General features: G+C 73.8%; 38 protein-coding genes (2 of these 38 cut by a window edge). 23 read left to right on the forward strand and 15 right to left on the reverse strand.

Features of this window, described 5'->3' with window-relative positions; genetic code table 11:
• From IE326_RS13960 to IE326_RS13995, 8 genes are all read left to right on the forward strand, one after another.
• On the forward strand, positions 1-1,600 hold the 3' portion of the coding sequence (locus IE326_RS13960) for an L-aspartate oxidase (protein WP_150229051.1). It extends 68 nt beyond the left edge of the window; the window shows 1,600 of its 1,668 coding nt (coding positions 69-1,668); the start codon falls outside the window, past its left edge; it ends in the stop codon at positions 1,598-1,600.
• Between the two features lie 98 nt (positions 1,601-1,698).
• Positions 1,699-2,712, forward strand: a complete 1,014-nt coding sequence (gene nadC, locus IE326_RS13965; protein ID WP_150229049.1) for a carboxylating nicotinate-nucleotide diphosphorylase — start codon at positions 1,699-1,701, stop codon at positions 2,710-2,712.
• Positions 2,712-3,518 carry a type III pantothenate kinase gene (locus IE326_RS13970; protein WP_150229047.1) on the forward strand — a complete coding sequence of 269 codons (807 nt, stop codon included), beginning with the start codon at positions 2,712-2,714 and terminating at the stop codon, positions 3,516-3,518. The genes nadC and IE326_RS13970 overlap by 1 nt, the downstream gene beginning before the upstream one ends.
• Before the next feature lie 363 nt (positions 3,519-3,881).
• A complete protein-coding gene (locus IE326_RS13975; protein ID WP_190042241.1) occupies positions 3,882-4,457 on the forward strand; it encodes a hypothetical protein in 576 nt (191 codons plus the stop codon).
• Between the two features lie 14 nt (positions 4,458-4,471).
• Positions 4,472-4,648, forward strand: a complete 177-nt coding sequence (locus tag IE326_RS13980) for a hypothetical protein (protein WP_170313830.1) — start codon at positions 4,472-4,474, stop codon at positions 4,646-4,648.
• A 120-nt stretch (positions 4,649-4,768) separates the two neighbouring features.
• Positions 4,769-5,182, forward strand: coding sequence for a BlaI/MecI/CopY family transcriptional regulator (locus IE326_RS13985; protein WP_150229045.1), 414 nt, complete (start codon positions 4,769-4,771; stop codon positions 5,180-5,182).
• 15 nt (positions 5,183-5,197) lie between these two features.
• Positions 5,198-5,707 (forward strand): amino-acid N-acetyltransferase, encoded by a 510-nt coding sequence (locus tag IE326_RS13990; protein ID WP_150229043.1) that lies wholly within the window; start codon positions 5,198-5,200, stop codon positions 5,705-5,707.
• 164 nt (positions 5,708-5,871) lie between these two features.
• Positions 5,872-6,207, forward strand: a complete 336-nt coding sequence (locus IE326_RS13995; RefSeq protein WP_030757822.1) for a histone-like nucleoid-structuring protein Lsr2 — start codon at positions 5,872-5,874, stop codon at positions 6,205-6,207.
• Here IE326_RS13995 and IE326_RS14000 read toward each other — a convergent pair.
• The gene (locus IE326_RS14000) at positions 6,186-6,782 is read right to left on the reverse strand and encodes an SCO3374 family protein (RefSeq protein ID WP_150229041.1); all 597 of its coding nucleotides are present in this window, start codon (positions 6,780-6,782) and stop codon (positions 6,186-6,188) included. The two genes, IE326_RS13995 and IE326_RS14000, sit on opposite strands and share 22 nt — an antisense overlap.
• Before the next feature lie 472 nt (positions 6,783-7,254).
• On the opposite strand from IE326_RS14000, the gene IE326_RS14005 reads away from it, so the two are divergent.
• A complete protein-coding gene (locus IE326_RS14005) occupies positions 7,255-9,774 on the forward strand; it encodes an ATP-dependent Clp protease ATP-binding subunit (RefSeq protein WP_150229039.1) in 2,520 nt (839 codons plus the stop codon).
• A gap of 77 nt (positions 9,775-9,851) precedes the next feature.
• Here the strand turns inward: IE326_RS14005 and IE326_RS14010 are convergent, their stop codons facing one another.
• The gene (locus IE326_RS14010; protein WP_190041659.1) at positions 9,852-12,761 is read right to left on the reverse strand and encodes an NACHT domain-containing protein; all 2,910 of its coding nucleotides are present in this window, start codon (positions 12,759-12,761) and stop codon (positions 9,852-9,854) included.
• A 474-nt stretch (positions 12,762-13,235) separates the two neighbouring features.
• Between IE326_RS14010 and IE326_RS14015 the strand changes: the two genes are divergently transcribed.
• Positions 13,236-13,964 carry a M23 family metallopeptidase gene (locus IE326_RS14015; RefSeq protein ID WP_150229035.1) on the forward strand — a complete coding sequence of 243 codons (729 nt, stop codon included), beginning with the start codon at positions 13,236-13,238 and terminating at the stop codon, positions 13,962-13,964.
• A 32-nt stretch (positions 13,965-13,996) separates the two neighbouring features.
• Here IE326_RS14015 and IE326_RS14020 read toward each other — a convergent pair whose 3' ends face one another.
• Positions 13,997-14,554 (reverse strand): TetR/AcrR family transcriptional regulator, encoded by a 558-nt coding sequence (locus IE326_RS14020; protein ID WP_150229033.1) that lies wholly within the window; start codon positions 14,552-14,554, stop codon positions 13,997-13,999.
• 106 nt (positions 14,555-14,660) lie between these two features.
• Here IE326_RS14020 and IE326_RS14025 point away from each other — a divergent pair, with 106 nt between their 5' ends.
• Positions 14,661-16,244: an MDR family MFS transporter gene (locus tag IE326_RS14025; RefSeq protein WP_190041660.1), complete on the forward strand. Its 1,584-nt coding sequence runs from the start codon at positions 14,661-14,663 to the stop codon at positions 16,242-16,244.
• Between the two features lie 129 nt (positions 16,245-16,373).
• On the opposite strand, the gene cseC is transcribed toward IE326_RS14025, so the two are convergent.
• The 6 genes from cseC to IE326_RS14055 form a co-directional block, all read right to left on the reverse strand.
• Positions 16,374-17,690, reverse strand: coding sequence for a two-component system sensor histidine kinase CseC (gene cseC / locus IE326_RS14030; protein ID WP_190041661.1), 1,317 nt, complete (start codon positions 17,688-17,690; stop codon positions 16,374-16,376).
• A gap of 3 nt (positions 17,691-17,693) precedes the next feature.
• On the reverse strand, positions 17,694-18,404 hold the full coding sequence (gene cseB, locus IE326_RS14035; protein WP_030757808.1) for a two-component system response regulator CseB: 711 nt from the start codon (positions 18,402-18,404) through the stop codon (positions 17,694-17,696).
• Positions 18,405-18,455: 51 nt separating this feature from the next.
• Positions 18,456-19,241, reverse strand: coding sequence for a hypothetical protein (locus IE326_RS14040; protein ID WP_150229028.1), 786 nt, complete (start codon positions 19,239-19,241; stop codon positions 18,456-18,458).
• Entirely contained in the window at positions 19,229-19,825 is a 597-nt protein-coding gene (locus tag IE326_RS14045; RefSeq protein WP_030761041.1) for a SigE family RNA polymerase sigma factor, read from the reverse strand. Before IE326_RS14045 ends, IE326_RS14040 begins: the two co-directional genes overlap by 13 nt.
• 307 nt (positions 19,826-20,132) lie before the next feature.
• Positions 20,133-21,071 carry an iron-sulfur binding domain-containing protein gene (locus tag IE326_RS14050; RefSeq protein ID WP_190041662.1) on the reverse strand — a complete coding sequence of 313 codons (939 nt, stop codon included), beginning with the start codon at positions 21,069-21,071 and terminating at the stop codon, positions 20,133-20,135.
• 33 nt (positions 21,072-21,104) lie between these two features.
• Positions 21,105-21,782 carry a phosphatase PAP2 family protein gene (locus tag IE326_RS14055; RefSeq protein WP_150229024.1) on the reverse strand — a complete coding sequence of 226 codons (678 nt, stop codon included), beginning with the start codon at positions 21,780-21,782 and terminating at the stop codon, positions 21,105-21,107.
• Positions 21,783-22,009: 227 nt separating this feature from the next.
• On the opposite strand from IE326_RS14055, the gene IE326_RS14060 reads away from it, so the two are divergent.
• Positions 22,010-22,900, forward strand: a complete 891-nt coding sequence (locus IE326_RS14060) for a hypothetical protein (RefSeq protein WP_190041663.1) — start codon at positions 22,010-22,012, stop codon at positions 22,898-22,900.
• 57 nt (positions 22,901-22,957) lie between these two features.
• Here IE326_RS14060 and disA read toward each other — a convergent pair whose 3' ends face one another.
• Together disA and radA are read right to left on the reverse strand one after the other, a co-directional pair.
• Positions 22,958-24,082 carry a DNA integrity scanning diadenylate cyclase DisA gene (gene disA / locus IE326_RS14065; protein WP_190041664.1) on the reverse strand — a complete coding sequence of 375 codons (1,125 nt, stop codon included), beginning with the start codon at positions 24,080-24,082 and terminating at the stop codon, positions 22,958-22,960.
• Between the two features lie 382 nt (positions 24,083-24,464).
• Positions 24,465-25,871, reverse strand: a complete 1,407-nt coding sequence (gene radA, locus IE326_RS14070) for a DNA repair protein RadA (protein ID WP_150229020.1) — start codon at positions 25,869-25,871, stop codon at positions 24,465-24,467.
• A 184-nt stretch (positions 25,872-26,055) separates the two neighbouring features.
• Here radA and IE326_RS14075 point away from each other — a divergent pair, with 184 nt between their 5' ends.
• On the forward strand, positions 26,056-27,873 hold the full coding sequence (locus IE326_RS14075; protein WP_190041665.1) for a BACON domain-containing protein: 1,818 nt from the start codon (positions 26,056-26,058) through the stop codon (positions 27,871-27,873).
• Between the two features lie 19 nt (positions 27,874-27,892).
• Here the strand turns inward: IE326_RS14075 and IE326_RS14080 are convergent, their stop codons facing one another.
• Positions 27,893-28,795 (reverse strand): DUF3109 family protein, encoded by a 903-nt coding sequence (locus IE326_RS14080; protein ID WP_150229016.1) that lies wholly within the window; start codon positions 28,793-28,795, stop codon positions 27,893-27,895.
• Positions 28,796-28,836: 41 nt separating this feature from the next.
• On the opposite strand from IE326_RS14080, the gene IE326_RS14085 reads away from it, so the two are divergent.
• The 4 genes from IE326_RS14085 (at position 28,837) to ilvD (ending at position 33,298) form a co-directional block, all read left to right on the forward strand.
• The gene (locus IE326_RS14085; RefSeq protein WP_150229014.1) at positions 28,837-29,781 is read left to right on the forward strand and encodes a Ppx/GppA family phosphatase; all 945 of its coding nucleotides are present in this window, start codon (positions 28,837-28,839) and stop codon (positions 29,779-29,781) included.
• An 86-nt stretch (positions 29,782-29,867) separates the two neighbouring features.
• Entirely contained in the window at positions 29,868-30,692 is an 825-nt protein-coding gene (locus tag IE326_RS14090; RefSeq protein WP_150229012.1) for a sugar phosphate isomerase/epimerase family protein, read from the forward strand.
• Complete coding sequence (locus IE326_RS14095) at positions 30,689-31,300, forward strand: TetR/AcrR family transcriptional regulator (RefSeq protein ID WP_150229010.1); 612 nt, start codon at positions 30,689-30,691, stop codon at positions 31,298-31,300. Before IE326_RS14090 ends, IE326_RS14095 begins: the two co-directional genes overlap by 4 nt.
• Before the next feature lie 144 nt (positions 31,301-31,444).
• Positions 31,445-33,298 (forward strand): dihydroxy-acid dehydratase, encoded by a 1,854-nt coding sequence (gene ilvD, locus IE326_RS14100; protein WP_150229008.1) that lies wholly within the window; start codon positions 31,445-31,447, stop codon positions 33,296-33,298.
• A 197-nt stretch (positions 33,299-33,495) separates the two neighbouring features.
• Here ilvD and IE326_RS14105 read toward each other — a convergent pair whose 3' ends face one another.
• Positions 33,496-35,748, reverse strand: coding sequence for a serine/threonine-protein kinase (locus IE326_RS14105; protein ID WP_190041666.1), 2,253 nt, complete (start codon positions 35,746-35,748; stop codon positions 33,496-33,498).
• A 138-nt stretch (positions 35,749-35,886) separates the two neighbouring features.
• Here IE326_RS14105 and IE326_RS14110 point away from each other — a divergent pair, with 138 nt between their 5' ends.
• The 5 genes from IE326_RS14110 (at position 35,887) to proC (ending at position 39,288) form a co-directional block, all read left to right on the forward strand.
• Positions 35,887-36,141, forward strand: a complete 255-nt coding sequence (locus IE326_RS14110) for an SH3 domain-containing protein (RefSeq protein WP_150229004.1) — start codon at positions 35,887-35,889, stop codon at positions 36,139-36,141.
• A gap of 49 nt (positions 36,142-36,190) precedes the next feature.
• Entirely contained in the window at positions 36,191-36,697 is a 507-nt protein-coding gene (locus tag IE326_RS14115) for a hypothetical protein (RefSeq protein WP_150229002.1), read from the forward strand.
• 91 nt (positions 36,698-36,788) lie between these two features.
• Positions 36,789-37,661 (forward strand): ABC transporter ATP-binding protein, encoded by an 873-nt coding sequence (locus tag IE326_RS14120; protein WP_190041667.1) that lies wholly within the window; start codon positions 36,789-36,791, stop codon positions 37,659-37,661.
• Positions 37,658-38,395: an ABC transporter permease gene (locus IE326_RS14125; RefSeq protein ID WP_150228998.1), complete on the forward strand. Its 738-nt coding sequence runs from the start codon at positions 37,658-37,660 to the stop codon at positions 38,393-38,395. The genes IE326_RS14120 and IE326_RS14125 overlap by 4 nt, the downstream gene beginning before the upstream one ends.
• Before the next feature lie 83 nt (positions 38,396-38,478).
• On the forward strand, positions 38,479-39,288 hold the full coding sequence (gene proC, locus IE326_RS14130; RefSeq protein WP_190041668.1) for a pyrroline-5-carboxylate reductase: 810 nt from the start codon (positions 38,479-38,481) through the stop codon (positions 39,286-39,288).
• A 6-nt stretch (positions 39,289-39,294) separates the two neighbouring features.
• On the opposite strand, the gene IE326_RS14135 is transcribed toward proC, so the two are convergent.
• Positions 39,295-39,888 (reverse strand): cysteine hydrolase family protein, encoded by a 594-nt coding sequence (locus IE326_RS14135; protein ID WP_150228996.1) that lies wholly within the window; start codon positions 39,886-39,888, stop codon positions 39,295-39,297.
• Positions 39,889-39,963: 75 nt separating this feature from the next.
• On the opposite strand from IE326_RS14135, the gene IE326_RS14140 reads away from it, so the two are divergent.
• Positions 39,964-40,962, forward strand: coding sequence for a GlxA family transcriptional regulator (locus IE326_RS14140; protein WP_190041669.1), 999 nt, complete (start codon positions 39,964-39,966; stop codon positions 40,960-40,962).
• Here IE326_RS14140 and trpS read toward each other — a convergent pair.
• On the reverse strand, positions 40,929-41,518 hold the 3' portion of the coding sequence (trpS, locus tag IE326_RS14145; protein ID WP_150228992.1) for a tryptophan--tRNA ligase. The gene runs 409 nt beyond the window's last position; the window shows 590 of its 999 coding nt (coding positions 410-999); its start codon lies off the right edge, out of view — the gene reads right to left on this strand; it ends in the stop codon at positions 40,929-40,931. The genes IE326_RS14140 and trpS overlap by 34 nt on opposite strands.

The raw sequence follows: 41,518 nt of genomic DNA on the forward strand, positions 1-41,518 counted from the left end.
CTCCGGCGTCGCCGGGCTGACCACCGCCCTGCGCTGCGAGGCCGCCGGGCTCCGCACGGTCGTCGTCACCAAGGCCAACCTGGACGACGGCTCCACCCGCTGGGCCCAGGGCGGCATCGCCGCCGCCCTCGGCGAGGGCGACACCCCCGAGCAGCACCTGGACGACACCCTCGTCGCCGGTGCCGGGCTCTGCGACGAGCCGGCCGTCCGCCTCCTCGTCACCGAGGGCCCGGACGCCGTCCGCCGCCTGATGGCCACCGGCGCGGCCTTCGACCGCACCTCCGACGGCGAGATCTCCCTCACCCGCGAGGGCGGCCACCACCGCCGCCGGATCGCCCACGCGGGCGGCGACGCCACCGGCGCGGAGATCTCCCGCGCCCTGGTCGAGGCGGTCCGCGCGCGGGGGATCCGCACCGTCGAGCACGCACTGGTGCTCGACCTCCTCAAGGACGACGAGGGCCGCGCGTCCGGCGTCACCCTGCACGTCATGGGCGAGGGCCAGCACGACGGCGTCGGCGCCGTCCGCGCCCCCGCCGTGGTCCTCGCCACCGGCGGCATGGGCCAGGTCTTCTCCGCCACCACCAACCCGCCCGTCTCCACCGGCGACGGCGTCGCCCTGGCGCTGCGCGCCGGGGCCGAGGTCTCCGACCTGGAGTTCGTGCAGTTCCACCCGACGGTGCTCTTCCTCGGCGCCGGCGCCGAGGGCCAGCAGCCGCTGGTCTCCGAGGCGGTCCGCGGCGAGGGCGCGCACCTGGTCGACGCGGACGGCGTCCGGTTCATGCTCGGGCAGCACGAGCTGGCCGAGCTGGCGCCCCGGGACATCGTCGCCAAGGCGATCACCCGCCGCATGCGGGAGCAGGGCGCCGAGCACATGTACCTGGACGCCCGGCACTTCGGCGCCGAGATGTGGGAGCAGCGCTTCCCGACGATCCTGGCCGCCTGCCGGGCGCACGGCATCGACCCGGTCACCGACCCGATCCCGGTCGCCCCGGCCGCGCACTACGCCTCCGGCGGCGTCCGCACCGACCTGCGCGGCCGCACCACCGTCCCCGGCCTGTACGCCTGCGGCGAGGTGGCCTGCACGGGCGTCCACGGCGCCAACCGGCTGGCCTCGAACTCGCTCCTGGAGGGCCTGGTCTTCGCCGAGCGGATCGCCGCGGACCTCGCCGAGCACGGCCCGCACCGCGAGGGCGTGGCGCGCACCGGGGCCGCGGGCGCGGTGCTGACGCTGATCGCGCCCGAGGCCCGCCGCGACATCCAGCGGATCATGACCCGGTACGCGGGCGTGCTGCGGTCGGCCGCGAGCCTGACGGCCGCCACCGACGCCCTCGAAGCGCTCCGGCAGGGCGCCGAGGACGACCGCAAGGCGGCCGAGCCGGGCGTGGACTCCTGGGAGACCACCAACCTGCTGTGCGTGGCCCGGGTCCTGGCCGCGTCCGCCCTGGCCCGCGAGGAGACCCGGGGCTGCCACTGGCGCGAGGACCACCCGGACCGGGACGACGAGCGGTGGCGCCGCCACCTGGTCGTCCACCTCACGCCCGACCGCAGCCCGGTGGTGCGCACCACCGGGACCGCGGACTTCCCGCCGGTGACGCCGTGACCCGGTGACGCCGTGACCCGGGATCCCCGTGACCCCGGTGATCCCCGTGACCCCCCGTGATCCCCCGTAACCCCCGAAGCCCCCAGGGAGCCGCAGTCGTGAGCACGCCCGAGGAAGCCCGTCCCGAGCCCGTGGACGTCCCCCTCATCCAGATCAACTCGTACGAGGAGTCCGGCGGCTGCGGCGACGGCTGCGGCTGCGGGGACGCGGAGGAGTACGAGTGCGGGCTCGACCCCGCGCTCGCCCAGCTGCTCACCGACGCCGGCCTCGACCCCGTCCAGGTCGAGGACATCGCCCACCTGGCGATCGCCGAGGACCTCGACGGCGGGGTGGACGTGACGACCGTGGCGACCGTCCCGGAGGACGCCGTCGCGACCGCCGACTTCGTGGCCCGGGAGGCCGGCGTGGTCTCCGGCCTGCGGGTGGCGGAGGCGGTCCTGTCGATCGTCTGCACCGAGGAGTTCGAGGTCGAGCGGCACCGCGAGGACGGCGAGCGCGTCGAGGCCGGCGACCTGCTGCTCAGCGTCACCGCCCGGACCCGCGACCTGCTCACCGGCGAGCGCAGCGCGCTGAACATCCTGTGCCGCCTCTCCGGTATCGCCACCGCCACGCGCGCGTGGGCGGACGCCCTGGAGGGCACGAAGGCCAAGGTCCGCGACACCCGCAAGACGACGCCGGGCCTGCGCGCCCTGGAGAAGTACGCGGTCCGCTGCGGCGGCGGCGTCAACCACCGGATGTCGCTGGCGGACGCGGCCCTGGTGAAGGACAACCACGTGGTCGCGGCCGGCGGCGTCGCCGAGGCGTTCAAGGCCGTCCGGGAGGCGTTCCCGGAGGTGCCGATCGAGGTCGAGGTCGACACCATGCACCAGGTCCGCGAGGTCCTGGAGGCGGGCGCCGACCTGATCCTGCTGGACAACTTCACGCCGGACGAGACCGAGGAGGCCGTGGCCCTGGTCGCCGGCCGCGCGTTCCTGGAGTCCTCCGGCCGGCTGACCCTGGAGAACGCGGCGGCGTACGCGGCGACCGGCGTGGACTACCTGGCGGTCGGCGGCCTGACGCACTCCTCCCCGATCCTCGACATCGGCCTGGACCTGCGCGAGGTGCGCGGCTGATGCTGCTCACCATCAACGTCGGCAACACGCACACGGTCCTCGGGCTCTTCGACGGCGAAGAGATCGTCGAGCACTGGCGGATCTCCACGGATCCCGGCAGGACCGCCGACGAGATGGCGGTCCTGCTCCAGGGACTGATGGGCATGCACCCCCTGCTCGGCGCCGAGCTGAGCGACGGCATCGAGGGGATCTCGATCTGCGCGACGGTCCCCTCGGTGCTGCACGAACTGCGCGAGGTGACCCGCCGCTACTACGGGGACGTGCCGGCGGTCCTCGTGGGGCCCGGGGTGAAGACGGGCGTGCCGATCCTCACGGACAACCCGAAGGAGGTCGGCGCGGACCGCGTGGTCAACGCCGTCGCGGCGGTGGAGCTCTACGGAGGTCCGGCGATCGTGGTGGACCTCGGCACGGCGACGACGTACGAGGCGGTCACCGCGCGCGGCGAGTACGCGGGCGGGGCGATCGCCCCGGGCATCGAGATCTCGGTCGAGGCGCTCGGCGCGAAGGGCGCGATGCTCCGGAAGATCGAGCTGGTCCGGCCGCGCGGGGTGATCGGGAAGAACACCGTCGAGGCGATGCAGTCCGGCATCGTCTTCGGCTACGCGGGCCAGGTCGACGGCGTCGTCTCCCGGATGAAGCGGGAGCTGGTCGGCCCCGGGGGCGACCCCTCGGAGGTCACGGTGATCGCGACGGGCGCCCTGGCGCCGGTGGTCCTCGCGGACTCGAAGGAGATCGACGAGCACGAGCCCTGGCTGACCCTGATCGGCCTGCGCCTGGTGTACGAGCGCAACGTCTCCCGGGGCTGACCCCGCCCCGGGCCGCGCGGGCGGCCCGGGGCGGCGGTCGCGCGGGCGTCCGGGTGACCGGGCGTCCGGATGTCCGGGGTCCGGTCGCGCCGCTGCTGGAGAGCGCCGCAGCCCCGCCGCTGGAGAGCGCCGCCCCGCCGCCGGAGAGCGCCGCCCCGCCGCCGGAGAGGGCCGCCGCGCGGGCGCCGGGGAGGCCGGGCGCGCGGGTGATCGTCCCCGCCCGTCCCGCCCCCGCGCGGGGGCGGGAACCCGCAGGTGGGAAGGGGCGCCGGGGGCCGACGCGCCGGATGATCGCTAAGCGAAATTTGTCCGATTAGCGCGTATCGTCGGCCCATGCCCACGCCATACGGATCCCGCGGCGGCATGGCGTTCAGCGCGGACGAGCTGCGTGTGCTCCGCCGTGCCCTCGCCAACGCCCTCCATCCCGCCCCCCTCCCGGAGGAGGACGTCCGCGACGCCCTCCGCCTGGCCGATTCCGTGGACGAGGCCGTGCGCGAGGCCGTCCGGCTGCGCGCCTTCCTCCTCGCGGACCTCACCCGCTACCGCGAGGCGCTCCCCGGCTCGCTCCCCGGCTACCTGGACCTCCTGGAGGACGCGCTGGCCGACGGCTACGACCCCGGGGCCGACGACCTCGCCGCGCTGCGGGCCCTGCGCGCCAACCCCGACGCGGCCCGGCTGCTCGACCGCTGCCAGGTGCTCGCCGAGCGCTCCGTCCGCGCCCGCCTCGCCCGGGTCTCCCAGGCCACCGCGAGCGCCCCGGCCGGCGCCTCCCGGGCCCGGCTGCTCGCCCTGCCCGGCGGCCGCGCGACCGAGGAGCCCCGGCCCGGCCCGTCCGCCCCCGCCCCGGCCGAGCGCCCGGTGCCCAAGCCCTCCGAGGTCTTCCCGCCGCGCCGCCGCCCCGTACCCCCGCCCCCGCCCGAGGAACGGGCCGCGGGCTAGCTACCCTGGTCGGCATGGACTACGTATCCGCGCTTTTGCCCCCCGTCGTGATGGCCGCCTTCTTCATCGGCCTCATCGTCGTGATCGTCAAGAGCCAGGGCGGCCCGAACAAGGCCAAGGAGGACGCCGCCGTGGACGCGGCCCTCGCCCGCGCGGAATCGGCCCGCCAGCCGGACGCCTCCGACTCCTGAGCGACGCGGAACCCGAGGGGTATGCGACCGCCTTCGGTCGCGTACCCCTTTTGTCTTGTTTTCGCCGCGCTTGGCGGATCAATGACACTTATCGGCGTTATCTCCCACTAGGGTGAGTGCGTGCCCCGTCCCCTGGGAGAACTCGAAGACGCCGTCATGACGCGCGTCTGGCAATGGAACCGCCCGGTGACCGTCCGGGAAGTCCTGGAAGACCTCCAGCAGGAACGCTCCATCGCCTACACCACCGTCATGACCGTCATGGACAATCTCCATCAGAAGGGCTGGGTGCGCCGGGAAGTCGAAGGCCGCGCCTATCGATATACGGCGGTCTCCAACCGCGCCGCCTACTCGGCCGCACTGATGAACGAGGCCTGGGCGCAGAGCGACAACCCCGCGGCCGCCCTGGTCGCCTTCTTCGGGATGATGTCGCCGGAACAGCGGGAGTCGCTGAACGACGCCGTCCGGATCGTCCAGCGCGACAACCCGCTCCCCACCGCGCCGGAGGAGGGCGAAGGGGATCCCACGGCCTCCTAGAGGTACCGTCCCCCCATGTCGAAAGCCGTCACCGTACGCCGTGCCCGCACCTCCGACGTCGCCGCCGTGCGACGTCTGGTCGATCCCTACGCGCGCCGCGGCATCCTCCTCGACAAGGCGACGGTGACGTTTTACGAGGCCATCCAGGAGTTCTGGGTCGCGGAACGCGACGAGGACGCGGAGGTCGTCGGAGTCGGCGCCCTGCACGTCATGTGGGAAGACCTCGCGGAAGTCCGCACGCTCGCCGTCGATCCGGAGTTCAAGGGCGCGGGCGTGGGTCACCAGCTGCTCACCAAGTTGTTGCAGACGGCGCGCTGGCTCGGTGTGCGCCGGGTTTTCTGTCTCACCTTCGAAGTCGAGTTCTTCGCGAAGCACGGCTTCGTCGAGATCGGCGAGACCCCGGTCGACGGAGATGTCTACGCCGAGCTCCTGCGTTCCTATGACGAGGGTGTCGCCGAGTTCCTCGGTCTCGAACGGGTGAAGCCGAACACCTTGGGCAACAGCCGGATGCTTCTGCACCTGTGACCGGAAGCCCGGCGGAACCCCCGGGGAACCCCGGCAGAACCCTATGTCCGAATCGCGCACGTTTCCCGCGTTGCCGGGCTTCTGAACCTCTGCCAGGGGTTTGTGTTTTTCCCGGAAAAGCGGTTTCCTTTCCGCGTACTGCATTTTCGATGAAAGGAAATCCGGTGGCACAGAAGGTTCAGGTCCTTCTTGTCGACGACCTCGACGGCGTCGAGGCGGACGAGACCGTGACGTTCGCGCTGGACGGCAAGACCTACGAGATCGACCTCACCACCGCCAACGCGGAAAAGCTCCGTGGCCTGCTCGAGCCGTACACCGCGAACGGGCGCCGCACCGGGGGCCGCACCACCGCGGGCCGCGGCAAGGGCCGCGTCGCCGCCGCCGGCAGCCAGGACACGGCGAAGATCCGCGCCTGGGCCAAGGAGAACGGCTACGAGGTCAACGACCGCGGCCGCGTCCCGGCCCACGTCAAGGCGGCCTACGAGGACGCGAACCGCTGAGGCGCCCCCCGCCGGGCGGCCGGTCCCCCGGCCGGGACGCCCAGCAGCCGCAGCCGGTGGCACTCCACCGCGGCGGCGGCCACCAGGCGCGTCAGACACGGGGCCTCCGCACGGCCCCACGGCCCGGACCGCGGAGCCGGCAGCGAGGACTCGACCTCACGCCCCGGCTCGGGGGCCCGCAGCCAGACGGCGGCGCCCGGCGCGCCGGATCCGCCCCGCCCCGGAGGCGGGGGAGCGGTCATCCGGCCGTCGGCGCCCAGTGCCACGAGATCCAGTGAGATTCCGCCCCACTCCAGCCACTCCAGCAGGCCGGGCAGCTCCTCGGCGCCTCCCGCGGCCACCAGGAAGCGCATCCGGCGCCCCAGCAGGGCCACCGGGCCCGTCGCGGCGCCCACCCGGCGCAGCACCCCCCGGCCGGCCGCCGCGGGCAGCTCCAGCACGTCGAAGCGGAGCCCCGTCACCAGCTGCACCGGCGGACCCGGCACGGTCGCCCATCCGAGCTCCCGCTCGTACCAGAGCGCGAGCGCCCGGTCGCCGTCGAGCGGCGAGCGGGGAAACGGGACGGTGAGGGCCATGCCCGGGGAACTCCCGGGGAGCCGAGGAGGTTACGGCCCCGGCGCCACCGGTGACGTAACGTTCCGGTCCGGGCACCCGAGGTGTCCGGGAATGGGGCGTACGAGCGCATTCGGCGAGGCAAGCCTGTTCGCTGGTAGCGGAGGGAACCGGGGTGCGCCGCATGGAGTGTCGGACCATACGGGTAAGACATTCCCAGTGGAGAGGGGTGACTCGCCGGGCAGGGCCGTCTCACGTTCGCCATCGGCGTACTCAAGGCGGGGGTAACTACTTGGCCTGCGGGAACATCGTCTCGCACCATCGAGTTGGAGCATTTGTCGGCTGTTCGGCAGCGGACCACCCCACGGACAAGGGGGTGATCCGGACGGATGTCGGCAGTTGGAATGAGCGGTCCCCGCTTGCGGGACTAAGCTGCGGAAGGACAGGGAGGGGATCGACCCCTAACTGACTGACCGCTCTGAGGAGCGATTAACGATGTTCGAGAGGTTCACCGACCGCGCGCGGCGGGTTGTCGTCCTGGCTCAGGAAGAAGCCCGGATGCTCAACCACAACTACATCGGCACCGAGCACATCCTTCTGGGCCTTATCCACGAGGGTGAGGGTGTCGCCGCTAAGGCCCTGGAGAGCCTCGGGATTTCGCTCGAGGCGGTCCGCCAGCAGGTGGAGGAGATCATCGGCCAGGGCCAGCAGGCCCCGTCCGGCCACATCCCCTTCACCCCTCGTGCCAAGAAGGTCCTGGAGCTCTCGCTCCGCGAGGCCCTCCAGCTCGGCCACAACTACATCGGCACCGAGCACATCCTGCTCGGCCTGATCCGCGAGGGCGAGGGCGTCGCCGCCCAGGTCCTCGTGAAGCTGGGCGCCGATCTCAACCGGGTCCGGCAGCAGGTCATCCAGCTGCTCTCCGGCTACCAGGGCAAGGAAGCCGCCACCGCCGGCGGTCCTGCCGAGGGCACCCCCTCGACGTCCCTGGTCCTCGACCAGTTCGGCCGCAACCTCACGCAGGCCGCCCGCGAGTCCAAGCTCGACCCGGTCATCGGGCGCGAGAAGGAGATCGAGCGGGTCATGCAGGTGCTGTCCCGCCGCACCAAGAACAACCCGGTCCTCATCGGCGAGCCCGGCGTCGGCAAGACCGCCGTCGTCGAGGGCCTGGCGCAGGCCATCGTCAAGGGCGAGGTGCCCGAGACCCTCAAGGACAAGCACCTCTACACCCTGGACCTCGGCGCGCTGGTCGCCGGCTCCCGCTACCGCGGTGACTTCGAGGAGCGCCTGAAGAAGGTCCTCAAGGAGATCCGCACCCGCGGCGACATCATCCTGTTCATCGACGAGCTCCACACCCTCGTGGGTGCGGGCGCCGCCGAGGGCGCGATCGACGCCGCCAGCATCCTCAAGCCGATGCTGGCCCGCGGTGAGCTCCAGACCATCGGCGCCACCACGCTCGACGAGTACCGCAAGTACCTGGAGAAGGACGCCGCCCTGGAGCGCCGCTTCCAGCCCATCCAGGTCGCCGAGCCGTCGCTGCCGCACACCATCGAGATCCTCAAGGGCCTGCGCGACCGGTACGAGGCGCACCACCGCGTCTCCATCACCGACGAGGCCCTCGTCCAGGCCGCGACCCTGGCCGACCGGTACATCTCGGACCGCTTCCTCCCGGACAAGGCGATCGACCTGATCGACGAGGCCGGCTCCCGGATGCGCATCCGCCGGATGACCGCGCCGCCGGACCTCCGCGAGTTCGACGAGAAGATCGCCGGCGTCCGCCGCGACAAGGAGTCCGCGATCGACTCGCAGGACTTCGAGAAGGCCGCGTCCCTGCGCGACAAGGAGAAGCAGCTCCTCGCCGCGAAGGCCAAGCGGGAGAAGGAGTGGAAGGCCGGCGACATGGACGTCGTCGCCGAGGTCGACGGCGAGCTGATCGCCGAGGTCCTCGCGACCGCCACCGGCATCCCGGTCTTCAAGCTGACCGAGGAGGAGTCCTCGCGTCTGCTCCGCATGGAGGACGAGCTCCACAAGCGCGTCATCGGCCAGAAGGACGCCGTCAAGGGTCTCTCCCGGGCCATCCGCCGCACGCGCGCCGGCCTGAAGGACCCGAAGCGCCCCGGTGGCTCGTTCATCTTCGCCGGCCCGTCCGGCGTCGGTAAGACCGAGCTCTCCAAGGCGCTCGCCGAATTCCTCTTCGGCGACGAGGACGCGATGATCTCCCTCGACATGTCGGAGTTCAGCGAGAAGCACACGGTTTCCCGTCTCTTCGGCTCGCCGCCCGGATACGTCGGCTACGAAGAGGGCGGCCAGCTCACCGAGAAGGTGCGCCGCAAGCCGTTCTCCGTCGTCCTCTTCGACGAGGTCGAGAAGGCCCACCCCGATATCTTCAATTCCCTGCTCCAGATCCTGGAGGACGGTCGCCTGACCGACTCCCAGGGCCGGGTCGTGGACTTCAAGAACACGGTCATCATCATGACGACCAACCTCGGGACCAGGGACATCTCGAAGGGCTTCAACCTGGGCTTCGCCGCCCAGGGCGACACGAAGTCCAACTACGAGCGGATGAAGGCGAAGGTCAGCGAGGAGCTGAAGCAGCACTTCCGCCCCGAGTTCCTCAACCGCGTGGACGACATCATCGTCTTCCCGCAGCTGACCCAGGACGACATCCTCCAGATCGTCGACCTGATGATCGGCCGCGTGGACGAGCGCCTGAAGGACCGGGACATGGGCATCGAGCTCTCCCAGTCCGCGAAGGAGCTCCTGGCGAAGAAGGGCTACGACCCGGTCCTGGGTGCCCGCCCGCTCCGCCGGACGATCCAGCGCGAGATCGAGGACACGCTGTCCGAGAAGATCCTCTTCGGCGACCTCCGCCCCGGCCACATCGTGGTCGTGGACACGGAGGGCGAGGGCGAGGAGCGCAAGTTCACCTTCCGCGGCGAGGAGAAGTCGGCGCTGCCGGACGCCCCTCCGGTCGCGGCGGGCGAGACGGGCCCGAACCTGTCGAAGGACGCGTGACGCACGCGCCGAGCGTGTAGCGGTCAAAGGGGCGGCCCCGGAACCTGGTGGTTCCGGGGCCGCCCCTTTTTGCCGTGTCATTCCACCCGGACGCCTGGGGGGAGGCGCTCGGCGCCGGGGAGGGGGGAGACCAGCGCGACGACCTGCCGCAGGGAGGGGAAGACCCGGGCCAGGGGCGCCCCGGCGGAGACCTCCGTGAGGTGGAGGGTCGTCACCATCGGCAGGACGACGTCGTCGGGGCAGGAGGCGAGGGCCTCGAAGGTCAGGGTCAGGTAGTCCAGCCAGTGCAGGTCGACCAGCGTCCGCCAGTCCTCCTCGCTGGTGGGCACCATCTCGCCCACGTAGACCTCGGACAGCTCCGGGTACCGGGCGAGGCCCGTGAGTCCGTCGGCGGGGGGATCGTTGGTGTACAGCCGGCGCAGGGGGGCCGACGGGAGGTCGGCCCACCTCCACGGCACGCCGGCCGGGAGGAAGGCGGAGAGCGTCTCCAGGGCCTCCTGCCGGAGCAGCCCGGCCGGGAAGACCTGTCCGGGGCTCCGGGTGATCGACAGTTCCGTGAGGTCGCAGCGCTCCAGCAGCGCCGTCACCCGCTCGTCCCCCACGCCTCCGCCGATCTCCAGCCGGTGCGGGGCGAGGTCGAGGCGGAGCAGTTCGTCCGCCTGGGCGTCTTCGGCGACGATGTGGCGCAGGTCCGTCGGGTCGAGGCGGGCGATGACCTCCTCCGCGTACGGGCGGGTCTCGAAGCGCTTCCAGGCCCAGACGAGCTGGGCCCGGATGTCCAGGGCCGGGTGGCCGGCGAAGCGCGCCAGGTAGGGGATCGCCGCGTCGACCGTGATGTGGCTCGCCGTGATCACCACCATCTCGGCCGACCTGTCGTCCAGCCCCTCCGGGCCCGGCAGCAGGTCCAGGACCATCCGGCCCACCGAGGCCAGCTCGCGGGCCTCGTCCGGGTCGCGGGGCGGGACGATCTCCCCCGTGCGGCGCGTGATCTCCTCCCGTACCTCCTGGGAGACCTCCGTGGCGTGGCCCAGGGCCGTCGCCGCCAGGAGGACCAGGCGGAGCCGGGTGCGGCGGTCGCCGGCCGCGTCCGCCGCGCCCAGCAGCTCGCGCAGGATCTCCGCCGCCTCGCGCGGGCGGGCGTGGCCGACGGCCATGCGGATGACGTCCTCCCAGCGGTCGTCGGTCGCGTGGCGGACGAGGACGCCGATGTCCCAGTGGTCGACCAGGGCCTTCGCGGCCAGGTAGTCCTGGAAGGTGCGGTGGACGAAGCCGACGCTGTCGGCGGTGGGCTCGCGCAGGAGGCCGCTGCGGTGGAGGAGGTGGGTGAAGACCCGGTCCGGCGGGGCGTCGGCGAGGCCCATGGCGGGGAGGGCGTCGGCGACCAGGGACTCCGCGCGGGCGCGGTCCATCTGGAAGCGGTCGTTGAGCGTCAGCCAGTACGCCAGGCGCTGGACGAGCTGGATCTGCGGGGCCTCGTCGAGGACGACGCCGTAGGGGGCGCCCATGCCGCGCTCGCGGTCGCGGCGGGCGAGGAGCATGGAGAGCGCCGCGTCGTAGAGGGGCTTGCGGCCGCGGGGGAGGTAGCCGCGCCGGTCGCGGTGGAGGGCGCAGACGAGGCCGCACATGAGGGGGTTCGTCGCCAGCTGGGCCACGTGCTCCGTCGTGCGGAGGGAGTCGAGGAGCTGCTGTTCGTACGGCGCGGCGGAGGGGCCCGCCGCGCGGTGCCAGCGGCGGACGAAGGTGGCGACCTCGGCGGGGGCCATGGGGGAGAGGGTCAGTTCGGTGAAGCCGTCGCGGGCGAGCCAGTCGTCGCGCACGGCGGTGGGGCGGGAGGTCACGAGCCAGCGGTTGCCGGTGCCGTACGCGGCGAGCAGCCCGCGCAGCCAGTCGCGGGCCCGGCCGCGCTCCGCCTCGGGGATCTCGTCGATGCCGTCGACGAGGACGAGGCCCCGGCCGGCGGCGAGGACCCGGTCGGCCCACCCGTCGGGCGGGGTGAGGGGGCAGTCGGCGGCGGAGAGGAACCGGTCGGCGTCGGGGAGCCGCTCGCCGTGGCGGGTGAGGGTGCGCAGCGGGAGGACGAAGGGGACGCGGCCGTGGAGGTAGCCCATGCCGTCGGCCGGGGGAGCGGCGCACGCGGAGACCGTCAGCCACTGGACGAGGGTGGTCTTGCCGGAGCCGGCCTGGCCCCGGAGCAGGATCCGGTCGTGGGTGGCGGGGGCGAGGTCGGCGCGCAGGGAGTGCGGCTCCCGGTGGTCGGGGTGGGTGCCGGGGGTCTCGCCCGTCGCCTCCAGGGACAGGTAGGCCACGTCGAGCGGCCAGTCCTCCTCGGAGTTGTGGAGGTCGATGCCGTAGATGGTGAGGTGGCCGTGGAGCCGGGCCAGGTGGGCCAGGTAGCGCCGTTCGAAGGCCGCGTCCTCGGCGGCCGGGCCCGGGTGGGCAGTGGCCACGGCGTCGAGCTTCGCGGCGAGCGCGGCCTGACCGCGGCTCTGTTCGACGAGGGTGCGGGCGACGAAGGAGGGGCGGCGGGTGAAGAACTCCAGGACGTGGCGGCAGGCCCACTCGGTGGCGGTCTCCAGGTAGTGGACGGAGTCCGCGGAGAGGCCGTCGGGGGCGGGCGCGGCGGCGCGCAGCCGGCGGGCGAGGGCCCGGTGGCCGAGGTGGACGGCCTGGACGTCGTCCATGTCGAGGTCGCCGAGGGCCAGTAGGTTCGCGGCGAGGGCGTCGGTGACGGCCTCGGTCTCGTCGGCGGGGAACGGCCGCTCGCCGGGGCCCTCGCAGGTCCGGTCCACCAGGGCCGCGGCGAGTTTCCGGACGTCCTTCTCGGTGAGGCTGCGCTTCTCGCCGCGGAAGGAGAGGAGGGAGGCGAGCCGCACGGGCCGGTCCGTGCCGGTGAGCCCCGCGCCGGGCACCTCGCTGACCAGCAGTTTCCTCAGCAGCGGGCCAATGGCGGCCGATGCGAGCCGGGCGCCGATGAGTGCCGGTTCCACGTGTGTCCCCCCGTAGGTCCCCTTGCGGTCAGCGTAGTGCGGGACGGCCTCCGGAGGCTTCCGGTTGCGTGATCCAGGTCCCAATGGCAGGGGCGGCGCGGTGACAAGGCGCACAGGGGTTTCGGGGGGTACTAGGCGGGGTCGTAGCAACCGCGAGGGACAAAACGGAACATAGGCGCATCAACCTCAGGGTCCTTGGTCCCGAGGGGGTCGAATCGGACGCCGTGCCGCGTTACGGGCCTTTCGCGACCTCTGCGACATGCGGCTAAACCCGAGAACTTGGGCAGATATGTCCGTTTTCGGGAGGTGCCTCCGGAGGTGTCAAGGGTTGTATTCCGGCGGAGATCGCTACGATCCGGTGTCGTAGATGGGGTGTTTTGGGATGACCTGGGTGGCGGGTTACCAAAGAACGGCCAGCCCGGCGCAACGCACCGATCGCGTCGGGTCCCGTTCTGTCCGGAGGTCTTCCCCCGTATGTCGAAGCGCGTCATGAACCCCGCCGTCCGCACCGCCGCCGTCGCCCTCGCCACCGCGGGCCTGGGAGCGACGCTGGCGGCCGGCGCCGGGTCCGCCTTCGCCGCCGAGAGCAAGGCCGCCCCGGTCGCCACGACCGCGGCCGCCGCCGTCAAGGCGCAGGCCGAGGCCCAGGCCAAGGCCGCCGCCCAGGTGAAGGCCGCCCATGCCCAGGCCGCCAAGGCGAAGGCCGCGAAGGCCGCCCAGGCCGCCCAGGTGAAGGCCGCGGCCAAGAAGGCCGCCGCCAAGCCGGCCGCCGCGAAGAAGGCCAGGGGCTGGGTCAAGCCGGTCACCTCGTACGCCCTCAGCGCCAGCTACAACCAGGGCGGCGCCATGTGGGCCCACAAGCACTCCGGCCAGGACTTCGCCGTCCCGGTCGGCACCCCGGTCAAGGCCGCGGGCGCCGGCACCGTCGTGAAGGCCGGCCCGAACGGCGGCGGCGACGGCCCCGCGTACGGCAACGCCATCGTGGTCCGCCACGGCAACGGCACGTACTCGCAGTACGCCCACCTGTCGAAGATCAAGGTCCACATCGGCCAGAAGGTCGCCGCCGGCCAGAAGATCGCCCTCTCGGGCAACACCGGGAACTCCTCCGGCCCGCACCTGCACTTCGAGATCCGCACGACCCCGAACTACGGCTCCGCCGTCAACCCGATGGCGTTCCTCCGCTCGCACGGCGTCGGCATCTGACGCACGGCGGCCGCCGCCCCGGCGCGGGGCGGCTACTGCTTCCGGTGGGCCCGGTCCACCAGGTCGAGGGCGACCCCGAGGACGGCTTTCTGCTTCTCCTCGGGGTCGCCCTCGACGTTCTGCATGAAGAAGGTGCCCGCGTGCAGCGTGAAGATCGCGCTGACGGAGCGGACCCGGTCCTCCATCGAGGAGTCGGGCTCCTGGAAGAACTCGTTGAGCCCGAAGAGGCGCTCCTTGAAGCTCATGCCGATGCTCAGCTCCCGCACGCTCGCCTGGTTCTCGTGCATGAAGCGGAAGAGGGGGGCGGCGCCGAGCAGCGCCCGCTGGTAGCGGCGCAGGATCTCGTGCCGGGTCTCCAGGGTGCGCGGCTGGTCGGCCGCCCAGGCCAGCAGCTCGTCGATCGGCCGCGTCAGGTCCTGGAAGATCCCGATGATGATGTCTTCCTTGGTCTTGAAGTGGTAGTAGAGCGCGGCCTTGGTGACGCCGAGGCGTTCCGCGATCTCCCGCAGCGAGGTCTTCTCGTACCCCTGCTCGGCGAAGAGTTCGAGAGCCACGTCCTGGATGCGCTGGCGGGTGTTGCCTCGGGCCATGGCTGTTCACTCCCACTTTTCCATAAACTTACTTGACGACCGGCAAGTGCCGCGTCTACCGTCCCCCAGTGTAGTAACTAGCCGGGCGGCAAGTAAGGGGACGGCCATGACGGACACCGCACCAAGCACCGAGCAGCAGGCCCAGGGGGAGCCGGAGTCACCGCGCAGCGTGCGTGTCGTCCTCCTCGCCCTCATGATCGCGATGCTCCTCGCGATGCTGGACAACATGATCATCGGCACCGCGATGCCGACCATCGTCGGCGAGCTGGGCGGCCTGGAGCACCTCTCCTGGGTCGTCACCGCCTACACCCTCGCCACCGCCGCCTCCACCCCCATCTGGGGCAAGCTCGGCGACATGTACGGCCGCAAGGGCGTCTTCCTCACCTCGATCGTCATCTTCCTGATCGGCTCGGCGCTCAGCGGCATGGCCCAGGACATGGGCCAGCTCATCGGCTTCCGCACGGTCCAGGGCCTCGGCGCCGGCGGCCTCATGGTCGGCGTGATGGCGATCATCGGCGACCTGATCCCGCCCCGCGAGCGGGGCAAGTACCAGGGCATGATGGCCGGCGTGATGGCGCTCGCCATGATCGGCGGCCCGCTGGTCGGCGGCACCATCACCGACCACTGGGGCTGGCGCTGGTCCTTCTACATCAACCTGCCGCTGGGCGCCGTCGCCCTCGCCATGGTCACCGCCGTCCTCCACCTGCCGAAGAAGCGGCGCGCGGCCGGCACCCGGATCGACTTCCTCGGCGCCGGACTGCTGACCGTCGGCATCACCGCGATCGTCCTCGTCACCACCTGGGGCGGCACCGAGTACGCCTGGGGCTCGGCCACCGTCGTCGGCCTCTGCGCCACCGGCGTCGCCGCGCTCGCCGCCTTCCTGTACGTGGAGACCCGCGCGAGCGACCCGATCATGCCGCTGCACATCTTCCGCAGCCGCAACTTCACCCTGATGTCCCTGATCGGCTTCATCACCGGCTTCGTGATGTTCGGCGCGGTCCTCTACCTGCCGATCTTCCAGCAGTCCGTGCAGGGCGCCTCGGCCACCAACTCCGGTCTGCTGCTCCTGCCGATGCTGCTGTCGATGATGGTCGTCTCGCTGGTCGTCGGCCGCTTCACCACCAGCACCGGCAAGTACAAGGCCTTCCCCATCGCGGGCGGCGTCCTGATGACCATCGGCCTGTTCCTGCTCTCCACGATGGACACCGGCACCACCCGCCTGGTCTCCGGCCTCTACATGGCGCTCCTCGGCGCCGGCATGGGCTTCCTCATGCAGATCACCATGCTCGTCGCGCAGAACAGCGTCGAGATGAAGGACATGGGCGTGGCCTCCAGCTCCACCACCCTCTTCCGGACCCTCGGCTCCTCCTTCGGCGTCGCCGTCATGGGCTCGCTCTTCACCAGCCGGGTGCAGGACGAGATGGCCTCCCGCGGCGGCTCCGCCCTCACCGAGCGGACCGCCCAGCTCGACGCCGCCAGCCTGGCGAAGCTCCCGGAGGCGCTCCGCGAGGCCTACCAGCACGCGGTCGCCGCCGGCACCCACTCCGCCTTCCTCGTCGGCTCGGCGGTCGCCGTCCTCGGCTTCGTCCTCGCCTTCTTCGTCAAGGAGGTGGCGCTGCGCGGCGCCGGCCCCGCGCCCGCGGAGAAGCCGGCCGGGGACGGCTCGGCGAAGGTCGCCGAGACCGTCTAGAAGACAGTGCGCACGCGCGTGGGGCCGGGTCTCTTCGGAGACCCGGCCCCACGCGCGCGTACCGGCCCTCGGGCAGGACGGCGACGAGGCGCTCACGGCCCCCCGGCCCCGCGCGCGCGTACCGGCCCGCTACCCCGGCAGCCGCAGGATCGGGAAGCTCCCCGTGTTCGTCGGCGCGTGGTCCGGCAGCCACAGCACCGCCACCGCCCCGCCGACCCCCTCCGGCGCGCCCTCCGAGGCCACGTTCCGGAAGGTCAGCCGGGCGCCGAGGACCCGCGCCTGACCGGCCGCGATCGTCAGGCCCAGGCCGTGGCCCTGCCCCGCGCGGTCGCTCGTCCCGGTGCGGAAGCGGCTCGGGCCCTCCCGGAGCAGCGCCTCGGGGAAACCGGGACCGTGGTCCCGCACCCGTACCACCCGGCCCTCGACGGTGACCTCCACCGGGCCCCTGCCGTGCTTGGCCGCGTTGGCCAGCAGGTTGCCGAGGATCCGCTCCAGGCGGCGCGGATCGGTCGACACCCAGGACTCGTGCACCACCCGGACCTCCGCGTCCGGGAACACCGCCCGCACCCGCCGGTCCACGAACTCGCCGAGCGCGATCTCCTGGAGCTCCGCCCGCTCCGAGGCCCCGTCCAGCCGGGCCACCTCCAGGACGTCCTCGACCAGCGTCCGCATCGCCTGCGCCCGGTCCCGCACCAGCTCGGTCGGACGCCCCGGCGGCAGCAGCTCGGCCGCCGTCAGCAGCCCCGTCACCGGGGTCCGCAGCTCGTGCGCGATGTCCGCGGTGACCCGCCGCTCGGCCTCGATCCGCTCGTGGAGGGCGTCGGTGAGCGAGTCGATCGCCCACGCCAGGTCGTCGGTCTCGTCCCGTACGACCCCGCCGACGGCGTCCCGGACCCGGACGTCGCCGTTGCCCTGGGCGACCCGCCCGGCCGCCGCGGCGGCCTTCCTCAGCCGCCGGGACAGCTGCCCGCCGACCAGGATGCCGAGCGCGCAGCCGCCGAACACCACCGACACCGAGCCGATGACCAGCGCCCGGTCCAGGTCCTTCATGATCGTGGCGCTGCGGTCGGCGAAGGGGATGTGCAGCGACAGCACGTCGCCGCTGGCCAGCGGCACCGCCGCCCACACGTCCGGCGGCCCGCCGTGCCGGTGCTCCTGCACGTACGTGCCCCGCCGCTGGTCGCGCATCAGCTGGTCGAGCTGGTCCGGCAGCGCCGGGTCGTTGAGCTTGGCGCCGAAGCGCGGCTCCTTCGGCTTCGAGGTCTCGTACAGGCGCTGGGCGAACAGCAGCCGTTCCATCTGGACCTCGCGCGCGTTGTCGAGCATCGAGATCCGGGCGGCGTTGTGCACGACCACGCTGAGCGTGACCGCGATCAGCGCGCCGACCGCCGCGATGGCCAGGGCGATCTTCCAGCGGACGCCGGTGCGGAGCGGGAGCGCTCTCACCGATCAGCCCCTGAGCTTGTAGCCGAAGCCGCGGACCGTCTCGATCCGGTCCTGGCCGATCTTGGCCCGCAGCCGCTGCACGTGGACGTCGACGACCCGGGTGTCGCCGCCCCAGCCGTAGTCCCAGACCCGCTCCAGGAGCTTGTCGCGGGAGAGCACCGTGTTCGGCGCGGACGAGAACTCCAGGAGCAGCCGCATCTCGGTCGGCGTCAGCGCCACCGGCTCGCCGCCCCGGCGCACCTCCATGCCCTCGGTGTCGACCTCCAGGTCCCCGTCGCCGAAGACCAGCGGCCCGCCGTCGCCGGCGGCCTCCCCGGCCGCGTCCCCCGCCCCGCTGCCGGCCGCGTGGCCGAAGCGCCGCAGCACGGCCCGGATGCGGGCCATCAGCACGGAGCCGTCGAAGGGCTTGGTGACGTAGTCGTCCGCCCCGGCCTCCAGGCCGAGGACGACGTCGATCGAGTCGGCGCGCGCCGACAGCATGATCACCGGCACGGTCGACTCGTCGCGGATCCGGCGGCACAGGCTGACCCCGTCCATGCCCGGCAGCATGACGTCGAGCAGCGCGATGTCGGGCCGGTGGGCGCGGAAGGCGTCGAGACCGGACAGCCCGTCGGGCATCGCGGTCACCCGGAAGCCGTCCCGCTCCAGGGCGAGCTGGGTGGCCTCACGGATGACGTCGTCGTCCTCGACGAACAGGACATGGGTCTCGGCCATCGTGCGGGTCCTTCGCTGGTGGGGTGTAATTCTCGGCCGGCGGCGGGGTCCTCAGCCGGCGGCGGGCTGGCTCGGCACCGGCTGCGGCGCCTCGGTGGGCCCGTCGCCCTCGCCGACGGCCCTGCTGTACTCGTTGTGCACCCAGTCGTGCCGGGTGAACTGGTTCCCCGACCAGCGGTACGTGATCACGTCCTCGCCCGACGGGTAGGCGACCGGGTCGTCCTCCGCGTACACCTGCTTCGTCACGATCAGGTCGCCGCGGTCGATGGTCCCGTAGACCGCCGCGTCCTCGGCCATGAAGACGTTCTCGTAACCGCCGGCGGTGGTCGTGCCGGAGGCGGCGGCGCTCCCGGCGCTCCGCTTGCGGTAGACGTACGTCCCGATGCCCACCGCGTCGCCGCAGGTCATCACGTTGACGACGACGTCGGGCGCGGCGCCGCCGGTGAGGTCGCCGTACGAGGTGTCCACCGGGTACGCGTCGGCCACGCAGGGCTTCAGATCGGCCTTCAGACGGGCGCCGATCTTCGGGTCGCCCTTCAGCAGCGCGATCGGGTCGACCCGGCCGGCCTCCTTCGCGGAGCCCTCGTCGGCGGCCCCGACGGACGGGGTGAGCGAGGCCGCGGCGGGCGCGTCGGAACGGGCCGCGCCCTCGTCGCGCGAACCCGTGCCGCCCGTGGAACACCCGGCCACGAACAGGCCGAGGGCGGCGAGCCCGGCCACCGCCGTGACGCCCGCCGCCTTGGGAGCGGCCCCCCGGGCCGTCCCGCCACGGGTCCCGCCGGCACCGCCGTCGACGGCTCTTTCGCCGTCGACCCCGCCGTCGTCTAGGCCGCGCACCGCTCTCGTCCCCCTCCGTCGCCTCGTACGGCCGCCGCAGCCGACCGCTGTCCTCCGGTCCGCTCCTCGGGCCGCCCCAGGGCGAGGGCGTTCAGATCGCGGCTCTCCAGCTCCTGGCGGAGCCGGGCGAGCGCGCGGTGGAGCGTGGACTTCACCGTACCCGTCGACATGCCCAGCGCCGCCGCGGTCTCCTCCGTGCTCATCTGCTCCCAGTGCCGCAGCACCACGACGCTGCGCTGCTTGGGCGCCAGCACCTTGAGGACGTCCATGAGCAGGGCCCGGTCGGCGTGCTGCTCGGTCGCGTCGTCCACGCTCGCGTCCGGCAGCTGCTCGGTGGGCACCTCCTCCAGCCGGCGCGCCCGCCACCACTCCGTCCGCGTGTTGATCATGACCCGGCGCAGGTACGCGTCGGCCAGCGACTTGTCCGCGATCCCGTCCCACCGTCCGTACGTCCGGACCAGGGCCGTCTGGAGCAGGTCCTGCGCGTCCACCGGATCGGGGACCAGCCGGCGGGCACTGCGCAGCAGCGCGTCCTGCCGCGTGCGGACGTACTCCTCGAAGTCGAGCACCTCGCCCTGGCTCATCCCAACCGCCTTCGCATCCCCGTGACCTGCTTGTTCTCCGTGTCGAGGACGACGCTACGGAGCGGTTGTCACGGGGTTGTGCGGGGCAGCCGTCGGTGGGCGCACGGCTGCCCATCGGTTGTGTAACAGCGGGATCCGGGATCCGGGATCCCACATCCAGGATCTTGGATCCGGCATTCAGGATTTTGGATCCGACATCCACGATCCAACGTCCAGGATCTTGGATCCAACGTCCAGGATCTTGGATCCAACGTCCAGGATCCTGGATCCGGGGCGGGCAGGCCGGCGCCGACCGAGTCAGGTCAGTTCAGGTCAGCGGAAGCCGGTACCGGCCGCCGTCCAGGGGTTCCACCAGCCCGTCCGAGACCAGACCGTCGAGGGCGCGGCCGCGCTGGACGGGTTCGTCCCAGACGGCGTCGAGGGCGGACTGGGGGACGGGGCCGGGGGAGTCGCGGAGGACGGCGAGGAGCCGGCCGCGGACCTGGCGGTCGGTGCCGGCGTAGGTCTGGCCGCGGCGGGGCGGGCCGTCGTGGGCGGGCTTGCCGGCGAGCAGCCAGGCGCAGCGGTCGGAGAGGGGGCAGCGGCCGCAGTCCTCGTTCTTGGCCGTGCAGACGAGGGCGCCCAGCTCCATCGAGGCGGCGGCCCAGCGGGCCGCGGTGGCCTCGTCCTCGGGGAGCAGCTCGCGGGCGAGGCGCCGCTCGGCGGCGGTGGTGGCGTTCGGCGGGTACTGGACGCCGCTCGCCGCGCGGGCGAGGACCCGGCGCACGTTGGTGTCGAGGACCGCGTGGCGCTGACCGTAGGCGAAGGAGGCGACGGCCGCGGCGGTGTACTCGCCGATGCCGGGGAGGGCGAGGAGCTGCCCGTGGTCGCTGGGCACCTGGCCGTCGTGCCGGTCCCTTATCGCCACGGCCGCCGCGTGCAGCCGCAGCGCCCGGCGCGGGTAGCCGAGCCGGCCCCAGGCGCGGACGGCCTCGCCGGGCGGCTCGGCGGCCAGGGCGGCCGGGCTCGGCCAGCGGGCCAGCCACTGCTCGTACACCGGGAGCACCCGGACGACGGGGGTCTGCTGGAGCATGAACTCGCTGACCATGACGCCCCAGGCACCGGCCTCGGGGCGGCGCCAGGGGAGGTCGCGGGCGTGCCGGTCGAACCAGGCGAGGACCGGACCGTGCAGCTCGGCGCGGGCGGTGTCGGACGGGCCCGTGCCGAGGGGGGCGGGCCGGGAGGAGGGGGCATCGATGGAAGTCATGGCACCCCCGATCCTGGCACGTCCGGGGAGTGATCAGTACGCGCCGTGGCGCGCCCGCGCACGGCGCCCGGGGCGCGTGGAGGCGTGCGCCGGGGTCGCGGGCCCCCGGCCCGCGCACCACACGACCGCCGCGCTCCTGCTGGAGCGGGCCGTCTCCACCAGCGCGCCCACCGGCTTCCGCCCGGCCCGCATGACGAGGAAGGCGACGAGGGCGCCGAGGAGCAGGCCCGCGGTCACGTCGTGCGGGTAGTGGACGCCGACGAAGACGCGGGAGAAGGCCATGAGGATCGCCATGGGCACGGTCAGCCACACGATCCCGCGCCAGGAGAGGGCGAGCGCCACGGCGGCGGCTCCGGCGATGGCCGAGTGGTTGCTGGGGAAGGACCAGTCGCCGTAGACGGGGCAGTCGATGAGGGCGGCGGGTGCCCCGGCGACGGCCCGGCACGGCCGCTCCTCGTCGATCAGCGACTTCAGGGCCTCGCTCACCACGTATCCGAAGGCCGTGGCGAGCGGGGCGAGGAGCGCGAGGGCCATCGCCTGGCTCGATCCGGTCCGAGAGCGCCACCACCCGGCCAGGAACAGGGCTCCGAAGAGCAGCAGTCCGAGCTCCGTCCAGACTTCGGCGAGCCACTGGAACCAGTGCGGTGTGGTGTGCGCGAAGTCGAGGACGTCGAGGTAGAGACGGTCGGAGAGGTCGAGGAGGTTGTCCATGGTGCATGACGCTAACCGGAACCACGACCTTCGTGCCCTGGGCCAAGGAAGGATCCGACCCCTGACGAAAGTGGGGGATGGGCGTGAGGAGGGGTGATTTCCGGTCCCCGCGCGGGGAGTTCCGCTCCGCGGCCGATCCGATCATGGATGTGATCATCGGCAAAACTTGGGGTCTCGGGCGGCGGGTGGGGCGGGAGTTGGACCGGATCTCTCGTAAGGTTCGGGTCGTGGGATCTTTGCGCAATCCGGTCGGGCCGCTTCCCTCCACCATCTACTGGCGACGGAGGGCGGTCGCGCTGTGCCTGATCGCGCTCCTCGGCCTGCTCACGTTGTGGGCCGTCACCTCCGGTGACGGGGGCGGGAAGAAGTCGAACGACGCGGCCAACGGCGCGTCCCCCGCGCCCTCCATCACCCCCGGCCCCGGCGGGACCGGACCGGCCATCAGCCAACAGCCGGGCGGCCGCGACGAGTCGGGCGGATCCGGCGACTCCGGTACGGGAGACGGCTCGGGGCCGGGTTCCGGTTCGGGCGCGGACCCCGGCTCGGGCAGCGGTTCCGCCTCCGGTACGGACACGGGCTCGGGCGCGGACCCCGGCTCCGGTGACGGTTCCGGCGACGGCTCCGGTACGGCGGGCAAGAACGGAGACACCGACGGCGCGGGCGGCGACGGCGGGGCCGGCAGCGGCGCGGGCCAGCGCGTCCCGGCCGGTTCGCAGCTCCCCGACTGCCCTGTGAACGCCCTGGAGTTGAAGCTGGAAAGCGTCAAGCTCGAGTACGAGCCCGGCGAGAAGCCCCGCTTCCACCTCGTGGTGAAGAACACCTCCGGCGCCGACTGCAAGGCCGACCTCGGCCCCCGCGCCGCGGTGCTGAAGATCAGCGACCCGCAGAACGAGCGCCTGTGGGCCTCCGACGACTGCCCGCGCCCCGGCGACCCGGTGCTGCTGAAGGTCCCCGCGCACTCCACGATCACCCACACCGTGGAGTGGGACCGCCGGCGCAGCGCCCCGCGGTGCGCCACCGCCCCGGCGGGCGAGGCGGCCCCGGGCAACTACCTGCTGGAGGCGTCCCTGCCCGGGGCGAAGGTCCTCGCGGCCCCGTTCACCCTCGCCAAGGACTGACCGCACGGGGCGGACACCACGTCTGCCCCGGCGCACGGCCGCGGGTCCGCCCCGGGGTCAGACGTACCGCTCCAGGATCGAGGACTCCGCCAGCCGCGACAGGCCCTCGCGGACGCTGCGGGCGCGGGCCTCGCCGACGCCGTCCACGGCCTGGAGGTCGTCCACGCTCGCCGCGAGCAGCTTCTGGAGGCCGCCGAAGTGCTCCACCAGGCGCTCGATGATCGCGCCGGGCAGGCGCGGCACCTTGGCGAGCAGCCGGTAGCCGCGCGGCGAGACCGCCGAGTCGAGGGTCTCGGGCGAACCGCTGTAGCCCAGGGCCCGCGCCACGACGGGAAGTTCGAGGAGCTCGGTGTGCGAGAGCGCGTCCAGCTCGGTCAGCGCCTCGGCCACCGTGCGGGACCGCTTGACGGTGGGCTCCGGCACGTAGTCCCGGATCACCAGCTCGCGCTCCGGCTCCACGCCCGCGATCAGCTCGTCGAGCTGGAGCGAGAGCAGCCGGCCGTCGGTGCCGAGCTCGACGACGTACTCCGCGATCTCGGTGGCGATCCGGCGGACCATCTCCAGGCGCTGGGCGACGGCGGTGACGTCCCGCACGGTCACCAGGTCCTCGATCTCCAGCGCGGAGAGCGTGCCGGCCACCTCGTCCAGGCGGAGCTTGTACCGCTCCAGGGTCGCGAGCGCCTGGTTGGCCCGGGACAGGATCGCGGCCGACTCCTCCAGGACCCGCCGCTCGCCGTTCACGTACAGCGCGATCAGCCGCATCGACTGGGAGACGGAGACGACCGGGAAGTTGCACTGCTTGGAGACGCGGTCCGCGGTGCGGTGGCGGGTGCCGGTCTCCTCGGTGGGGATGGAGGCGTCCGGGACCAGCTGCACGCCGGCCCGGTGGATCTTGGTGATGTCCTTGTCGAGGACGAGCGCCCCGTCGAGCTTGCACAGCTCGCGCAGGCGCGTGGCGGCGAACTCGACGTCGATCACGAAGCCGCCGGTGCACATCGAGTCGACCGTCTTGTCCATGCCGAGGACGATCAGGCCACCGGTGTTCCCGCGCAGGATCCGCTCCAGGCCGTCCCGCAGGGCGGTGCCGGGCGCGACCGCGCTCAGGGCCGCGCGCATCAGCGCTTCGTTGCCGGAGCCTGTGCCGGACTTTCCAGGAGCTGCTGCCCCGTCCTTGGCTGCCACTGCACTCCTCCGGCTCGTACGGATGGGCGAGACCAGGGCAAAGTCTAGCGACACCACCCAGCCGCCCTGGGCCGCGCGCCGGTCCGGGGCGCTCCGGGCGGGCACCCACCGGGGCGGCCCGGTCGCGATCCGCCCTACCCGCTCGGCCGAGCGCCTACCCCTCGACCGCCCCACCGGAGTACCCCCGGGACGCACGAACGGCCCCGCCGACCACCCCGCACCCGCCGGGACCCGCCCGGCCCGTCCGCACCCGTCCGCATCCGTTCGCACCCACCAGGACCTGCCCGTCCCGCCCGACCCGTCCGCACCCGCCCGGCCCCGCTCGTACCTCCAGGCCCCCCGTCCCGGCTCCCTGCCCCCGGCTCCCGCCCCTCCGGGCCCGTCAGCCGGCGGACTCCTCCGGCGGCCGGGCCGCGCGGCGACCGCGGGGCAGGACCCGCAGGGCGTCGCCCATGTCCGCGACCTCCGTCACCTTCATGCCCGGCGGCACCTTGCCCGGGTCGGACGGCACCAGCGCGTGGGTGAAGCCCAGCCGGTGCGCCTCGGCGAGCCGCCGCTGGACGCCCGTCACCCGCCGGACCTCGCCCGCGAGCCCGACCTCGCCGATCGCGACCAGGTTCTTCGGCAGCGGGGTGTCGCTCGCGGCGGAGGCCAGGGCGAGCGCGATCGCCAGGTCGGCGGCGGGCTCGGAGAGCTTCACCCCGCCGACGGTGGCGCTGTAGATGTCCCGCTTCCCCAGCGCGCTGATCCGGCCGCGCTGCTCCAGCACCGCCAGCATCATCGAGACCCGGGAGGTCTCCAGGCCCGAGGTGGTCCGGCGCGGCGACGGGATCTGCGAGTCCACGGTCAGCGCCTGCACCTCGGCGACCAGCGGACGGCGGCCCTCCAGGGTGACCGTGAGGCAGGTGCCCGGCACGGCCACGTCCCGGCGGGTCAGGAACAGTCCGGACGGGTCGGCGAGACCCGTGATCCCCTCGTCGTGGAGCTCGAAGCAGCCGACCTCGTCCGTCGCCCCGTACCGGTTCTTCACGCCCCGGACCAGGCGCAGGCGCGCGTGCCGGTCGCCCTCGAAGTGCAGGACCACGTCCACCAGGTGCTCCAGGAGCCGGGGACCGGCGATCGCCCCGTCCTTCGTCACGTGGCCGACGAGCAGCGTGGACATCCCGCGCTCCTTGGAGGCCCGGATCAGCGCGCCCGCGACCTCGCGGACCTGCGCCATGCCGCCGGGGGCGCCGTCGATCTCCGGGGAGGCCACGGTCTGCACCGAGTCCAGGATCAGCAGCGAGGGCTTGACCGCGTCCAGGTGGCCGAGGACCGCCGACAGGTCGGTCTCCGCCGCCAGGTAGAGGTGGTCGCTCAGGGCGTTGATCCGGTCCGCGCGGAGCCGGACCTGGCTCGCGGACTCCTCGCCCGTCACGTACAGCGTGCGGTGCTCGTCGCTGGCCGCCTTCGCCGCCACGTCCAGCAGCAGCGTGGACTTGCCGACGCCCGGCTCGCCCGCGAGCAGCACCACCGCGCCGGGCACCAGGCCGCCGCCGAGCACCCGGTCCAGCTCGTCGACGCCGGTCGTGCGGGCGGTCGCCTGCCGGCCGTCGACCTGGGCGATGGGGACGGCGGCGGAGGAGACCCGGCCGGCGGCGGTGGTCCGGACGGCGGGCGCGCCGTACTCCTCGACCGTCCCCCATGCCTGGCATTCGGGGCAGCGGCCGAGCCATTTGGCCGTCTGCCAGCCGCACTCGGTGCAGCGGTAGGACGGCCGGTCCTTGGCGGTTTTCGTACGGGCAGCCATGCTCCACACCGTAGCCGCCGCCACCGACAGCGGACCGCCACCCGCGCCCCGTCTGTGGACAACCCCGGCCCCCGGCAGCGGAACACCCCGTTCCTGTCCCCTTTCGAGTGAGGGGTTCACCCGTAAGGCTGAGAACGGCGGATCCGGTATGAAGAGTGCCCTTCCGCGCGCCTACGGTCGCCCAGTGACGAGCAGCAGGCTGGACTCCTCCCGCACCCCGGGCGCGCACCGGGCGCGCCGCGGCCCGCAGCAGGGACCGCGCACGCACGGCCAGCGGCCCCCCGCCCGCTACGAGGCCGCCCTCGACGGGCTCTTCACGTACTGCCTCTCGGTCCTCTGCGACCACGACACGGCCACCGCCGTCCTCGGCGACGTCCTCGCCGCCGCCGAGCGCCACCACGGCCGCTGCCCCTCCGACGAGGAGGGCAGGACCGCCTGGCTGTACGCGCTCGCCCGCTGGGCCTGCCTGCGCAGCCTCGGCGAGCAGCGCCGCCGGCGCCAGGGCGCGCACACCGGCCGCCCCGCCGTCACCCCGGCCGCGCCGCCGCCGGTCTCCGCGGAGACCGCCGAGCGCCGCCGCGCGGAGCTGGCCACCCTCGCCTGGCCCGAGGCCGCCGGCACCACCCCCGAGCAGCGCGAGGCCCTCGAACTGGCCGTCCGGCACGGCCTCACCCCGGCCCAGGTCGCCGCCGTCCTCGCCCTCGACCCGCAGGCCGCCCGCGAACTCCTCGCCACCGCCGGCTGCGAGGTCGAGCGGACCCGCGCCGCGCTCGCCGTCGTCTCCACCGGCAGCTGCCCCACCGTCGCCCGGCTCCTCACCGGCGACCAGCGGGTGATCCTCTCGGCGGCCCTGCGCGCCGAGCTCGTCCGGCACGTCGACGACTGCCCGGTCTGCCGCCGCACCGCCGAGCGGGTCGGCGCCACCGCCCCCTGGCCCGGCGGGGGGCCGCGCCCCGTCCAGGACCGGCTGCCGCTCGTCGAGGCGCCCCGGGCCGCCGCCTACATGGCGATGCTGCACGTCCCGCGCGCGCGGACGGGCGCCCCCCGCTTCGCCCCGACCGGCTTCCCGATCGACCCCAAGGACGTCGTCGCCCGCCGGGACCGGATGCGGGCCCGCGCGGTCACCACCACCGTGGTCGCCGCTGTGGTTGCCGCGCCGGTCCTCGCCCTGTGGACGTCCTACCGGGGGGTCCCCGCCGTCGCGGAGGCCGGACGGGACGGCTCCCGGGTCAGCGCCGGGGAGAACGGCGGGACGGACGCGGACGGCCGCTCCTCCGACCGGTACGAGAACGCCGGCAGCGCCCGTACGACCCCGGACTCCCGCTCCACCCAGGCGAGCCGTTCCCCCGGCGTCTCCGTCGAGGTCGTCACCCCCGCCAGGCCCGCGGGCCCCACCGCCCCCGCCCGGCCCGGCGACCCGGCACCGGGCTGGATCGGCGTCACCGCGCGCTGCCTCGGCGACGTCACCCTGATCACCCTCACCGGGCAGGGCGGCACCCCGGTCGACTGGGAGCTGTGGACGGACGCGCCCTGGCTGTACGTGAGCCGGGCCTCCGGCACCCTGGGGCCGGGCGAGACCGTCACCGTCGCCGTCCGCGTCGACCGGGCCGGGGAACCGCGCGGCCCGTGGAGCGCCCGGATCGGCGTCGACCCCACCGGGGCGGTGCTGCGGATCAGCGGCCGGGGCCCCGCCGCCCCGGTCGACGACCGGGTGGTGCCGCCCCCGGCGGCCACCACGGAGCCCACGACCCCGCCGACCGCACCGCCCACCGGCGTGCCCACCGTCCCGCCGACCGTGCCCACGCCCCCGACGACGCCCCCGCCGACCACGGAGCAGCCCACCACCCCGCCGCCGACCACCGAACCGACCACCCCGCCCCCGACGACGGAGCAGCCGACGACCCCGCCGCCGACCACGGAGCCCCCGACCGAGCCCCCGACGACCGAGCCGACGACGCCCCCGCCGACCACGGACGAACCGGCCCCGCAGCCCACCTCCTGAGGTCCGCGGGACCCGGCGGCTACGGCTTCGGGTCGGCCGGGTGCGGCGCCACCATGGGCAGCGAGGAGGCGAGCCGCGCCTCGCAGAGCCCGACCAGCACCTCGTACGCCTCCGCGCCCATCATCTCGACCAGCTCCGGCCGGTACGAGACGTAGACCGGCTCCCCGCCGCCGTGCGCGGAGGTCGCCGAGGTGCACCACCAGTGCAGGTCGTGACCGCCCGGGCCCCAGCCCCGCCGGTCGTACTCCCCGATGGACACCTGGAGCACGCGCGTGTCGTCGGGCCGGTCGATCCAGTCGTACGTCCTGCGCACCGGCAGCTGCCAGCACACGTCCGGCTTCGTCTCCAGCGGCTCCCGGCCCTCCTTCAGGGCCAGGATGTGCAGCGAGCAGCCCGCGCCGCCCGCGAAGCCCGGCCGGTTCTGGAAGATGCACGAGCCCTTCCAGCGGCGGGTCTGCCGGTCGCCGTCGTCGTCGACCTGCGTCCATCCCGTCTCGCTGCCGACGTCGTGGAACTGCCACAGCTCCGGCGTCAGCTTCGCCACGTGCTCCGCGACCCGCTTCTCGTCGTCCTCGTCGGAGAAGTGGGCGCCGAGCGTGCAGCAGCCGTCCGCCGCCCGGCCCGCCTGGATGCCCTGGCAGCCGCTGCCGAAGACGCACGTCCACCGCGAGGTCAGCCAGGTCAGGTCGCAGCGGAAGACCTGCTCCTCGTCGGCCGGGTCCGCGAACTCCACCCACGCGCGCGGGAAGTCGAGTCCCTGCTCGTCGGGCTCGGCGCCCTTGCGCTGCTTCGTCACGCCCTTGACGGGCGGCTTCGCGCCCTCCACGTCGCGCGCGTACTTCACGTCCCGCACGTCCTGAGCGGCCCCGTCACCGCCGGAGGCACTGTCTTTGCCCGGCTTCGCCTTTTTCGTCTTTGGCACAACGCCAAGCGTATGCGGGTCGGCGCAGTAGCGTTTCCGCCATGAGACTCGGAGTCCTCGACGTCGGTTCGAACACTGTGCACCTGCTCGTGGTGGACGCCCACCCCGGCGCCCGCCCGCTGCCCGCCCACTCCCACAAGGCGGAGCTCCGCCTCGCCGAACTCCTCGACGAGCGCGGCGCCATCGCGCCCGGCGGCGTCGAGCGGCTCATCGGGACCGTCCGGGACGCGCTCCACGCGGCCGAGGACAAGGGCTGCGAGGAGGTCCTGCCCTTCGCGACCTCCGCCGTCCGCGAGGCCACCAACGCCGACGACGTCCTCGCCCGGGTGAAGGACGAGACCGGGGTGGACCTCCAGGTCCTCACCGGCGGCGAGGAGGCCCGGCTCACCTTCCTCGCCGCCCGCCGCTGGTTCGGCTGGTCCGCGGGCAAGCTCCTCCTCCTCGACATCGGCGGCGGCTCCCTGGAGGTCGCCTACGGCATCGACGAGGACCCCGACGCCGCCGTCTCCCTGCCGCTCGGCGCGGGCCGGCTCACCGCCGGCTGGCTGCCCGGCGACCCGCCCGACACGGAGGACGTCAAGGCGCTGCGCCGCCACGTCCGCGCCCAGATCGCCCGCACGGTCGGCGAGTTCAGCCGCTTCGGGAAGCCCGACCACGTCGTCGCCACCTCCAAGACCTTCAAGCAGCTGGCCCGGATCGCGGGCGCGCCCGGCTCCGGAGAGGGCCTCTACGTGGAACGGCTCCTCACCCGCGCCTCCCTGGAGGAGTGGGTGCCGCGGCTCGCCGCCATGACCGGCGGCGAGCGCGCCGCCCTGCCCGGCGTCTCCGAGGGCCGCGCCGCCCAGCTCCTGGCCGGCGCCCTGGTCGCCGAGGGCGCGATGGACCTGCTCGGCGTGGACCGGCTGGAGATCTGTCCCTGGGCCCTGCGCGAGGGCGTGATCCTCCGCCGCCTCGACCACCTCCCGGAGGTCCTGGCGGGCGCGTGAGGGCCCCGCGCCCCCGGAGCCGGGGCGTGCGGAGGGTGACCGGAACCACCCTCCCGCGCCCAGGTGGGCCCCGTACCCTGTCTGTCGTGGCAGAACCAGCGGTGCGCGTCCCGGATGCGAAGGTCGCCCTGTCGACGGCCTCCGTCTACCCGGAGTCGACGGCGACGGCCTTCGAGGTCGCCGCGCGCCTCGGCTACGACGGCGTCGAGGTCATGGTGTGGACCGACCCGGTCAGCCAGGACGTCGAGGCGCTGCGCCGGCTCTCCGACTACCACCAGGTGCCGATCCTCGCCGTCCACGCCCCCTGCCTCCTCATCACCCAGCGCGTCTGGTCCACCGACCCCTGGGTCAAGCTCCGGCGCGCCCGGGCGGCCGCCGAGAAGCTCGGCGCGTCCACGGTCGTCGTCCACCCGCCCTTCCGCTGGCAGCGCCAGTACGCCCGCGACTTCGTGACCGGCATCTGGCGGATGGCCGACGAGACCGACGTCCGCTTCGCCGTCGAGAACATGTACCCGTGGCGGTACAAGGACCGCGAGATGCTCGCGTACGCCCCCGAGTGGGACGTCACCAAGGACGACTACCGGCACTTCACCGTCGACCTCTCGCACGCCGCGACCGCCCGCACGGACGCCCTCGCGATGGTCGACCGCATGGGCGACCGGCTCGGGCACGTCCACCTCGCCGACGGCCGCGGCTCCGCCAAGGACGAGCACCTGGTGCCCGGCCGGGGCACCCAGCCGTGCGCCGAGCTCCTGGAGCGCCTCGCGGTGAGCGGCTTCGACGGACACGTCGTCATCGAGGTCAACACCCGGCGCGCGATGTCCGCCGCCGAACGGGAGGCCGACCTCGCCGAGGCCCTCGCCTTCACCCGGCTCCACCTGGCCTCGGCGTCCCGGGGCACCCGCGCGTGAGCGACGCCTCCCCCCGGCGCCGCGGCCGCCCCGCGCGGGCCGCCGGCGACACCGCCCCGGGCGCCCGCGAGCGCATCCTGGAGACGGCACGGACGGAGTTCGCGGAGCGCGGCTACGACAAGACGTCGGTCCGCGGCATCGCCAAGGCCGCCGGGGTCGACCCGGCGCTGGTGCACCACTACTTCGGCACCAAGGACGAGGTCTTCGCGGCGGCGATCGAGGTCTCCTTCGAGCCCGCGCTGGTCGTCCCGGCCATCCTCGACGGCCCGCGCGAGGAGGTCGGCGAGCGCCTCGCCCGCTTCTTCGTCGGCGTGTGGGAGAACCCGGCGACCCGGGCCCCGCTGCTCGCGGTCATCCGCTCGGCGGTGACCCACGAGGCGGCGGCGACGGTGCTGCGGAACTTCGTCCTGCGGCGCCTCCTGGAGCGGATCGCCGCGGGCCTCGCCGTGCCGGACCCCAGGCTCCGGGCCGAGCTGGCGGCCTCGCAGATGATCGGGATCGTGATCCTGCGGTACGTCGTCCGGGTCGAGCCGCTGGCCTCGGCGGACCCGGAGCGGATCGTGGCCGACGTGGCCCCGACGCTCCAGCGGTACCTGACGGAGGCGTGACCGCCCGCGCGCGGCGCGGCCGGGGCGGTCCGGCGGGGCGACCGACCCCTGGGACGCCGTCCCGCATGTCGGACAGGGTGTCCAGATCTTGGAGCGTCGGCGTACGCTCGGAGGAAGCACATCCATCACGAGGAGCGAGCGACGATGCCCGAGCTGAGGTCCCGCACTGTCACCCACGGCCGCAACATGGCGGGCGCACGCGCCCTTATGCGCGCCTCCGGTGTACCGGGCGCGGACATCGGGCGGAAGCCGATCATCGCAGTGGCGAACTCCTTCACCGAGTTCGTCCCCGGCCACACCCACCTCCAGCCCGTCGGCCGGATCGTCTCCGACGCCATCACGGCCGCCGGCGGCATCGCCCGCGAGTTCAACACGATCGCCGTCGACGACGGCATCGCCATGGGCCACGGCGGCATGCTCTACAGCCTGCCCTCCCGCGACCTGATCGCGGACAGCGTGGAGTACATGGTCGAGGCCCACTGCGCCGACGCCCTGATCTGCATCTCCAACTGCGACAAGATCACCCCCGGCATGCTGATGGCCGCCCTGCGCCTCAACATCCCGACGGTCTTCGTCTCCGGCGGCCCGATGGAGTCCGGCCGCGCCACGCTCGTCGACGGCTCGGTCCGCACGCTCGACCTGGTCGACGCGATCTCCGACGCGGTGAACCCGAACATCTCGGACGAGGACATCTCCCGCATCGAGGAGAGCGCCTGTCCCACCTGCGGCTCCTGTTCCGGCATGTTCACCGCCAACTCGATGAACTGCCTGACCGAGGCCATCGGCCTCTCCCTCCCGGGCAACGGCTCCGTCCTCGCCACCCACACCGCCCGCAGGGCGCTGTACGAGGACGCCGCCCGCACGGTCGTCGACCTCACCCGCCGCTACTACGACGAGGACGACGCCTCCGTCCTGCCGCGCTCCATCGCCACCCGCGCGGCCTTCGAGAACGCCATGGCCCTCGACATCGCCATGGGCGGCTCGACCAACACGATCCTGCACCTGCTCGCCGCCGCCCAGGAGGCCGAGCTGGACTACGGCCTGCCGGACATGGACGCGATCTCGCGCCGGGTGCCCTGCCTGGCCAAGGTCGCCCCGAACGTCGTCAAGGACCGCACGTACTACATGGAGGACGTGCACCGGGCCGGCGGCATCCCGGCCCTCCTCGGCGAGCTGTACCGCGCGGGCCTGCTCAACGAGGACGTCCACGCGGTCCACTCCCGCTCCATCAAGGAGTGGCTGGACGCCTGGGACGTGCGCGGCGGCGCCGCCTCCGAGGAGGCCGTCGAGCTGTTCCACGCGGCCCCCGGCTGCGTCCGCTCCGCGACCGCCTTCTCCCAGTCCGAGCGCTGGGAGAGCCTCGACACCGACGCGGCCGGCGGCTGCATCCGCGACGCCGCCCACGCGTACTCGAAGGACGGCGGCCTCGCCGTCCTGCACGGCAACCTCGCCGTCGACGGCTGCGTCGTGAAGACCGCCGGCGTCGACGAGTCGATCTGGACCTTCGAAGGCCCGGCCGTCGTCTGCGAGTCGCAGGAGGAGGCCGTCGAGAAGATCCTGAACAAGCGGGTCAAGGACGGCGACGTGGTCGTCATCCGCTACGAGGGCCCCAAGGGCGGCCCCGGCATGCAGGAGATGCTCTACCCGACCTCCTTCCTCAAGGGCCGGGGCCTGGGCAAGACCTGCGCCCTGGTGACCGACGGCCGCTTCTCCGGCGGCACCTCGGGCCTCTCCATCGGCCACGCCTCCCCCGAGGCGGCCTCCGGCGGCACCATCGCCCTCGTCGAGGACGGCGACCGGATCCGCATCGACATCCCGAACCGCTCGATCGAGCTGCTGGTCGAGGACTCCGTGCTCGCCGCCCGCCGCGAGGCCCTCGGCGGCGTCTACGCCCCGAAGAACCGCGAGCGCAAGGTGTCGGCGGCGCTGCGGGCGTACGCGGCGATGGCCACGAGCGCGGACAAGGGCGCGGTCCGGGACGTGTCGAAGCTGGGCTGACGCGGACGGCCCGCCGCACGGCGGGCCCGCGCACGCACACCGCGCGGGCGCGGGAAGCGGGAGCGAAGGCCCCGCCTCCCGCGCTCGCGCGCGTGTGGACGGCTCCCGGGTCCGGACCCGGACCGGGGGTACCCGCGCCCGTGCCCACGCCCGTACCCGTCACCCGCGCCCGCGCCCGTCACCCGTACCGACGGCCCCTACCAGGACTCCGCCACGCGCGCGTCCACCGCGAAGACCGAGCCGTCCGGGGCCGTGCCGAAGACCCGGTTCCCGGCGACCAGGGGTGCCGGAACCTGCGTGGCGTAGCCGAGCCGGCCGTTCCGCAGCCGGGGGCGGGTCTGGCCGACGACCGCGCCGCGCGTGGTGTCCACGGCGAAGAGCCGCCCGTCGGCCGCGGTGAGGTAGAGCCGGGTGTCGGGGCCGAGGACGGGCGGGGAGACGTTCGAGGCGCCGGTCTCCAGCGCCCAGAGCCGGGTGCCCTTCTCGCTCGCCGTGTCCACGGCGAGCACCCGCCCGTCCAGGGAGAGCAGGTACGCGACCGTGCCGCGCACGGCGATGCCGCTGACCGGCATCCGCTCCTGGATCGGGATCCGCCGCTCCGCGCCGTGCGCCGGCCCGCTCGCGGGGTCGCCGGGGTCGCCCGGGGCGAGCAGCACCAGCGCGTCGACCAGGTCGCTCTGGTAGCGAGAGGCGAGGACGAGCGTCCCGTCGCGGGTGCGGCCGACCGGGGTGGCGTCCCCGCTCACGATCCTGCTCCACACGACCTCGCCGGTCGCGGGCAGCACCGCCCCCACGCGCGTGCTGAGCCCGTCCGCGGCCGTCTCCGAGACGGTGAGCAGCCCGGAGGGGGCGTCGTACGCGCCGACCACGGGCGCGTCGAAGCCGGCGAGCCCGTGGGCCCAGCGCGGGGCCCCGCTCCGCGCGTCCAGCGCCCGGAGCGCGCCCCGGCCGTCGGAGAACACCACCACCTCGCCCGCCGGGCGGTACGTCTCCGGGACGTCCGTGCGCGCGGTCCAGCCGGGCGTCCCGTCCTCGGAGCCGTACGCGCGCAGCGGGCCGGGCTTCGGCGCGGCGCCGACCAGCCGCTCCCCGCCGCCGGTGAGCGGCACGGGCGCGTCCGGCGGCTCCGCGTCGACCGGGCCGGTCCGCTTCCACAGGACCTCGCCGGTCATGGGGTCGAGCCGGGCGAGCGTCACGCCGCGCGCCGCGCAGTAGAGGGAGCCGGCCTCGTGGACGCAGGCGGGCGCGGTGGCGTCGCCGTACTCCTGGAGCCGGGTCTGCCAGCCGTCGAAGGAGGTCGCGACCTCGGCCGGGTGGGTGGGCGGTTCGACGGCGGGCCGGGCCGGCGGGCGCAGCGCCGCGTAGGTCCCGGCCCCGGCGAGGACGAGCACGACCGCGGCGGAGACCGTCAGCCGCGGCGCGAGCCGGGGACGGCGCCGGCGCGGGGGCACGGCGGCCCCGGCGGGCCGGGTCGCGGTGTCGACCGGCAGGCCCCCGCCGAAGCCGTCGCCGCGCGCGGGGACGTGGCCGTCCGTCCGGCCGCCGTCCTGGCCGCCGGGCGCGAAGGGGTCCGCGGGCAGCGCGGGCCGCCGCCGCTGGGACGGTATGAACGCCTCTGCCTCGTACGAGGGCGGGAGCAGCGCCGCCATGATCTCGGCGGGGGTGGGCCGGTCGGCCGGTTCCTTCGCGAGGCAGTGCGCGACCAGCGGCGCGAGCTCCGCGGGCACCCCGGTGAGGTCCGGCTCGTCGTGGACCACCTGGTACGCCACGATGTACGGGCTGTCCGAGTCGAAGGGGCCGTGGCCGGTCGCCGCGTGCACCAGGACCGAGCCGAGCGCGAAGACGTCCGCGGCCGGACCGACCTCGCGCGGGCGCTGGAACTGCTCGGGCGCCATGAAGGGCGGCGAGCCGATGAGCTTCCCGGTCTCCGTGCGCAGGTCGCTGTCGACGGGCCGGGAGATCCCGAAGTCGATGACCTTCGGGCCGGAGTCGGTGAGGAGCACGTTGCTCGGCTTGAGGTCCCGGTGGACGACCCCCGCGCGGTGGATGTCGCGCAGCGCCTCGGCGAGCCCGGCGGTCAGCCGGCGCAGCTCGGCGGGGGAGAGGGGGCCGCGCTGGCGGACCTGGTCGGCGAGGGTGGGGCCGGGGACGTAGAGGGTGGCCATCCAGGGGCGCTCGGCGGCCGGGTCGGCGTCCACGACCGGCGCGGTGAAGGCGCCGCTGACCCGGCGGGCGGCCGCCACCTCCTGCCGGAACCGGGCCCGGAAGTCGGGGTCCTCGGCGTAGCGCGCGTGCACCACCTTCACCGCGAGCCGCAGCCCGGACGGCGAGGAGGCCAGGTGGACGACGCCCATGCCGCCCGCGCCGAGCACCGCCTGGAGCCGGTACTCCCCGGCGTACTCCGGTCCTCCGGGATCCCGGTCGGCATCGGTCCTGCTCAACGGCGGCATCTCCCACCCCCGTGTGGTTCCGCGTCCGTCCGCGCGCGCCTGCGCGACGCGACGGAGCCTAGTCGATGCGCACCGCGATGTCGGAGGAGCTTGCTAGCCTGCGCGCGTCGCACAGAGTGAAGCCAGGGGGAGAACATCATGGCGGTGAAGTACTACGAGGTCGCGCCGGGCTACCGGCTCAACGTCCGCTCGGGTCCGGGCACGCAGTACCCGGTGGTCAAGGTCCTCGCCGAGGGGGTGACCGTCCCGGTCCACTGCCAGAAGCCGGGCGAGTGGGTCACCGGTCCGTACGGCACCACCCGCATCTGGGACGGCATCGCCGCGGGGCAGTACGTCTCCGACGCCTACGTCCGGACCGGCAGCGACGACTACGTCGCGCCGCGCTGCGTCTGAGGACCTCCGCCTCGGCCCTCCGGGGCCCGGTCCGGGGATAATCGACCTCGTGAGCGAGGACAAGCGGACCCCCGAGACCGGTACGAGCGGACCCCAGCCCGAGGAGATCCGTTTCTTCGGGACGAGCTGGGTCGACCACGGCGCCCACTACGGACTGCGCCGCGCCGGCCTCGCGGTCGGCGCGCTCGCCGCGGCCGTCGCGGGCGCCTTCGTCCTGCGCTTCGCCTACCAGGGCCTCCAGGTCGCGGAGGTCGGCGGGCTCGTCAACACGCTGGTGATCCTGATGTTCGCGGTCTGCGCGGCCATCGCCTTCACCAAGACCTGGGAGGGCTTCGGCCGCCGCCCCGCCGACCAGGCCCGCGAGGACTCCCTCAAGAGCCTCAAGGCCATCGGCTTCATCGGCGTCCTCCTCGCGTACGCCCTCCGGTGCCTCGTGGAGGCCCCCGGCGAGAAGCTCCGCCGGGCCGAGTACGAGACGGCCCGCGCCCGCCACGAGAAGCGCCGCGGCGCCCGCACCGGCAATCCGGCGGCCCGCAGGAAGCCCAGGCGGCCGTAACGGCCTCCCGCCCGAGCGCCCCTGGCGGCCCTCGGGCCCGAGCCCCCGCGGTCCTTGACGCGGGGGCTTTTCCGTCCCCACTATTCATCACATGATGAATTACGACTCCGGAGCGCCCGGCACCGGACCCGGGAGCGGATCCGGACGTGGCACCGGTCCCGGAAACGGCAACGGCTCCGGCGAACCCGAACCCCCCGACCCGCCCCCCGCGATCACCGCCCGCGCCCTCACCGCCGTACGCGGCGACCGCACCGTCCTGCGCGGCCTCGACTTCACCGTCCCCGCCGGCCGCGTCACCGGCCTCCTCGGTCCCTCCGGCTGCGGCAAGACCACCCTCATGCGCGCCGTCGTCGGCACCCAGGCCAAGGTCACCGGCACCCTCACCGTCCTCGGCAGCCCCGCGGGACACCCCGGCCTCCGCCCCCGCATCGGCTACGTCACCCAGGCCCCCTCCGTCTACGACGACCTCACCGTCCGGCAGAACCTCGCCCACTTCGCCGCGGTCCTCCTCCCCGGCCGCGCCCACCGCGAGACCCGCCGCACCGCCGTCGCCCACGCCCTCGACGACGTCGACCTCACCGGCCGCGCCGACGCCCTCGCCGGACGCCTCTCCGGCGGCCAGCGCAGCCGGGTCTCCCTCGCCGTCGCCCTCCTCGGCACCCCCGACCTGCTCGTCCTCGACGAACCGACCGTCGGCCTCGACCCCGTCCTCCGCCGCGACCTGTGGGACCTCTTCCACCGCCTCGCCGCCGACCGGGGCACCACCCTCCTCGTCTCCTCCCACGTCATGGACGAGGCCGAGCGCTGCCACCGCCTCCTCCTCATGCGCGAGGGCGAGGTTCTCGCCGAAGGCACCCCCGACGCCCTCCGCCGGCGGAGCGGCACGGACACCGTCGAAGCGGCCTTCCTCCACCTGGTCGACACCGCCGCGGCCCGCCCCGCCCCCGAGGAGCCCCGCCCATGACCCCCGCACGCACCCTCGCCACGGCGGCCCGCGTCCTGCGCCAGCTCCGCCACGACCCCCGCTCCGTCGCGCTGATGCTCCTCGTCCCCTGCGCGATGCTCTTCCTGCTCCGCTACGTCTTCGACGGCAGCCCGGGGACCTTCGACACCATCGGCGCCTCGCTCCTCGGCATCTTCCCGCTGATCACCATGTTCCTGGTGACCTCCATCGCCACCCTGCGCGAACGCACCTCCGGCACCCTCGAACGCCTCCTCGCCATGCCCCTCGGCAAGGCCGACCTCATCGCCGGCTACGCCCTCGCCTTCGGCCTCGTCGCCGTCGTCCAGTCCGTCCTCGCCACCGGCCTCGCCGTCGGACTCCTCGGCCTCGACGTCACCGGCTCCCCCTGGCTCCTCCTCCTGGTCGCCCTCCTCGACGCCCTCCTCGGCACCGCCCTCGGCCTCTTCGTCTCCGCCTTCGCGGCCTCCGAGTTCCAGGCCGTCCAGTTCATGCCGGCGGTGATCTTCCCCCAGCTGCTCCTCTGCGGCCTCTTCACCCCGCGCGACAAGATGGCCCCCGCACTGGAGGCGATCTCGAACGTCCTGCCCATGTCGTACGCCGTCGACGGCATGAACGAGGTCCTCCGCCACCCCGACATGACCCCCGCCTTCGTCCGGGACGCCCTCGTCGTCGCGGGCTGCGCCGTCCTCGTCCTCGTCCTCGGCGCCGCCACGCTCCGCCGCCGCACCGCGTGACCGAACCTCGGACACCCCGCGCACCGGCCGCCCCGCCGGTGCGAGGATGACGACACGTACCCCCTCGGCGAGGTGAGAGAGCCATGTCCCAGACCGTCGCAGTCCTCGGCACCGGCAAGATCGGTGAAGCGCTCCTCAGCGGCATGATCCGAGCCGGCTGGCGCCCCACGAACCTCCTCGTCACCACCCGGCGCGGCGAGCGCGCCGAGGAACTCCGCGACCGCTACGGCGTCGAGACCGTCACCAACGCCGAGGCCGCCAAGCGCGCCGACACCCTCATCCTGGCCGTCAAGCCCCAGGACATGGGCCGCCTCCTCGATGAGCTCGGCCCCCACGTCGCGACCGACCGCCTCGTCATCAGCGCCGCCGCGGGCATCACCACCGCCTTCATCGAGGAACGGCTCAGCCCCGGCACCCCCGTCGTCCGCGTCATGCCCAACACCCCCGTCCTCGTCGACGAGGGCATGTCCGTGATCTCCGGCGGCAGCCACGCCACCCCCGAGCACCTCGCCCACACCGAGGAGATCTTCGGCGGCGTCGGCAAGACCCTCCGCGTCCCCGAGTCCCAGCAGGACGCCGCCACCGCCCTCTCCGGCTCCGGCCCGGCGTACTTCTACTACCTGGTCGAGGCCATGACCGACGCGGGCATCCTCCTCGGCCTGCCCCGCGCCCAGGCCCACGACCTCATCGTCCAGGCCGCCATCGGCGCCGCCGTGATGCTCCGCGACAGCGGCGAGCACCCCGTCAAGCTCCGCGAGGCCGTCACCTCCCCGGCCGGCACCACCATCAGCGCCATCCGCGAGCTGGAGAACCACGGCGTCCGCGCCGCCCTCATCGCCGCCCTCGAAGCAGCCCGCGACCGCAGCCGCGCCCTCGCCTCCGGCAACGGCTGACCCCTCCTAGGAGGCCGTCCCCTTCAGGACGTCCTCCGTGGTCACGACCCGGGCGAACCGCCCGCCGTGCAGCGACACCGCCGTCGCCCGGGTCAGCTCCTCCGCCGTGAGCGTCCAGCCGAACGGCCCCGCCAGGTCGAAGGTGTGCATCGCGTCCAGCGGGAACAGCACGTCGTACCCGAGGTTCCCGCCCATCCGGGCCGTCGTCTCGTTGCACATGTTCGTCTGGATCCCGACGATCACGATCTGCCCGCGCCGTCCGTCGGCGGCCCCCTTCAGCCACGCGTCCAGGTCCGGCTCCCCGTAGAAGGCGGAGTTCACCGTCTTCGTCACCAGCACCTCGGGCCCCGTGCCCCGGCCCCGCCGCTCCTCGACGAAGTCCTTGAAGGCGTTGCCCCCGCTGCCCGGCGCCAGCGGCGAACCCGCCACCGACGAGTCGTGCCGCACGAAGACCACCGGCCGGCCCGTCTCCTGCCACCGGTCGATCAGGGCGGCCACGTTCCCCTCCGCCTCCGGGTTGTCCCGGCGCCCCCAGGACCCGGACTCGAAGCCCTTCTGGACGTCGACGACGATCAGCGCTGCGTTCTCCTCGATCTCCATGACCACGATCCTGCCGCCGCCCGGCCGCCCGCCCCAGAGGCTCCGAAGTCACCGATCGATGGTTTACTGCCACGCATGGCGGCCCCGCAGCGCATCGCACTCCTCTCCTTCCCCGGCATCCGCGCCTTCGACGTCTCCGTCGTCACGGAGGTCTGGGGCACCGACCGCACCGGCCAGGGCGTCCCCGCCTTCGACCTCCGCCGCGCAGCCGCCGACCCGGCCGCCCCCATCCCCCTCCGCGGCGGCCTGAGCCTCACCCCCGACCGCCCGCTCGACTGGCTCGACGCCCTGACCCCCGCCGACCTCGTCCTCGTCCCCGGCATCGAGGACCCCGAAGCCGACGTCCCGCCCCCGGTCCTCGAAGCCCTCCGCCGCGCCCACACCGCGGGCGTCCCCGTCGCCTCCCTCTGCGCCGGGGCCTTCGTCCTCGCCCGCGCCGGCCTCCTCGACGGCCGCCGCGCCGTCACCCACTGGCGCCTCACCGACGCCCTGGCCGCCCGCCACCCCCGGATCCGCGTGGAACCCGAGGCGCTCTACATCGAGGACACGGGCGTCTGGACCTCCGCCGGCACCGCCGCCGGCATCGACCTCTGCCTCCACCTGGTCCGTACGGCCCACGGCGCCGAGGTCGCCGCCACCGTCGCCCGCTCCATGGTCACCGCCCCCTTCCGCACCGGCACCCAGGCCCAGTTCATCGAGCGCCCCACCCCCAGGGCCGACCGCGACGGGGACGCCCTCGCCGCCGTCCGCGCCCACGCGCTCGCCCACCTCGACCGGCCCCACACCGTCGCGAGCCTCGCCGCCCGCGCCGGCATGTCCCCCCGCTCCTTCGCCCGCCACTTCCAGGCCACCACCGGCACCACCCCCCTCCACTGGCTCATCACCCAGCGCGTCGCCGCCGCCCAGAAACTCCTCGAACTCACCGACCACCCCCTCCCCGAGGTGGCCCGCCGCGCGGGCTTCGGCAGCGAGGTCACGATGCGCCAGCACTTCGCCTCGCACCTCGCCACCAGCCCGCGCGACTACCGCACCGCCTTCCGTCAGGCGGCGGGCAGCAGCCCGATCGCCCGGTAGGCCCGGTCCACCAGCGGCCGCGCCGTCCCCCGGGCCCGCTCGGCCCCCTCCTTCAGCACCCGGTCCACGAACCCCGGATCCGCCGCGAGCTCGGCGTGCCGCTCCCGCACCGGCCGCAGCAGCTCGACGACGGCGTCCGCCGTGTCCTTCTTCAGAGCGCCGTACGACGCGTACGCCCCGGCGAGCTCCTCCGGGTCCCCGCCCGTCGCCGCCGCCATCAGGTCGAGCAGGTTGGCGACCCCCGGCTTGGCGTCCCGGTCGTACTCGACCTCCCGCCCGCTGTCGGTCACGGCCCGCATGACCTTCCGCCGCACGGTGTCCGCGTCGTCCAGCAGATAGACGATCCCCGCCCCGTTCTCGTGGGACTTCCCCATTTTCGAGGAGGGGTCCTGGAGGTCCATCACCCGCGCCGCCACCTCCGGCCGCGTCGCCTTCGGCACGGTGAACGTGTGCCCGTACCGCTGGTTGAACCGCACCGCCAGGTCCCGCGTCAGCTCCACGTGCTGCGTCTGGTCCTCGCCCACCGGCACCTCGTCGGCCCCGTACGCCAGGATGT

The organism is Streptomyces filamentosus (assembly GCF_014654895.1).
In the GTDB taxonomy this organism is placed as follows: Bacteria; Actinomycetota; Actinomycetes; order Streptomycetales; family Streptomycetaceae; genus Streptomyces; species Streptomyces filamentosus.

Excerpts from the sequence above, each read along its gene's own strand:
- ilvD (WP_150229008.1), top strand. The coding sequence starts at position 31,445 with ATGCCCGAGCTGAGGTCCCGCACTGTCACCCACGGCCGCAACATGGCG.
- cseB (WP_030757808.1), bottom strand. The coding sequence starts at position 18,404 with ATGGCCGAGACCCATGTCCTGTTCGTCGAGGACGACGACGTCATCCGT.
- IE326_RS14045 (WP_030761041.1), bottom strand. The coding sequence starts at position 19,825 with ATGAGCCAGGGCGAGGTGCTCGACTTCGAGGAGTACGTCCGCACGCGG.
- IE326_RS14105 (WP_190041666.1), bottom strand. The coding sequence starts at position 35,748 with ATGCCGCCGTTGAGCAGGACCGATGCCGACCGGGATCCCGGAGGACCG.
- IE326_RS14125 (WP_150228998.1), top strand. The coding sequence starts at position 37,658 with ATGACCCCCGCACGCACCCTCGCCACGGCGGCCCGCGTCCTGCGCCAG.
- IE326_RS14110 (WP_150229004.1), top strand. The coding sequence starts at position 35,887 with ATGGCGGTGAAGTACTACGAGGTCGCGCCGGGCTACCGGCTCAACGTC.
- IE326_RS14135 (WP_150228996.1), bottom strand. The coding sequence starts at position 39,888 with ATGGAGATCGAGGAGAACGCAGCGCTGATCGTCGTCGACGTCCAGAAG.
- IE326_RS14050 (WP_190041662.1), bottom strand. The coding sequence starts at position 21,071 with ATGACTTCCATCGATGCCCCCTCCTCCCGGCCCGCCCCCCTCGGCACG.
- proC (WP_190041668.1), top strand. The coding sequence starts at position 38,479 with ATGTCCCAGACCGTCGCAGTCCTCGGCACCGGCAAGATCGGTGAAGCG.
- IE326_RS14025 (WP_190041660.1), top strand. The coding sequence starts at position 14,661 with ATGACGGACACCGCACCAAGCACCGAGCAGCAGGCCCAGGGGGAGCCG.
- IE326_RS14005 (WP_150229039.1), top strand. The coding sequence starts at position 7,255 with ATGTTCGAGAGGTTCACCGACCGCGCGCGGCGGGTTGTCGTCCTGGCT.
- IE326_RS14055 (WP_150229024.1), bottom strand. The coding sequence starts at position 21,782 with ATGGACAACCTCCTCGACCTCTCCGACCGTCTCTACCTCGACGTCCTC.
- IE326_RS14000 (WP_150229041.1), bottom strand. The coding sequence starts at position 6,782 with ATGGCCCTCACCGTCCCGTTTCCCCGCTCGCCGCTCGACGGCGACCGG.
- IE326_RS14015 (WP_150229035.1), top strand. The coding sequence starts at position 13,236 with ATGTCGAAGCGCGTCATGAACCCCGCCGTCCGCACCGCCGCCGTCGCC.
- IE326_RS14085 (WP_150229014.1), top strand. The coding sequence starts at position 28,837 with ATGAGACTCGGAGTCCTCGACGTCGGTTCGAACACTGTGCACCTGCTC.
- IE326_RS14020 (WP_150229033.1), bottom strand. The coding sequence starts at position 14,554 with ATGGCCCGAGGCAACACCCGCCAGCGCATCCAGGACGTGGCTCTCGAA.
- IE326_RS13980 (WP_170313830.1), top strand. The coding sequence starts at position 4,472 with ATGGACTACGTATCCGCGCTTTTGCCCCCCGTCGTGATGGCCGCCTTC.
- IE326_RS14120 (WP_190041667.1), top strand. The coding sequence starts at position 36,789 with ATGATGAATTACGACTCCGGAGCGCCCGGCACCGGACCCGGGAGCGGA.
- IE326_RS13970 (WP_150229047.1), top strand. The coding sequence starts at position 2,712 with ATGCTGCTCACCATCAACGTCGGCAACACGCACACGGTCCTCGGGCTC.
- IE326_RS14140 (WP_190041669.1), top strand. The coding sequence starts at position 39,964 with ATGGCGGCCCCGCAGCGCATCGCACTCCTCTCCTTCCCCGGCATCCGC.
- radA (WP_150229020.1), bottom strand. The coding sequence starts at position 25,871 with ATGGCTGCCCGTACGAAAACCGCCAAGGACCGGCCGTCCTACCGCTGC.
- IE326_RS13975 (WP_190042241.1), top strand. The coding sequence starts at position 3,882 with ATGGCGTTCAGCGCGGACGAGCTGCGTGTGCTCCGCCGTGCCCTCGCC.
- IE326_RS13990 (WP_150229043.1), top strand. The coding sequence starts at position 5,198 with ATGTCGAAAGCCGTCACCGTACGCCGTGCCCGCACCTCCGACGTCGCC.